The following is a 55,369-nucleotide window of genomic DNA, read 5'->3' on the forward strand; positions in this document are numbered from 1 at the left end:
TCCAACCCACTCCCGAAAGAGATAGGCCGGGGTATTGCCATAATTGGCACTGGCTTATCAAGCACCCTGTTGAGTTCTCAAAGAACAACCGCACATCGAAGCCCGAATCTCGTTCAGAGATCCGCTTTCGAGGCAACCGTTCAAGTTTACCTGGTCGTTTTCGCTCGACGCGATCCGGAGGATCTCGTCAGCCTCGCCCAAGTGGAAGTGGCTCAAGCAGACCGGCCGACTATCAGCGCGCCCGGTTCCTGCTGGCTGAATCACTCTACCCGGTCAGTTTCGCATCCGCAAGTCCGTCTTTATCTTGGACTTCGCCGCACTGCCCGGCGCTGAAGTCAAGCGTAGCTCGCTTCAGCAGCCCCCGAAGGCGCGATCCGGATTGTCACGTTTGTGGCTCTCCGTACCGGTTTCCCGCGGGCAGAGAGAAAGTTACTTGATTGCCCGCCCAGACCGCAAATCGACGAACGTGCCCAAGCCACCGCGGTTCGCTGGCACACAGCGGCGGGAAACCGTGACAGAGTGGCCTGATGGACGCATCCGAGACGCTAGCGGTCGACGCGTTCCTCGGCCTCCTGGTTCCAGTCTGGCAGGTGGTGATCGGCGTGCTTGTGCTGGTGACGATGGTCGTCTCGACTCGAAAGCTGCTTCTGCGTGGCCCGTCCCGAATGGGTGGCGCGCTCCTGCTGGTCGGTTCCGCGGTGATCGGGTTAGCCGTCGTCAGCTACCTGCTCCAAAGCCTGTGACGCCGGATACATCCCCGTCAGAGACGTCGGTTGGCAAGGCTCGGTAGCTCCTCACGGATGGTCTGGAGCCGGCCCAGGTCCAGATCCGCGATCACGACTCCCACGGTGTCCGGCGCCTGCGCGAGCACCGTCCCCCACGGGTCGATGATCATGCTCCGCCCGAAACAGCTCCGCCCCGGCTCGTGATCGCCGATCTGGTCGGCCGCCAGGACGAAGCACTGGTTCTCGATCGCGCGAGCACGGAGCAATACCTCCCAGTGGTCCCGCCCGGTGTGCAGCATGAACGCCGCGGGCACCACCAGAATCTTCGCTCCGGCGATCGCCAGCTGCCGGTACAGCTCGGGGAACCGCAGGTCGTAACAGGTGCTCAGCCCGATCGGCACGCCCTTGACCTCCGTGACCACGATCTGGTCACCCGGCGCGACGGTTCGCGACTCCTGGTACGAGACCCGGCCGGCGATCTCCACGTCGTAAAGATGGATCTTGCGGTAGGTCGCCGCGAGCGAGCCGTCCGGACCGAACAACAACGTGGTGTTGAACGTGCGGCTCTCGTCCGGGCCGGTCTCGTGGAACGAGCCGGCGTGCACCCAGATGCCCAGCTCGCGCGCCGCCGCGGCGAAGAACGCGGCGAACTCCCCGTCGACCGCCTCCGGTCTGGGCGCGTCGTCGGCGCGGCCGAGAAAGTCCACGTATTCCGGAAGAACGGCCAGCTCGGCGCCGCCTGCGGCGGCGCGCTCGAGCAACGACCTCGCGACGGAGAGATTGTGGGCGCGGTCATCCCGCGAGTTCAGTTGGCAGACTGCGACGCGCATGAATCCGAGCGTACGTCGAACGACGCGTCCCGTATCCGGCTCACCGGCAAATTCGCCACGCGGTTGGACACCGCAACCGGCGGCCAGATCACCAGCCGGCGGTGGCTGGCATCAGCAGGACCTCGGAGCCGACCGGTTGGTAACCAGCGGCGAGCAGGACACGAAGGCTGGCGGCGTTGCCCGGGGCGCACTGAGCCCAGAGCGGCCGGTCCTCCGGAACGAGGTGCCGGGCCGCCATGGCCAGCCGGCGCCCGTGTCCCCTGCCTCGTGCTCCCGGCTCGACCTCGAAGGCCACCTCCCAGCGACCACCGAGCCCGCGGCCGATGACCAGCAGACCGTGCTCGGACGTCCACAGGCGCACGTCGGTGCGGTACCGGTGGGCACGGAGGGCCCGCGGGTGTTCGCTGGCGTCGAGCGGCGTGAGCCGGACGGAGGGGTCACGGGGAAGCCGAGCGGCGAGCAGCGACACGTCGAAGGCGCCGGCATGCAGACCGAGTCGATCCTCGAGCGCGGTCAGGAAGCGTGGGCCGGTGGGCGCGGCGAAATCCGCACCAGCGAGTTTCTCCGCCCACGCGAGCTCGACGTCGGCCGCGATCACGACATGACCCGGATACGACACCACCGCCGCCCGGTCGGACGACGGTGGTGGTACGACCTCGAGCCACGGGTCCGGTACGTGCCGGTCGCCACGTTCGATGCCGGCGAGGATTCCCGCCAGATCGCGGGAACTGGTCAGGCCGACTTCTCCTCGCGTGCGTGCCGGCGCCGGCCGACGAACTCGCGCGGAACGATCGTGGGGTTGACGTTCTCCAGGACGACCCCACGGGTGATCACCACACGGGCGGCGTCCGGGTTGCTGGGCACCTCGTACATCACGGAGAGCAGGACCTCTTCCATGATGGCGCGCAGGCCACGGGCGCCGGTGCCGCGGAGCATGGCCTGGTCGGCGATCGCCTCCAGGGCGCCCTCGTCGAACTCCAGCTCGACGCCGTCGAGCTCGAAGAGGCGCTGGTACTGCTTCACATAGGCGTTGCGGGGCTCGGTGAGGATCTGGATCAGGGCCTCACGGTCGAGGTTGCGGACCGTGGTGATCACGGGGAGGCGGCCGATGAACTCGGGGATGAGCCCGAACTTCAGCATGTCCTCCGGCATCACCTTGCTGAAGATGTCGTCGGTGTTCCGCTCCGAGATCGACCGCAGCCGGGCGCCGAAGCCGACCCCACTCTGGCCGACGCGCTGCTCGATGATCCGGTCCAGCCCGGCGAACGCGCCACCCACGATGAACAGCACGTTCGTTGTGTCGATCTGGATGAACTCCTGGTGCGGGTGCTTACGGCCGCCCTGGGGCGGAACGTTCGCAACCGTGCCCTCGAGGATCTTCAGCAGGGCCTGCTGAACGCCCTCACCGGAGACGTCCCGGGTGATCGACGGGTTCTCGCTCTTGCGGGCGATCTTGTCGACCTCGTCGATGTAGATGATGCCCTGCTCGGCGCGCTTGACGTCGTAGTCCGCCGCCTGGATCAGCTTGAGCAGGATGTTCTCGACGTCCTCGCCGACGTAGCCGGCCTCGGTGAGCGCGGTGGCGTCGGCGATCGCGAACGGCACGTTCAGCATCCGCGCCAGGGTCTGTGCGAGGTGCGTCTTGCCGCAGCCGGTGGGGCCGATGAGCATGATGTTGGACTTGGCCACTTCGACGTCGCTGCCACCGCCCGGGGCGCCGTTCGACTCAGCCTGGATGCGCTTGTAGTGGTTGTAGACCGCGACAGCGAGAGCTTTCTTCGCCTGTTCCTGGCCCACCACGTAGGTGTCGAGGAACTGGCAGATCTCCATCGGCTTGGGAAGCTCTTCCCACTTCACCTCGCCGGTCTCGGCCAGCTCTTCCTCGATGATCTCGTTACAGAGATCGATGCACTCGTCGCAGATGTAGACCCCGGGGCCCGCGATGAGCTTTTTGACCTGCTTCTGCGACTTCCCACAGAAGGAGCACTTCAGTAGGTCGCCACCGTCACCGATCCGTGCCACCTACGTTCTCCTTGCGCTCAACGACTGACCTTTGGCCGGTCCGTGTCCGAGGGCTGATTGCCTCGTTTTCATCTCATCGTCTGCCGACCCGCGTAACTGAGGCTGCTGGCTCGACGTTACCCGCAATGGGGCTGTTCTCCGACCCCCCAAAACGGGCGTGTCAGGGACCGGCCAGTCTAGTGCCACCTGTCCGGCCCCTGACGTCACGCATCTCAGCTGCTGGCGCCGACGGTCTGCAGGCTCTTCTTCCGGCTGACCAGGACCGTGTCGACCAAGCCGTACTCCTTGGTCTCGTCCGCAGTCATGATCTTGTCGCGGTCGATGTCCTTGCGGACCTTCTCGATGCTCTGGCCGGAGTGGCGGGACAGCATCGTCTCGAGCTGGGTCCGCATCCGCATGATCTCGCGCGCCTGGATCTCGATGTCCGAACCCTGGCCGTAACCACCCTCGGTGGCCGGCTGGTGGATGATGATCCGCGAGTGCGGCAGCGCCATCCGCTTACCCGGCGTACCGGCCGCCAGCAGCACCGCGGCCGCGCTGGCCGCCTGGCCGAGGCAGACCGTGCTGATGTCGGGACGGACGTACTGCATGGTGTCGTAGATCGCCGTCATGGCGGTGAACGAGCCACCGGGCGAGTTGATGTACATCGTGATGTCGCGGTCCGGGTCGGTGCTCTCCAGCGTCAGCAGCTGGGCCATCACATCGTTCGCCGACGCGTCGTCCACCTGGACGCCGAGGAAGATGATCCGGTCCTCGAACATCTTGTTGTACGGGTTCGACTCCTTGATGCCGTACGAGGTGCGCTCGGTGAACGAGGGCAGCACGTAACGGTTGTGCACCGGAGCGAACCCGGGAGGCATGGTCAGGTCTGTCATGGTTCCGCTCCTCAGTTCAGCGTTCCGGCGCCCTCGGGGACCTGCGTGGCCCCGGTGATCACCTTGTCGATGAAGCCGTAGTCCTTCGCCTCCTCGGCCGTGAACCAGCGGTCCCGGTCGAAGTCGGCGGCGATCTGCTCCTGGGTCTGACCGGTGTGGAACGCGATCCGCTCCTGGAACATGCGCTTGGTGTAGAGCATCTGCTCCGCCTGGATGGCGATGTCCGCGGCGGTGCCACCCATGCCACCGGACGGCTGGTGCATCATGATGCGGGCGTGCGGCAGGGCATAACGCTTGCCCACCGCCCCGGCGCAGAGCAGGAACTGCCCCATCGAGGCAGCCATACCCATCGCGACGGTCGACACGTCGTTGTCGATGAACTGCATGGTGTCGTAGATGGCCATACCCGAGTAGACAGAGCCACCGGGCGAGTTGATCCACAGGTGGATGTCCCGCTCCGGGTCCTCGGCGGAGAGCAGCAGCAACTGCGCGCAGATCCGGTTGGCGACCGCGTCGGTCACCTCGCTGCCGAGGAAGATGATCCGCTCACGCAGCAGGCGATTAAAGACCGAGTCGTCGAGGTTGCCACTCAAGGTGTCGCCGCCGCGCCGCATGGCGGGCCCGATTGTGGTGTGGAGATCGGTCATGGCAGCCCTTCACAGCTTGCTGTGTCGGCCGTGGTTCCGGCCGGCGAGTTGTCCGTCGTACGACCAACCTAACTGGTCGATTGCGCATCAGCTTCCCGCTCGGGCAGGTGTTCGCTGACAGCGCACCGGGCCTCGCTCGTACCCCGGAAATGGCAGCGGCCACCGCGCACCGGAAGCGGTGCGCGGTGGCCGCCGAACAACGGTCCTTGGATCAGTGGTTGTGACCGGCGTGCTCGTCCTCGCTGGCGGCGCGCAGGTCGTCCAGGGAGAGCGTGTTGCCCTCGCTGTCCTTCATCGTGACCCGCTCCATGACCGATGCGAGGGCCTTGCCCCGGCGCACGTCGCCGAAGACGGCCGCCGCGGCGCCCGAGCGGACCAGCTGGTCGTAGTACTGCTGGGGCTGCATCTGGGCGCGCTGCGCCCGGTGCACGATCTCGTGGCCGAACTCGTCGTCGGTGACCTGAACGTCCTCGGCGTCGGCGACGGTGTCGAGCAGCAGCTGGATCCGGACGCCCTCCTGGGCCGCCTCGGTCAGCTCCTGGTCGATCTGCTCCTCGGTCTTCTCCTCGGAGTCCAGGTAATCCTGGAGGGTCGCGCCGATCCGCTCGAGCTGGTCGGTCATCGCCTGCTTGCGGCCCTCGACCTCGTCCTTGACGACGCCCTCCGGAGCCGGGATCGCGGCGGCCTCGACGAGCTGCTTCAGAGCCTCGTCGCGGGCGGCGTAGATCTGCTCGACCTTCTTCGCCCGGGTCAGCCGCTCACGAAGGTCACCGCGCAGCTCCTCGAGGGTGTCGAACTCGCTCGCCAGCTGGGCGAACTCGTCGTCGATCTCGGGCAGCTGCTTGTCCTTGACGGTCCGGACGACGACCTTGACCTCAGCGTCACGGCCGGCGAAGTCGCCGCCGACGAGCTGGGTGGTGAAGGTGCTCTCGTCGCCGGCGGAGAGGCCGACCAGCACCTCGTCCAGGCCCGGGAGCAGCTGCTTGCTGCCGACCTCGTGGGAGATGTTGGAAGCCGAGCCGCCCGGCACCTCCTCGCCGTCGACCGTGGCGTTCAGGTCGAGCTGGACGTAGTCGCCCTCCGCAGCGGCGCGCTCGACGGTCTTCAGCGTCGCGAAGCGCTCGCGCAGGCCGTTGATCTGCTCGTCGATCTCGTTGTCACCGATCGCGACGGCCGGAACCTCGACCGTGATCGTGGACAGGTCCGGAACGACGATCTCCGGGCGGACGTCGACCTCGGCCGTGAACTTCAGCGGCGCGTTGTCGGAGAACTCGGTGATCGCCACCTCGGGGCGCCCGAGCGTCTTGACGTCGTGCTCCTGGACCGCGGCGAGGATCTGCTGCGGGATCGCCTCCTGAACGGCCTCGTTCAGCACGGCGCCACGGCCGACCCGCTGGTCGATGACCGCTGCCGGAACCTTGCCCTTGCGGAAGCCCGGCACCTGGACCTGCGCGCCGATCTCCCGGTACGCCTTCTGCAGGCTCGGCTTGAGCTCCTCGAACGGCACCTCGATGGCGAGCTTCACCCGAGTCGGGCTCAGAGTCTCGACGGTGCTCTTCACAGGCGTACTCCTTGTTGCTGCGGATGTTGGTGTCAGTCGGGGTGGCGGGATTTGAACCCACGGCCCCTCGCTCCCAAAGCGAGTGCGCTACCAAGCTGCGCCACACCCCGTGGCGTCGGCCAGTGTATGCGGTCTGCTTACCCGTGTGTGCGCTGGAGTCACCTGCTGGGGAATCCGGTTCGCGCGGACGGTAGATGATTCAGTAAGCTGTGCACGAGCCCCGGGGCAATCCGGGGCCTTGCGGGCGTAGCTCAATGGTAGAGCCTCAGTCTTCCAAACTGATTACGCGAGTTCGATTCTCGTCGCCCGCTCCACAACATCGGCCCTGGTCAGAGGAATTTCCTCCGGCCAGGGCCGCTTGCTGTCACCGCCTGGGTGATCTTGCGTGCCATTAGCCGTCGCGGCGCCGACGCTTGGCCTTAGGCTTCGCACCCTTGGCGATCCGCTTGTCCATGCTCTCGGCGATCTCGCGGTCCCGGTCGCTCGTCGCGTGCTGGTAGATCAACGCGGCCCGCATGCTCGCGTGCCCCATCCGGTGCATCAGCTCCCGGGTGCTGGCGCCGCTCGCCGCCGCGATGCGGTTTCCGGTGTGCCGAGGTCGTGGAAGTGGAAGCCCGCCGGCATCCCCGCGTCCGCCAGCGCCTTCGACCACTTCACCGCCCTCCGGAAGTTGCCGGTTCGCAGCGGCATGTCCTTGTCTGCGGTGAACACCAGCGCCTCCGGACCAGCGCCGGTAAAGTCGGCTAAGTGCCTGGTCAGGGCTTGCCGAGCCATTGCCGGAAGAGCAACGACGCGGATGCCGGCCGCGGACTTCGGCGACCCGAACTCCAGGCCGCTTTTCAGGGCGGCCAATTTCCTTGGTACGCGAACAGTCCCGGCCTGTGCGTCGACATCGCACCGGCGTAGGGCCGCCAGTTCGCCCCAACGGAGGCCGGAGAAGGCCGCGACGGTGATCAAGGCCACGTATCGGGGCGGCATTTTCTCGGCGAGCGCGAGGACCTGGGCGACGGTTGCGACCGGCCGCTCCGGGGTGTGGCACCGGTCGTACCCAGGAATTCTGCATGGGTTTGCTTGAAAATTTCGTCCTCGCGGACCGCGGTATTCAGGATCGCCCGCAGCAGTGAGTAGGCCTTGACCGCCTGCGGTTCGCTCGTGCCCTTCTTGGGGCGCAGCAGGAACCTCCCCAAGGTGGTCAAAGTCGACAACCATGCGGGAGATGTCCGGACCGGCCGCGCCGACCAGGCCACAGACCGGTGCCTCAGGGGCTTCCGATTCGCCGCGGCCGGGTGTGGGTGTTCATGTGGCAGGGTATGAAACCGGCCTGGAGGAGCAGCCAGTCAGCTGCCCGGACAAGGACGGGGCGGAAGGCAAACCATGGCGGCCGGACAGCAGGAGACCGAACTCGGCCAGATCGGCGAGGCGATCGCGCGTTCAGGTGTGTATCTGCAGTTCGTGCCGCAGCCGACAGCCCTGGAGACGTGCTGGTACACGATTGGTCTGACCGAGCATGGGCATCCTGAGCTAATTCTCTTCGGGCTACCGCCCGACATCTGCCGGCCCGCCCTGCTTGCCGTTGCCGGTGAGGTCATCGCGGGTCGGCGGGTATTGACCGCCGGGCAGTGCGCCGACGACGTTCTCGAGGGCCACCAGGTCGAGTTCGTCGCGGTGACCGAGCCGGATCGCCACCTACCCGCTGCCGCGCAGTTTTACGCCTTCAGGGGTGCCGCCGTGCAGGCCCTGCAGATCGTCTGGCCGGATCGGTACCACCGCTGGCCGTGGCAACCCGGCACCCGCGTGGAGGACATGCCGGTACTCGGCCGACCCGCCTCGTTGGGCTGACGAAGTGGGCCGGGCAGCGCCGCCCATAAGACAAGTCCCGTACGCCCGTGCCCAAGACACCGCGCCGGGAACTCACTCACCGGAGAGCGCGAACGCAATCTCATGCGAGCGGTCCTACCGGGATGAAGACGTGCATGCCGCCGGACGTGCACGGTCAACGGCTACTTGTTCGCTTCACCTACTCGCACGGAACCGGCGCCACCGCAATTTCGATGCCCACCTCGTGCGACTAGCCCGAATTCCCGCGCTTGCAGGCCTGCGGATTCTGTTTATGGAGGATTAGTGAAGATTTCGAGGAGGAAGAATGCCAGGCACGCCGTCCACTGTCCTTTCGCTGTGGCCCCCTGGCCATGATCACCCCGACTTCGATCTGCAAGATCAGCTCGAAGGGGTTACACCGACGGACAAGGTTGATGTGACGGAAAAGGAGTTACATGTCGCCGAGTGGCAGAATGACCCTAGGTGCGGCCTGCGCGTTCGCCCTTGCTGTCGCAACATGGGTTGCCGGGGTTCCTGGCGGGCTCCGGACGATCGACAGGTACTGCGGTGACGAGAGCTCCACAACGCTCACCGAGCATGCTTTTCCGTTGGCTAGTCGCTGCACGTTTGCGGACGGTACGACGCGTGAATTGGTGCCGGGATGGGTCAACCCGATCATTTTCCTCTGCCTGTCTGCCGGCATCGCACTGTTATCTCTCGCTATTTATGCCGCGTGTCGACAATCATCCGTTGCAGAATTTAATCGGGAGGTATAACGCACTCTTCTCGGCAGCTGAGGACTTACCGGCACCGCCGATCAGAAGATTTCTCTGGCCGTAGTCCCGACCCGATCCTATTCCGGGCGAAGGACCATCCAGCCGAGGTTATGATCCACGAGGACGGCAGCCAGCCGGTGAAGAACGGTCTGAAATTCCTCGGTTCCGGTCGACACTTCGATGTCGAGATGCCAGCGCCCAGACCCGGAAGCGGTGACCTCGCCGTCTTCCTTCAATCCTGCTAGAGGAAATCCTCGACGTCGTCTCGATCGACGTCGTCCGGTAGTGGTTGGGTGCCGATGACCTCGATGAACACGAGAATGATCGTAGTGGCAACGGAGACCTGGACCCGCGCCTCGAGGCCCGCCGACAGTAAGAATGCCCGACTCGCGGCAAATCTGTACGGCTACGCACCCATCGTGGTGTCGGACCCGAACGCCGCGTCGGACGCCGTCCTGCAATCCCCACCCCCGCTTTTCCCTGCAGGTCACCGCGGGCGGCCTTTCGGCGGCGACGTTCCAGCGCACGAATAGCTTGATCCCCGCGACGGCTGCTGATCTCCTTCTCCGACCGTGTGCCAGCAGCTCACCGTCGCAGCATCGAGAGGCCGACCACCACCCCGATCGACAACGGCAGAGCGACCGCAACCGCGATCCAGACGCCATGGGTCATAAAGTCAGCATGCGCCCCATCAAGCGCCGGCAAGTCCGGCTCTCCGGCGCGGAGCATCGCGCCGGGTTATGGCTGGTTGGGCAGGCTCGCGCAGGTGGACGACGCCGGCAGGCCCGCGAGTCGCTGGGTGAGCCAGTTCACGGCTGGGCCCTGGTCGGCCAGATACGCGCCGGCGTGGTTCAGTACCGGGCTGCCGACCTTGGGCAGTTTGATCGGGGCGTAGGTGACGTCCGCGCCGAGTCGGCACCAGTCGACGGCGAGCATGCGGGCCTGAGCGTGGGGTACGGCGTTGTCATTGACGCCGGTGGCCACCCGGACGGCACCGGTCGGCTTGAGGGTGCCGATGAGCTGCGCGTTGATGTAGTCCTGCCAGAGGGGTTCGGTCCGGATGATGTCGACCATGGATTGGCCGTTCACTGTCCATGTCGAGCTGCGTGTGTTGGCGTACGCGAGGACCGAGTCACTGGCGCACATGGTGGAGAGGTCTTTCAGCGCGGCCCGGCCGGCGTCGTTGAGGTACCGGTCGAGCAGCGGCTGCAGCTCCGGCTGGGATTGGATGAATCCGTTCACCGACCAGCCGAGCGTGCCCACCAGTTCGGTGCCGTCGATCCCGGCCGTGACCTCGGTGATGTTGGCCGGCGGGGCGCCTGCGTAGGTGGCCTTCAGCGCTACGTCGGGCGCGTAGGACGGCTGCAGTTCCGCGGCCGCGGCCGCGGCGCCGCCGCCCTGGCTGTATCCGTAGAGACCTACGGCGGAGTCAGCGGTGATCGACGTGTCCGGCAACGCCTTGGCCGCCCGGGCGGCGTCCAGCACGGCGTGCCCGGAGTCCAGACGATTGACAAAGGTGTGCAGCCGGTCGGTGGTGCCGAGGCCGATGTAGTCGGTCTCGACGACGGCGACACCCTTGGAAAGGAGCCGGTAGATGGCGAGCATCTCGTAGTCGATCGACACAGTGGACTGTTTCCAGCCGATCTGCAGGACGAGACCACGCTGCAGCCCCAGGGAGGTGGAGCACTGGTCGCCCTGGCCCATGGTGCCGGGTGCGAAGACGACCAGCGGACGCGGTCCCGGCTCCCGCCAGCGCGCGGCCGGTTCGAGGTAGGCACCGCTGACAGCGACCGCCTGGCCGGCCGAGTCGGTGGACTTGTACATGATCCGGGTCGCGGTGCCGGGCAGCCGGCGCTTGATGCCCGGCAGTGACAAGGTCAGGGGCAGGGCCTCGGTGCGGATCAGCGTGCCGTTGACCGCCGGAAGCGTCGCGGGCGGTGTGTAGAAGGCGGGGATCTCGACCCCTCGGGACGTGACGACATTGTCGGCGGCCCCGGCGGGTGGTGGGGCGACGCCCGCGCCCACCACCGACGCGGCCAGCAACGCGGCGGTGATGCGGGTACGGATGGACATGTCCGGCCTCCATCAGCTCAGCGCGAGCCACCCGTTGATCTCCAGGAAACGTCGCGGTTACCGGAAGGTAACCAGTGCAACTGATACAAACCAGAGTCGTAATCTCTCGGTACGGCTGACCGCCACCTGCCACGCGAGCTTCACTACCGAAGTCAGGCCACGCTGGTGCTCGGCCTGCCAATGCTCGAGATGCCGCTGCCCTCGCTGATCAGCAAGCGGGCGTGGGTACCCACGCGACGAGTTCGGCGAGGCAGGCATCCGGGCCACCTGCGGGTCGACTCCAGCTGCCCCACCGCAGCCGAGCCGCCAGCGGCTTTAGTTAGAAGCAGCGACCTGCGCCCACCACGCGCACCACAACCTCGCCTACTCGCACACCCGGCAACGGTGATCAGCGCCACGTACCGCGGTGGCGTCTTGCCATCGCTCGCGGGCACCTGGGCGACGGCAGCGAACAGGCGACGACCCAAGCAAAGCGCCTGTCAGCGGACCTTCGAGGACCGCACACCGCGCTACGACACCGATACCTTCGTTGCATGACCACCCCGAGCGAACCGACCGGGATTTCTCGCCCCCGCGTAGCGTCCGGTGTCCTGTTCTTCGACGAAGCGGGGAAGGTCCTCCTCGTGAAGCCGGGCTACAAGGACGGCTGGGAGATACCGGGCGGGTTCGTCGAGGCTGGAGAGTCACCACGTGCCGCCTGCGTCCGGGAAGTCCGCGAGGAGTTGGGCCTGTCGCCGGTCGTCGGCGAGCACTTGGTCGTCGACTGGGCACCCGCCGTGGGTGAGGGTGACAAGCTGCTGTTCATTTTCGACGGCGGCGTTCTTCCGGAACGGGACCGGGCCGAGATCCGCTTCGTCGACGGCGAACTGACCGATTGGCGGTTCGTGGCCGTCACGGATCTCGACGCCCACGTGCCGGATCGCCTGGCACGTCGGATCAGGACGGCCGCCGCGGCACGCCAACGCGCGAGCGCTGCCTACGCCGAGCACGGGGTCGAGAGATAGCGCTCGAGGCGACGCACGGTCCAGGCGGTCGGCGGCACCGCTCCCTGGCCGGTTCTGAAGGTTCTTGATCCGGCCGGTTCAACCGTGAGTGATCTCTCGCGCACCAATTATCATCGATGCGGGGAGGGGTCGCTTTGAGCAGTCGTTTCGAGATCACGGTGGACGACAGGGTTCTCACGGCCGAGGTGACGGGTGCTCCCGACGGCATTCCGGTCTTCCTGTTGCACGGCACGCCCGGCTCCTGCGCCGGGCCCAAACCTCGCAGCAGCGTCCTCTATCGGCAGGGCGTGCGGCTGATCTGTTACGACCGCCCGGGCTACGGCGGCTCGACCCGGATGCCCGGCCGGCATGTCGCCGACGCGGCCCATGACGTCGAGGCGGTCGCCGACGGTATGGGTCTGGACGGTTTCTGCGTCGTGGGGCGGTCCGGCGGCGGCCCGCACGCGCTCGCCTGCGCGGCCCTGCTGCCGGACCGGGTGGCTCGGGCCGCCGTGCTGGTCGGCCTCGCCCCGGCCAACGCCGCGGGCCTCGACTGGTACGAGGGTATGTCCGCGGAGAACGCCCGTAACCACGCCGAGGCCGACCAGGGGGACGCGGAGTTGATGCGCGAGATGACGGCGCTGGCGGTGCGGACGGCGGCCGACCCGGAGAGCCTGATCGAGGAGCTTCGCACTCAGGCGGCCGAGCCGGATCTGCGGTTCATGCAGAGTGTCATGTACCGGCGGCTGCTGAGCGCCAGTTACGCCGAGGCGTTGCGGGTCGGGCCGTACGGGTGGATCGACGACATCCTGGCATTCCGCGGCGACTGGGGGTTCGTCCTGGACCACATCGTGCCGCCGGTGCGGCTGTGGCACGGCGCGGACGACACCTTCTCCCCGGCGAGTCACAGCAGGTGGCTGGCCGAGCGGATCCCCCGGGCCGAGGTGCACGTGCAGTACGGTGCCGCCCATTTCGGCGCGGTCGAGGTCCTGCCCCGGATCCTGTCCTGGCTCACGGCGTGACGGCCGGCTGCTCGCCGCCGGCCTGGTGTTCCAGCTGCTGGCAGAGCTCGATCAGCCGGTCGATGGTGCGGATGTGCTCCAGCGCCACGTCGCGCAACCGGTCCGCTCGTGGGACGGTGCGCGCCGACAGGGCCGGCTGACCGAAGAGGTCGTGCCCGGCCGCCATGATCTGCCGCTGTGCGGCGAGCGCCGACTCCAGGTCGAGCCACAGCTGGGCGAACCCGGTCGTCTCGGCGGTCAGGTCGCCGTCGCGGTCGCGTTCGACCAGCAGCGTGTGGAGGTGACTGCCGAGGATGCGCAGGGGTGTCGTGATGCGGTGGTACATGAGCCATTGCTGCCCGTCCATCTGGGTGTGCAGCAGGCGGGCCGCGGCGTTGGCCGCGTCCGGATCGGCCAGTCGCCCGTCCTCGACCTTGGCGGCGCGGACGAATTCGTTGGTGGTCGCCTCGACGTCCCGGGTGCGTTCCTGGATCTGGTCGCGTGTGGTGCGCGCGGCGATCACCAGTTGCTGCCGGGTGCTGGCGAAGCGGGTGTCCAGGCGTACCCGCTCCAGCTCCTTCACCTGGTATTCGGCGAGCTGTCCGATGATCACCAAGGCGATCGGCAGGGTGACCATGGCGCAGATCACCTCGGAGACGATGTTCGGGATGAACTGGTAGTCGCCCCACCAGCCGGCGAGGTCGCCGATGATCGACAGGACGGCCACCGGGACCCCAATGCCCCACACCCAACCCGCGAACCGCTTCAGCACGGCCGGCGCCCCGTGCCACGCCGTCGTCACGAGCCCTGGGACGGTGGTCTTCCGCTCGGCCATCGCGGCCTCCTAGAACTGGTGCGGGTCGATGATCCGGTAGAGGTAGCGACGGTGGTCGAGAGCCTCCACGATCGGGTGGTCGTCGCCGACGCGGTTCACCATCCGCTCGCGCAGTTCCACGATGCGTTCCTCCGCGGTGCGGTCGCCGAGGGCGAGATCGATGAGCGCAAGGTTGGCCTCGAACCGCAGCGTGTTGGGGTGGTCGGCGCCGAAGACCTCGGGGATGGCGTGGGCGAGGGCGATCAGCCGGGCCCGGGCGGCCGGGGCGTCCGGAGTGTCGTCCTCGCCGGCCGCGTCGATCTCGCAGATCGCGAGGTTCATCTGCGCGGAGAGGGTGTAGGGGTGCCGGGCGCCGAGTACCCCCGTCAGGCTGGCCACGCTGGGTCGCAGCCATTCCCGGGCCGCCCTGGATCGGCCGGCGGCACGTTCGGCGATGGCGAGATCATTCGAGCAGACCAGGGTGTACGGGTGACGGGGCCCGAGCCGGCGCTCGTAGAACTGCCGGATCTCCAGCATCTCCCCGATCGCCCGCTCCGGTTCGCCCGAGTTGAGCAGGCTCAGCGCGAGGCTGAGCCGGCAGCTCACCGTCTCGGGATATTCCGGACCGAAGAGCTGGCCGAGCTTCATGAACGTGGTCTGATGCAGCGGCACGGTCTCGCCGATCCGCCCGAGGCTGCGCAGGGAGACCGCGTAGTTGGCCTGGGTGGTGAGGGTGATCCGGGAGTCCGGGCCACGGGTCTCGAGCAGGTCGCCGACGGTCTGTTCGAGCAGGGCGGCGGAGCGGGCGAAATCACCGGCGTCCCGCCAGTCACGGGCCAGGCAGGCGGCCGAGGCGAGGGTGAGGTAGCTGGTCTCGCCGAGCACCTCCCGCCGGCGGACGAGGGTCTGCTCGTCGTGTTCGGCGGCCAGCCGGAAATCACCCATCAGCCGGTACGACACGGCGAGGTTGTTACGGGCGGCCAGGGTGCGCGCGTTCTCCTCGCCGTAGTACTCCTGCCAGGTGTTGTAGGTGTCCAGGTCGAGCTCGAGCGCCTCCGGGTAGCGGCCGAGCCCGCGCAGGTCGGCCGCGAGACCACCACGGGTCATCAGGACGTGCGGGTGGTTGGCCGGCAGCAGTTCCTGCTGGGCGGCGAGCACATCCTTGTCGACCTCGTAGGAGAGCTGGAACTCGCCCAGGTCGCGCAGCAGGTTGGCGAGGTTGAAACGCAGGAAGAGCAGTTGCCGGCGGAGCACGTCGGCGGCTTCCCGATCGGCGGTGGCTTCCAGCTGGTCGGCCCAGATCTGGGTGGTGCGCTCGGCACGTGGACGGCCGGCGGCCGCGTCGCCCTGCACGTAGTAGAGCCGCATCCGGTCGATGATCAGCTGGCGGACCGATTCTTCGGCGCTGTGCACCGCCTCGGAGGCGTCCAGGTGCGACCAGAGCTGCCGGAACCTCGGCCAGTTCTTCTGCTCCTCGACCTCACCGTCCGGCCGGGCCCGGGCGAGCACCTGGTGGACCTGCCGGCGAGCCTCGTGCAGCTCCTCCTCGGTCATCCGGTCCCGGACGACGTTCTGAACGACCCGGTGAATGATGATCTGCCCGCGGCGATCGGTCTCGCCCGCGGCGGACGGCCGCTGGTCGAGGCGCAGCAGCGCGAGCCGGTTGATCTGCTGGACCAGCGAACCGCGCGCCATCCGCTCGGACAGCGCCGGGTTGAACGCTTTGAGGTATTCGGCCATCTGGTCGCTGTAGACCAGGTCGAGCGGAATCTCCGGGGCCATCACACTGCACAGCTGGAACAGCCGGTACGCGGCCTGGTCCCGGTCGCGCAGCCGGATGAGCGACAGGTCCCAGGTCCGCGCGATCGACTGATCGGTGGTGGCGGTGAGCGCGGCGCTCGGGCCCTCCTCCCGGATCAGGGTCAGGTACTCGGAGACCGGGGTGAGCGTCTCGGCCAGCCAGGCCGCGGCGGCGGCCACCACGATCGGCAGGTCGGCGAGCTGCTCGGCGACCAGGTGGGCGTCCTGGCGGTTCAGTGAGTCGACCCGCTGGAGCAGGTGGTCGATGCTCTCCTCGCGGGTGAACACGTCGATCTGCAGCGGCTGTGTCTGCTCGCCCCAGGACATGTTGCGCGACGTGATCAGCACGTGGCCCGGCCCGTGCGGCAGGTACGTGCGGATCGCCTCGGGCTCGTCCGCGTTGTCGAAGATCAGCAGCCAGCGGCGCTTGTCGCGACCGAGTTCCTGCACGACGGCTCGCGCGTAGTCGGCGCCGAACTGCTCGGACTGCAGGCCGAGCAGGTCACCGAGGTCGTGCAGCGAGCTGCCCAGGCTCTCGTCGCTGTCCGCCCGCAGCCACGCGACCACGTCGTACGCGGTGCGGTATCGGTAGGCGTACTCCAGGGCCAGCTGGGTCTTGCCCACTCCGCCCATGCCCTGGAGCGCGACCGCCTGGGTGCCGAAGAGGACCACGGCGGTGCCGGAGCGCAGTTGCTCGCGCAGTTCGCGCAGCACCGGCTCGCGGCCGGTGAAGCGCGCGTTCCGGGCCGGGAGGTTCACCACCAGCTGTGGTTCCTCGCCGGGGTAGCGCGGCGCGCCGGCGAGGACCGCGTCGGTGTCGCCGACCGGCCGGCCGATCAGGTCGAGGAGGCGCTCGGCGGCGGCGGTCGCGGAGAGACCGGCGATGAACGCCGAGTTGGCCGGGGTGATCCGCCGCCAGGGGGTGATGTCGGCGGTGTAGACGGCGCACAGCTCGGGATCGTCGATGATGGTGCCGGCGGCGCCCTCTCGCCGGGAGATGATCCGAAGCCGCTGTGCCCCGTCGGCCTGCGGTTTCTCCGGACCAGGCGCGTGTACGACGTGGAATCCGCTCGCCACCAGGACGTGCTCGACCCACTCGACCCAGACCTGGTCGGCGCTCGTGTCGGTCAGCAGCAGGACGTCGGCCTCGGCGAACGGCTTGCGCTCGAACCGGGCGTTGATCTGGGCCCGCACGCCGTGCGACATCGGTGGCAACGACATGATCTCGTGGCTGGTGATGTGGCCGACCAGGTTCTCGTACGCGTTGAGCAGGGTCCCGCTCGCCCCGGGGACGTCGCCGAACGTCGCGAGCGTCTCCTCGTACGCGTAATAAGCCTGGTAGGGAACCTGGACGCCGAGCCAGTAGGCCTGCCTGCTCTCCTCGTCCATCCCTCCGGGCAGGTCGGCGAACTGGCGCATGGCGACCGTCCGGCCGATGTCGGCCTTGCGTTTCTCGGCCGGGTCGACCCGCATGGGAACGGGCAGCACCCGGATGTTGCGGCGGCTCAGCAGTTGGCGGGCCATCTGAGCGGAGCCGTCCATACCCTGCTCGCTGAAGGTGAAGCAGTCGACGAACACGTCCGGCAGGTGGCTGGTGCAGATTCCGGCGATGTCGCTGTGCCCGGTCCGGCTGTCGATCAGCGTGTAGTCGTAGTGCTCGCGCATGTCGTCCCGCATGGCGTCGAAGAACCGGCCGCCGTTCTGGTTCTGGTAGAAGTCGTCCCAGTTCATCTCGCCGAGCGCGCCCTCGTACTCGTGGTTCTGCCGCCCCGCGGAGAGGAAGTCGAGCGTGCCGCCGCCGGGAAAGTCCCAGTCGAGGGAGAAGGAGTGCCGCTGCACGCAGGCGTACCGCTCGATCCAGCCGGGGGTGCGGTCGCCGCGGGTGGTCGACCACTCGTACTCGCGGATCATGTCGATGACGCCGCGGGTGCCGGCGAGGACACCGGGGTCGATGAACGGGGCGAAGAACCGGTGCAGGCCGGGCGATTCCAGATCCCAGTCGACGGCCAGGACCCGCTTGCCGTTGGCGGCCAGGATCCATGCCACGTTGGCGAGCGCCATGGTGCGGCCGGTGCCGCCCTTGTACGAGTAGAACGTGACGACCTGGCCGTCCCGACCGGTGTGCATAGCCCTGTCGTTCCCCTCAGCTCGGATGTCCTCGCAGGAAGTTGCGCCGTGCCCGTTGGATCGCCTCCTCGACGGTCCGGGCGAACTCGGGTGCGGTACGCGCCACCTGGGCGCTGCTGCCGGCCAACTGCATGGCCCGGGCGGCCGGCTCGCGCAGGTGCTGGTCCCGGCCGGCCACGACGACCACCGTCGTCCACTGCGGCAGCCGCTTGAGCAGCTTCTCCACGATCGGCCGGGTGGTGGCGTCGGCCAGGGTCTCGGGGGCCAGCAGCAGGATGCCCGCCGAGTCACGGGTCTCGTGGTCGGCCGCCGGCCCGTCGAACGCGTCGATGACCTCGGGCAGGAGCGCGAGCCGCCGGGCGGCCTGCACCGCCCGGTCGATCACCGAGAGGCGGTCGGGCTCGAACGGCGTCCACTCGGTGTCCGAACCGGGTGGCCGGGCGACGGAGATGAAAAAGCGCGCCTCCGGCAGCGGGGTGCCGACCGGGTGCGACGCCACCAGCATCCACTCGGGCACGTGCCCGGGGTGCTCGGCGGCCCGCACGATCCGGTCGGCCAGCAGTTCGACGATCTGGCGCAGCTCACTCGAGTACGCGTTGTGCCGGCAGATGGTCGCCATGCCGCAGTCCCGGTACTCCCGGACGGCGTTGCCGAGCGAGACGGCCTGGGCGATGCCGCACACCTCGCGCGGCGGGATGTAGACGTCCCACATCACCGGATGGACGAACGGCAGGTCGGTGACGTCGGACCGGCGATTGAGATACGGCGCGAAGTCGGTCGGTGGATCGTGCAGGAACTCGCGGGTGTAGAGCGGCACCAGGACCCGTACGTCCGGTCCCCGCTCGCCGCTCGCCGCCTGCGCCTCCCGTTCGGTGGCGTAGTGGATCGAGCCGGTCCGCAGCCCGGGAAGGGGGGTCGCGCGGCTGCGCACCTCTTCGTCGAGGCGCCGATAGAAGCGCCCGACCCATTCGTTCGGGAAGGACTGGCGGGCGTGAATGAGTGCGAAGTAGAGGTCGGGCCGGCTCACGATCGAATTCCGATCATCGCGCCCGGAGGACGGGGGAAGATCCTCTCAGCGGGCACGTCCGCTCCGTTCCGTTACATCACAGCTACGGGGTGGCAACAAGCGTAATGGGCTCGTTCCACCCTGTCATCGCCGCTTCCCGAGCGGATTTCCGCTACGCATTCCGACCGATATGGTCAGATGCCCACAATGGATGCCCGGCGGCGATTCCGCTCGAGCCAGCCGACCGCATGGTCGACCGCGGTCACCATCGGCAGGACGCGTGCGTGTGCCGCGCCGATCAGGCCATGCCGCGTCCACGGCCGCTCGAGGAGATCATTTCCGAGCGCCCGGAAATCGGTGTCGTCGAGCATCGGCGCCTCGAATTGCCGACGCTGCCGCTGACCGTTTTCGGTCACGAAACAGGAAAACGTCATGAGCGGTGGTGGCGTGGCGAGACGGTACTCCGCCAGATGCAATGCCGTGCAGGTGTCCATTTCGACGCCGATCATCAAAAGTGTCGCGCCGAGCCGATACAGCGTGCCGAGCGGAGACCGCTCACCGAGATGGCAATCCAGGTCGTGCACCCCGACGATCTCGTCCGCCGCCGGGCCCACGGCAGCGAACGACGTCTGCGGGTGGGCGCTGCGCCGCGCCGCGCGGTGCCGGCGGACCGTCTCGGCGAGCACGCCCATGCCGTACGACGGGGTCGTCCCCCGGTCGAAGCCGGGCATCGCGGCCTCGTAGCGGTCGCGCTCGGCGGCGGTCATCCCGGCCGTGGCGGTCCGGTAGGTCCGGCTGGTCAGCGAGTTGCCGGGGGTCTGAGCGGGCACCACCACGGTGCCGGCGTCGCCGAGGACAGCCCGCAGTGCCCGCAACAGCGTGGCTGCCCCTCCGCCGACCCGGCCGATCCGGCGCATACCGCAGTGCACCAGGACGACGCCACCACGCGGAATCTCCAGCGCCCGCAGGTCACCGACCAGCCGGGCCAGGTCGATCATGAATCCCAGGCTTGCACGGTGGCGGCCAACCGGTCGACGAAGTCCTCGCCGAGCGGCGTCAGTCCGCCGGTCGCCCGCAGCCCGTCGATCGCGTCGACCGTCCAGCGGTGGTACTTCGCGTACACCTGCTCGGCGTGCTCGTCGCGGCCCAGCCGCACCCGGTGGAGGTCGGCCACCGCCGCATGGGCGTAGACCCCCTGCAACACGCCCTCGACCGGGCGCGGGTCCGGACGCCAGCCGACCATCATCCGGGCGTCGGAGTTGAGGTCGAACAGGTCGCAGAGATCCAGCAGCGCCCCGAGCTTGCCGTGCTGGAACTCGTGGACCAGCAGCACCGCGAGGTCGGCCGGTTCGGCGAGCGCGGCGGCCACCGACCCGAACGCGTGCCGCGCGGTCGACGCCCGCTGCGCCCCGCTCTCGTCGGCGCGCAACGGCACGACCGTGCGCAACGCGGTGCGCAGCGCCGGTGCGTAACCGGGGACCTCGGCGCGGATCAACTGCCACGCCTCGGCCAGCGCCGAGCGCCAATCCCGCTCCTCGTCGTCACGGAGACGTCCGGTCAGCGGCCACCGATGGCACGCGCGAGCCGGGTCGCCGTCCTCGATCCGGACGGTCCAGCCGTCCGCGAGCGCGACCCGCCGCACCGGCTGCCAGGATTCGGTCGGTGCGTGCCGGGACAGGTCCGCGACGATCTCCTCGCCGGAGCGGGTGAGGCGCAGGGCCGCCCCGTCGAAACGGAGCCGGGCCGGCCCGGTGGCTCCGATCGGCAGGTGGACCGTGCCGACCTCGGGCAGATGAACCACGCCGTCGACGGCCTCGACCTCCACCTCGACCGGGATGCCGGCCCGCACGGCGGACGCCGCGGCCAGCGCGCCCAGGTAGGACACCCCACCGCCGCGCAGCCGTTCCACCGCCCACGGACGAACATAGGGATGGGCGAGCACCTCGCGGACCGCGTCCGGCGCCATCGCCTCGACGTTGCCGAGGATCTCCCAGGCGGCGTTCGCGCCGTGCTGGTCGACGACCGCGAACAGCAGCGCACGCGTGATGGCCAGTTCCTGCTCGGCGAGCCAGCCGATGGTCTCCGCGTCGCCGAAGCCGGAGGCGATCTGATGGATCACCGCGGTGGGCACCGCGCCGGTGTCCTCGGGCTTGCCGTTCTCGGCGTGCATTCGGTTCTCCTCGTTCGTCCGGTCGATCAGGACGCGAAGGTCGGCACAGTAGACGGAGGGATTGTCGAAGCCGGTTCCCGGGCGGTAACGATGCGCGTACAGGCCGCCACCGCACTGGGTGACGACCGGGCAGGTCCGGCAGGTCGGGCTGAGGCCGTCGATCCCGGTCTGCCGTGCGGCGACCGGCGCGAGCACGGCCACGTCGTCCACCGGGTGGGTGAGCACGGTCAGCCCGGTCCTGGGAGCGCCCGGATACGCGGTCTTGATCGTGTCGACCTGCTCGTAGTGGCCGTCCGTCTCGATGACCACCAGGTCGACGGAGTCCGCGCCGAGCTGCTCACTACCGCTCGGGCCGCCCCGCGCGGTGGATTCCAGGGCCTCGAACAGCCGGATCCGCATCGGACGCCGGTCGGCCAGCCAACGGCGGTGGATCGCGGACAACCAGGTCGCGTACGGCGTGGGATCGTCACCGGGCCGGGGTGGCGGGTGTTGCCACGTGGCGTGCGGCAGAAGGAAGTCGACCCGGGGCGGTAACTCGGCCAGCAGCGCCTCGTAGACGAGCTCGGGATCGTTGGCCAGGTCGATCGTGCACAGCAGACCGGCATAGAGCTCGCGATAGGCCGGGGTACGCAGCAGCGCGAGGGCCGCGCGCACGCGATCGAAGCTGCCGTCACCGTTCGCGAACCGGCGGTGCCGGTCGTTGGCCTCGCGGTCACCGTCGAGCGAGACGCCGACCCGTACGCCGTGTTCCTTCAGGACCTCGCACATCGGGGCGTCGAGCCGGACCGCGTTGGTCTGCATGATCAAGTCGAGTCCGGCGACCGGCTCGATCGTCGAGCGCAGGCAGGCGAGCAGCTCCCGCATGCGCTCGACGCCGACGAGCAACGGTTCACCACCGTGCAGCACCACCCGGACCCGTGACAGCCCCCGAGCGGCGGCATGCTCCGCGACACGGCGCGCCGCCGCCCTAAGGACGGGCGAGGACATCGACCTCGGCTTGTCGCGCCAGCTCTGGTCCACCGACTGGTAGACGTAGCAGTGGTCGCAGGCGAGATCGCATCGGCCGTGCACCTTGAGGATGTACTGACCGATGGGCGGACCGGCGCCGCTCGCGCGGAACATCAGGGCGCTGAGTTGAACGCCGCCACATCCAGCCGGCGCAGGAGCGACTCGTTGTCGACGATGCGGCGCACGACGCGGGCGGCCTGCTCGGCCCGGATTCCCTTGAGCGGGGCCGCCTTGATGGTAGCCAGCGGCTCGGCGAGGGATTCCATGATCGCCGGAACAGTTTTCACGATGTCTCCAGTAGTTCGCGAAATGAAAGGCGTCGCGCGCAGGCTTGCCGCAGGGCGTAACGACCTCAAGAATGTTTGCAGCACGGCACTGTTTGGGCCTGTCACACGGGGGTGTGACAACCCTGAACTGAGTTTTTTGGGCAGTGGAGCGGCGGAACGAGGCCTCTGCGGTGCCGCCGTCGAAGACTGAGTGCCTTCGCCGGAAAGCGCGTGGTCTATCCGCATTGTGTGCCGAACCACATCATCGCATATCATGCGCTCCCCTCGGTGCCGAGGTCTGGGCGAAGGATCGCGCCCGATGGTACGGAAGCACCTCCAGGGAACGGATCAATCGAACGGCTTGACTAGGTCTGCTCTCGGGACCGCGGGCCTCCCGGTAGACGAATTCATGATCACCTCGGCCAATACCTGAAACCGCGCTGACGACCCTTCATCACCCGTTCCGGGACCGGTCGCGGCGCAGCACGGTCAGGACCGCTGAGCCGAGTGATTCGACCTCGGCGAACTCGAAGTCGGCGGGCGTGCCGGTGGCGAACAGCCGGTCGCCCTCCCCGGCGACCGTGGGAAACGTGATCAGGCGGTACTCGTCCACCAGGTCGGCGGCGGCGAGCTCGTGGACCAGGCTGAGGCTGCCGATCACCACGATGTCGCGGTGCGGCCGCTCGGCGGTGACCCAGTCGATCGGGTCGCCGTCGATGGCCGCCGAGTTCGACCAGGCGGTCGCGTCGATGCCGGTGCGGGTGGCGACCCGCTTGGGGACGGTGTTCATCAGCTTGGCGTAGCCGGAGTCGCGGGTGGGCCAGAGCCGGGCGAACTGCTCCCAGGTGCGCCGGCCGTAGAGCTGGACGCCGTTTTCCATGCGTGCTCCGAGCCGGAACTTGTCGTCGGTGACCGGGCTCAGGCCGTACCGGAAGGCCCAACCGCCGTAGGAGGTTCCCGCGCGCCCGTCGGGGTCGGAGACGATGCCGTCGAGGGTGCTGAACTGGATGACGATGACCTCGCTCAAGGTGACGCTCCTTCAGTGGGCGACGGCTCGTCCGGCCGCCTTCATCGGACACCTACCGCCGGCCGGTCCCGAACTCATCGGTGCCGGCGCGAAAATTTCCGCGGCGTCGATGCGGCCTACGCTCGTGCGCGTGGCCGACGCGACGATGCAGGGTTGGGACGAGCGATACGAGATCTACCGCGGCGATCTGCTGGCCCATTGCTACCGGATGCTCGGCTCGGTCCAGGAGGCCGAGGACCTCGTCCAGGAGACGTTCCTGCGCGCGTGGCAGGCGGCCGACCGGTACCAGCCCGAGCGCGCGTCGATCCGGACGTGGCTGCATCGCATCGCGACCAACGCCTGCCTGACCGCGCTGCGGGGCCGGACGCGCCGGCCGCTGCCGAGTGGTCTCGGCCCGGCCGGCGACGATCCGTACGTACCGCTGATCCCGAATCTCGATGTCGCGTGGCTGCAACCGTTCCCGGACGCCCGGCTCGGCGACCCCGCCGACGCCGTCCAGCAGCGCGCGGGACTGCGCCTGGCCTTCATCGCGGCCCTGCAGCTCCTGCCCGCGCGACAGCGCGCCGTGCTGGTGCTGCGCGAGGTGCTCCAGCTACCGGCCGCCGAGGTCGCCGACCTTCTCGGAAGCAGTGTCGCCTCGGTCAACAGCGGTCTGCAGCGGGCCCGGGCCACGCTTCGGGCCACCGGGCCGGTCCTCACCGAGCTACGCGAGCCGAGCGATCCCGACGAGCGGGCGGTCGTCGAGCGTTACCTGGCGGCGTTCGAGGCGGCCGACATCGCCGCCCTGAGCAGGCTGCTGGCCGAGGATGTGGAGCTGGAGATGCCGCCGGTGGCGCTCTGGCTCGCCGGGCGGGCGCACTACCGCGAATTCATCCAGCGCGTCTTCGCCATGCGGGGCGCCGGCTGGCGCCTTCAGTCGGTGCGGGCCAACAACAGCCCGGCGCTGGCGGCGTACGTTCCCGATCCGGTTTCCGGTGCGATGCGCGCGCACTCGCTGCAGCTCTTCACGGTCGCCGGCGGCCTGATCCGGCGCTGCGTGACTTTCGTCGATCCCGCGGTCTTCGACCTGTTCGGACTGCCCGCGACCGCGAGCGCGGCCGAACTCGACCGGGAGGTCACGATGCGGCCAGATCGGCCTCCAGCGCGCGCATGATGTGCGAGCGCCAGCCGCCGCCCATGATCTGCTGAGCCCGCCGTTGCAGCGGGTCCTCCGGGTCGAACCCCTCGTGCCGCAGGAACAGCCGGGTGCCCCGCCCCTCGGGTCGCAGCGTCCAGGTGACCACGCTGTCGAGCGTGCCGCCCGCCCAGGACCAGCGCATCAACCGCTCCGGTTCCAGGTCGAGCACCTGACAGTGCACGACCCCGTCGAATCCGGCGCGCGGCTCGGTCCGGAACGTGAAGCGGTGCCCGACGATCGGGGCGAAGTCGCTGGGCATCAGCCACGCCGCCAGCCGGTCCCGGTCGGTGAGCGCCCGCCACACCTTCGCGGGCCGATGCGGCAGGTACTGATCGACCTCGATCGAGGTCGCCTCAGTCGTCATCGTCGGTCTCCAGGAAGTTCGCGAGGTCGTGCAGACGGTCCTGCCAGAACCGTTCGTACGGCGCCAACCATCCGGCGAGCTCACGCAACGGTTCGGTCCGCAGGGAGTACAGCCGCTGGCGGCCGGCCCGGCGCTCGGTGACAAGGCCGGCGTCCTTGAGTAAGCGTAAGTGCTCCGACAGGCTCGGCCGGCTCATGTCGAAACGCCGCGCCAGTTCGGCCACCGGATGCGGACCACCGTCGCGCAGCAGGCGCAGCACCTCCCGCCGGGCCGGGTTGGCGAGGGCGGTGAAGACGTCGACGTCAGGCACGCGGCGGCCGGCCCCGCAGCACCAGCCGGTTGCCGTCCGGGTCGGTGAAGACCGCGTACCGGCCCCAGGGCGCGTCCTGGACCCCGTCCGGCACGGCGACGCCCTTGCCGACGAGGGTCGCGACCTCGGCGTCCAGGTCGTCGGTGTGCAGGACCAGGCCCTGCAGGGAACCGGCCGGCATCGTGTCGAACCAGGTGACCAGGGTGATCGAGGTCTGCGCCCCCTTCGGCGCGACCTGGATCCACTGCTGGCGCGGCCCCATCTCGTTCTGCCGGACCAGTTCGAATCCGAGCGTGTCGACGTAGAAGTCACGGGCCCGTTCCTGGTCGCTGACCGGAAGCGAAAGTACGTCGATGTGGGTGATCGTCATGCCACCACAATAGGTAGGAAAAATCCTACCGGTCAATCCACACCCATATGCAACCAATGGTTGCACGATGGTGAACCTGCCGCTAGCGTGATGTGCAACCAAAGGTTGCAGGAGGATTGATGGAGATCGGAACCATCGAGCGCGAGCTTTACATCCAGGCCTCACCCGAGGTCGTCTTCGAGGTGGTGAGCAACCCCGAACACGTCAGGCAGTGGTGGCCCGACGACGCGCGCTACGAGGTCGCACCGGGGTCGGCCGGCGAGATCGTCTTCGGCGACAGCGAGGCGGGCGGCCAAGTGGTGGCGTTGACCGTCGTCGAGGCACGTCCCCCGCACACGTTCTCGTTCCGCTGGACCCACCCGGCCGGCGAGACGGCCACGGAAGGCAACTCACTGCTGGTCACGTTCGTCCTGACCCCGTCCGGCGACGGGACGCTGCTCAAGTTCACCGAGACCGGCTTCCGGGAGCTGGGCTGGGAGGCCGCGGCCCTCGAGGAGATGTACCAGGACCACGTCAACGGCTGGAACATGTTCCTGCCGCGACTGGTGCCCTACGCGGCGACGCTACAGGTTCAGCCATGACCAGCCCGGTCGCCGAACTGGTCGACGACGATCTCTGGTCGGCCATCGGCGATCCGACCCGGCGACGGATGCTCGACCTGCTGCTCGCGGGCGCCGGCACCGCCACCACGCTCAGCCAGCAACTGCCGGTCACCCGGCAGGCGGTCGCCAAGCACCTCGACGTCCTCAACCGGGCCGGCCTGGTCCAGGCCACACCGGCGGGTCGCGAGAAGCGGTACCACGTGGACGACGCCCAACTCGCCCGCGCGGCGGCTCAACTCGCGTCGGTCGGCTCCGCGTGGGACGCCCGGCTACGGCGGATCAAGACGATCGCGGAAACCATCCAGCGCACCCAGCACAGCTAACGGAGCACGGAGGATTCGAGATGGCAGACATCCTGCACCGGGTCGGCGTCAAGGACTCGAACCCGCGGGCGGTGTACGACGCATTGACGACCGTCGACGGCCTCGCCGCCTGGTGGACCAAGGAGACGACAGGCAGCGGCGAGACCGGCCGAATGCTGCAGTTCCGGTTCCCGCCGGTCGGCGGATTCGACATGGAGGTCCTGCGGACGCTCCCGGGAGAGCAGGTCACCTGGAAGGTCGTCGACGGTCCCGACGAATGGATCGGCACCACGATCGACTGGAAGCTGCGCCAGGACGGCGACTACACCATCGTCCTGTTCGAGCACCGGGGCTGGAAGGAAGCGGTCGAGTTCATGAACCACTGCAGCACCAAGTGGGCCGCCTACCTGCTCAGCCTCAAGTCCCTGGTGGAGACCGGCAAGGGCGCGCCGGCGCCGGACGACGTACAGATCAGCGACTGGCACTGAGCCGTCGGCCGAGGTCTCGTGGTGGTTACCCGGCCGGGTAACCACCACGAGGCCGAGGACGTTCGAGGGTTCAGCGAAGCACCAGGTTCTCCAGGTACGACGCGAGGTTGCGGCGGGGACCGGGCGGGCCGTCGCGGGCTCGGCGAGATCGATGTAGAGGGACTGGGAGAACGGCTTGATCGTGTCGAGGGCCGCGCCGGCCGCGCGCCAGCGATCGACGACAATTCGCTGCTGCTCGACCGGGCGGGGGTACATCAGCCAGCCGTCACCGTGCTCGGCGATCCACGCCAGGTCCTGACGGCTGTTGCCGGTGATCAACAGGGGGAGACGCGGCCACCGGCCGGCCTGGGGAGCATGCCGGCGTTCTGGAGGGTGCCGTACGGGGTGTTCAGGGTGGGGAAGTCGTCGGCCCAGAGTCGGCGCATCGCGGCGACCGACGCGCGGAGCAGGGTGCCGCTGGCGTCGCGGTCCAGTCCGTACGCGGGAAACTCGACGCCGCGGTCGCCGATGGCCGCGCCCATCACCAGCCGTCCGCCGCTGAGCAGGTCGCGGTCCTGATCGCCGCGTTCCTGCTGATCGAGAAGAACACCGCCAAGCCGCTCGTCCGGCTCGGCTTCCTGGGCAACAGCGCCCTGATCGGCGCGGCCCTGGTCGCCGCCGCGATCCTCGGCACCTACATGAGTTCCAGTTCATCGGCTCGCTCTACCTGCAGGCCTCGCGGGGCTGGAGCCCGCTGGAGATGGCGCTCGGCTTCCTGCCGTGCGGCGTACTGATCGCGGTCATCGCGCCGCGCGCCGGTGTCCTGCTGGGCAAGGTCGGTGCCCGCTGGATGATGTTCCTCGGCTTCGTCGCCTACACGGCGGCCTACCTGCTCTTCCTGCGCATCGACGTCGACTCGGCGTACGCGCCGGTGATCCTGCCGACGCTGCTGCTGATCGGGGTGGCGTTCCCGCTCTCGTTCACCGGCGCGAACGTGGCCGCCACCAGCGGGGTCGCGCCGGAGGAGCAGGGTCTGGCGGCCGGTGTGCTGCAGACCGGCTACCAGATCGGCGCGGCGCTCGTACTCGCCGTGGTCACCGCGACGATGGCCGTGCCGGAGGGGGAACAGCCCACGCTCACCGCGTACCACCAGGGAATGTGGGTGATCGCCGGACTGTCGGTGGTGACCACCCTGGTGGTGGCGCTGCGCTCGCGGGCTGACACCTGACGCGCGGTTCCGGGACTGCTCAGGCCCAGTTGTTGCGTCCGGCGTACCAGCCGAGCTGCATCCGGCTCTGCACCCCGGCGAGATCCATCAGGTGCCGCAGCCGTCGTTGCAAGGTGCGCAGCGAGAGGTCGAGCTGGGTGGCGACCGCCTGATCGGTGAGCCCGGCCAGCAGCAACGCCAGGATCTTGCGGTCCAGCGCGGTCGGCGTGTCCGCCTCCGTGTCCTGGCTCTCCTCGGTGGTCGCACCGTCCAAGGTGGCGACGTCGAGCGGGTGCGCGTGCCGCCAGACGATCTCGAAGAGCGCGTCCATCGCGGTGAGCAGCCCGGCCCGGTGCAGCAGGACCGCGCCGGGCTCCTCGCCGGGGACGGCCGTCAGCGGCACGAGGGCGAGTTCGGCGTCGGCCAGCATCAGTTTGATCGGCAGCGACTCGACGACGCGCACCTCGACGCCCTGGCGCAGCGAGTCGAGGGTCTCGGCGACCACGCCCGGCTCGGCGAGCGCCGGTCGGTCGATCACCACCCGGTAGCGCACACCCTGAGCGACCTGCTGCGACTCCACCGGGTTGGCGCCCGGCGGCACGGCGACGAAGGGGCTGGTGACGAAGCTGCGAACCTCGTGGCGGGCGGCGTGCTGCACCTGGGCGAACCGATGCCGGATCGCCTCGACGCCGGTGACCACCTCGATCAGCTCGCTGATGGTGCGGCCTGCCATCGCCTTGCGGTGCTCCTCGGCAAGGGTGATCAGGGCGAGCTCGGCGCTGCGCAGCTCCGCCCGCCGTTCACTGATCAGCGCGCCGAGCGCGACCGCCGGCGGGGCCGCCGCGTAGGCGCCGTCCGGAGTGGACTTGACCAAGCCGTACGCCGTCAGGTGGGCGAGCGCGGCCGCGACCTCGGCCGGAGACAGGTGCAGCGCGCCGGCCAGCTCGGCCGGACCGGCCTGGGCGCGCGCCGCGAGCGCGCTGTAGACCGCTTCGTGTTCCGGATTCAGGCCCAGCGCGCCCAGCATCGGTGGTCGCCTCCCCTGCACCCGTAGTCGCGGGGAGAGTATGCGCCACGGCGGCGCCTCCCGCCCAGCCGCGTCCACTGTAGGGGAAACGGGGACGGGCCCCGGGACGTCGCCGCCCCAGGGCCCTTCGAGCGGTCTCACCGGAGGCCGTACGCCCGGATGATCTCCTGCGTGATGCCGAAGCCGGCGTCGGTCTTGCCGGTGGCGCGGACCGAGACGAACCCGCCCGGCTGCTTCGGCAGCCGGAGCGTGCCGTTCCACCAGTCCTTGCCCTTGCGCAGGGTCACCGGCTGCCAGGTGGCGCCGTCGTCGTAGGACACCTCCAGGGTCACCGCGGTGACGTTGCCCGTGCTGGGGCCGCCGCCGGCCTGCGGGATCGGCTTGACCCGGATCTCCTCGTTGTGACCGGCCCGCACGTCACCGTGCATGTCGGTGTCGAGGCGGTACTCCATCTGCAGCAGCGCCATCGGCAGGTACCGGTCCGCGTCGTTGGAGCTGGAGACGAAGTCCCACTCGGTGTGCGTACGGGTCGACAGTCGCCACTGCTCGGCCGGGCGTGACGCGTCCAGCACCAGGTGGTACGGCAGTGTCCCGGCCGGCACCACCCTGTTCTGCATGGAGAACTGGTTCTTGTTCTCGTACAGCAGCTTGTCGCCCTGGTACAGCTTCATATTGGCCGGCACGGTCCCGTACTCGAGGTTGCCGCCGTGTTCCAGCACGTCGGCCGACGGGCTCCAGCCCTGCACGTTGATGGTCATGTAGTTGCCCCAGCGGCCGTTCTGCACCGCGAACGTCCGGTTGAACGCCGGCCGGATGGCCGGGGCGAACCAGTTCAGCTGAGTGGTGCCCTTGGCGTACGTGTTGCGGTTCGACGAGTCCGTCCAGGTGCCCTGCCGGTGCGCCTCGGACCAGATCTGTCCCGGGGTCACCCACTCGACGCGGGTGGAGGGGTGCCACTCCCGCTCGGCGAAGCCGAGAGCCGGGAGGAAGGTCACGTCGTACCGGTTGCCGCTGCCCTGCATCGGCTGCGTGACGTTGTAGTAGCGCGCGTCGAGCCGCGCGAGGTCGCTCTGACGCGGACGGTAGGCGAGCGCCTTGTTCGGCACCTTCCCCGAGTAGGTGCTGGTCAGGTCGTAGATGTAGTTCGTGTACGGCACCTGGTTGGTAATGAGGTGCCACTTGCCGGTCTTGGCCAGGGCGATCAGTCGCGCGCCGGCGTCGCGGTGCACGCCTGCGACGGGGATCGGCGAGGCGCCGACCAACTCGTTGAGCACGCCGGCACCATCGTTGACGACCAGCAGCAGTTTGGCCCCGGCGGCCGCGGCGGCCGCGGCCCGGTCCTGGGCGCTGACCGTGCTGCTGCGGGTCACCACCACGGCCTTGCCCTTGGCGTTGAGCGCGGCGTAGTCGGCGGCCGCACCGTTGCCGGCGTAGACGGCGGTCAGGATGTCCCGGCCGGCGGTCATGGTGCTGCCCGGCTGGACGGTGGCGTTGGTGGGCGGCAGTCCGAGGGCGTCCAGGCTCAGCAGCGGTTCACCCGTGCGCCACCGGTTGACCAGCGTGAAAGACCCCTCGGTGACCTGCTCGGTCGGCGACAGGTAGACGTCGTCGTACTTGATCGGCAGCAGGTACGCGTCACGGAAGCTGTCACCGTTCGCGTACCCGACCGTGTAGTCGACCTTGCGCAGGCGGTTCTCGTGGCGCTGCGGCGCGACGATGTCGATCAGCCGCGCCTTGCTCGCGTCCAGGACGACCGTGGCTCCCGCGTCCTTGAGCACCGTCTCCGGATCCACCAGCACGGCGAAGCCCAGCGAGTCGGCCCGCTCGCCCGGGACGTCGAGGAACGACTCCACGGTGTAGGTGCCCGGCGGCATCCGCAGCGTCAGCTCACCCGTGACCGGGTAGAAGTACGGGTCGAGCTCACCGGCCTTCTTGATCACCACGGTCGAGGTGGCGGGCTTGCCGTCCCGGCCGATCAGCTTGACCTTCAGGTCGTACCGCTCGGCCTCCTTGAACAGGCCGAGTGAGGTGCGCGTGACCACGGCACCGGTGGTGGCGTCGGTGCCGACGAGGGTCGCGGCGAAGGCGCCGCCGCCGGGCCTGGTCGGGTCACCGATGACCGGGACGGTCGCCTTGGCGCCGGCGGGCACCGTCACCGAGGAGGCCCCCAGCGAGAACGGGCCCGAACCGGTGATGGCGAGGTTCAGCGTCACGTCGGTGCTGCCCGAGTTGGTGAACGTCACCTGCTTGGTCACCGATGCGTCGGTGGGCTCGTGCGGCCAGTCGAAGGTGCCGAAGAAGACCGTGCCGGTCGCCTGCACCGTGCCACGCACGGCGGCCGCGACGTCGACCCGGCCGGTGCCGACCTGGTACGGGGTGTACTTGGCGGCCAGGCCCTTGGCGCTGCTCATCAGCGCGTCCTTGAGCTGCTGGCCGGTCCACTCGGGGTGCCGCTGGGCCAGGATCGCCGCCGCGCCGGACACGTGCGGGGTCGCCATCGAGGTGCCGCTGATGCTGCGGTAGAGGCCGGTGCCGCTGGTCATCTGCTGGGACCGGGCGGCGTTGATGGCAACCCCGGGGGCGGTGATGTCGGGCTTGAGCCCGCCGCTGCGCGCCAGCGGGCCGGTGCTGGAGAAGGACGCCAGACTGTCCTGCTTGTCGACGGCGCCGACGGTGAGGGCGCCGGCGGCCGCGCTGGGCGAGCCGATGGTCTCCGGCCCGCTGTTTCCGGCGGCGATGACGAACAGGGTGCCGTACTGCGCGGACAGGGTGTCCACCGCGACCGACATCGGGTCGGTTCCGTCGGAGAGAGTCGAGTCGCTGAGGCTCATGCTGACCACGTCCGCCCCGGACTCGGCCGCCCACTGCATGCCCGCCAGCACCCAGGAGTCCTGGCCGGACCCCGAGTTGTTGAGGACCTTGCCGACGATCAGGTCCGCACCCGGTGCGACACCCTTGTTGACGCCGTCGGAGGCGGCGCCGGTGCCGACGATCGTCGAGGCGACGTGGGTGCCGTGGCCGTTGACGTCGGAGGTGTCCTCATCGGGGACGAAGCTGACCTTCTCGTCGATCTGGCCGGCGAGGTCCGGGTGGCCGGCGTCGATCCCGGTGTCCAGCACCGCGACCTTGACCCCGTGGCCGTCGTACCCGGCGGCCCACGCCTCGGGAGCGCCGATCTGCGGCACGCTCTCCTTGAGGTTGCTGGTGACCCGCCCGTCCAGCCACAGCTTCGTAACGCCACTGCCGAGCGCGGCGGGGGCCTTACCCGCGCCCGGCGCGATGCTGGTCCAGAACGAGCGGGTCTGCTTCTTGTCCACCGCCAGCGCCGCGGCACCGACCCGCCGCAGGTCGCGCACCAGTTTGGCGCCCTGTGGCGTGGCGGGGGCGGCCGCGCGCGCGGCGGTGGCCGAGTATGCGCTGATCACCGGCACGGCGCCGGTCTTCGCGTCGTCGTACCCCATCTCGAGCAGGTCGGTGACGTTGAACAGCCGGCTGTCCAGCTTGTTCGCGCTCAGCAGGGGCAGGGCCTCGTCGGGCAGCACGAAGAGGTCGCCGCCGCTGCGCTGCAGGTGCACGCCACCGGGAGCGCCGTCGGGCCGCTCCACGTCGACGGTCTGCGCGTCCTCGGCGGAGCCGGTCACGGTGACCACGTCACCCGTGATCAGGGTGATGGTCTGGGTGGATTCGGTCGTCGCCTTGGGGGGCGTGCCCGGGTCCGCCGCGTTCGCGGGTGTCTGGATCGTGGTGATTCCGCCGGCGATCAGTCCGGCAGCCGCGGTGGCGGCCATCAGTCGGCGCCGCACCGCACCGGGTGCCGAGGACTGCAAGGGGGATGACATGTGAATGTTTCTATAGGTGCGCCAGGGGCTGGTGAATACCTGGCGGTGGCGGAGTCGCGTCAGGGCACAACTCCGCCACCGCTGGAGGCTCAGCCATTCCCGGAAAGCCTGCGGCGCAGCGCGGCCGGTGGAGAACCGGTCTCGTCACGGACCGCCCGGGTCATGTGCGCCTGGTCGGCGAATCCGGCCCGGACCGCGACCGCGGCAAGCCCGGCAGCCCGGTCGGTGACCAACTCGTCGATCGCCGCACGAACCCGCAGGCGGCGCCGGTACGCACTCAACGTGCACCCGGTGACCTGCCGGAACGAGCGGGACAGGTACCACGGGGACCAGCCGGCGGAGGCGGCGAGCGCGGTCAGGCCCAGGCCCGGATCGGTGTGCAGCAGCTCACGCACACCCTCGACCGCCGGATGCGCCGGCCGGGTCACCCGGGACGCCGGCAGCAACGCGGCGACCAACTCCCCCACCAGGTCCGCCCGGTCGCCCGGCAGCGCCGCCACCAGGCGGCGATGGATCAGGTCGGCCGCGGCGGAGACGTGCACCGGGCCGGCGTGCGCGAACCGGTCGGCGAGCTCCGGCGGGATCCGCAGCGAGGTGCACACGTCTCCCCCGCCGGGATGGCTGATCCGCTGGGTCTCCCCGGGACGCTGCAGGTAGCCCGTGGTGACGTCGGCCAGGGCGGCCCGGCCGTCGGCCTGACGGACGAACACCCCGCGCCGCACCAGCACGACCGCGGCGGCGGTCACCGGCTCCTCGGCGCCGTGCCCACCGGAGCAGCGCACCGCGGTGAGGCCGGCCCATCCGGCCGGCTCGGTCCGCTCGGAGATCACCAGCGCCTGGAAGTCCAGCATGGACCGAACGTAGCCCTGGGGTACGACAAGAACGTTCAAGACCGGGACGGGGGTGTACGGGCAGGGTGGACGCATGACACTTCTCGATGAACTCGGAGCCGACCGGCCGTACCAGGGCGAGGAGAAAGCTCTTGATCTTTATGGCCGGCTGGTGGGCACCTGGGACGTCGTCGACCGCAGCCGGCGACCCGACGGCGAGTGGGTCACCGGGACCGTGGTGTGGACGTTCGGCTGGGTGCTGGCCGGTCGCGCCGTCCAGGACGTCATGTGGTTCACCACGCCCGGCCCGGACGGATACCCGCTGCGCACGACGGGCAGCACGATGCGCCTCTACGACCCGGCCACGGACCACTGGCACATCGTCTGGTTCTCCCCGCAGGGCTGGACCAAGACGCTGACCGGCCGCCCGGGCGACGACGGCGACATCCACCAGGAGGGCCGTCTGGACGACGGCACGATCGTCCGCTGGCTCTTCACGGAGCTGACCGAATCGAGTTTCCGCTGGCTGGGCTACATCTCCACGGATGACGGCGAAACGTGGGACCTGGAGCAGGAGATGCTGGCCCGCCGCCGGCCGGACTGACGCCTTCAGCCCGGCAGCACCACGGCACGGACCGCGTCGGCGAAGCGCCGGTTACGGACCATCTCCCCCAGCGGGATACCGGCGGTCGTCCCGACGCTTCGTGGTGAGCTCCCGGTAGTGCGCGGTGGCGTGCGGCTCACCGAGGAACATCGCGGCGTACGCCCGGGTCAGCTGCCCCCCGGTTGACCACCCGCGTCTTCTCCACCTCCGGCCGGGTCGCGTACTGCTTGGAGCGCCGCTCGTACCAGAGGCGATGCGGGGCCGGATGCGCCGCGGACCACTGCTCGAGACTCCGATGGAAGTCCTCCCGGACCGAGAGCTCCTCCTCGCTGACCGCGGTCTGCCGGTTGGTGGCGGCGATGATCCCGGTGATCACGGCCGGAAGGAGCCCGAAGAGCGACTGCTCGACACCGGGCATCCGGGGCAGGGCCAGCTTCTTGGGCATCTCGAAGTTCGCCGCCACGGCCTGGCTGGCCCGGCGGTACAGCTCGCACAATTCGTCCCGGGTCACGCAGCGCACCTCGACCGAGTCGAAACGCTCCGAGCGCATCAGGGTCTTCGGTGGATCAGCACGGCGATCTGGTTGCCGGTGGTGGCGTACCGGACGTGCAGCCGCGTTCGCCCGCCGGAGAACTTCGCGATGTTCGAGTAGCCCGCGTCCAGGCACCCCCGACATCGCCTGATCAACCGACCGGCAGCTTCGCCGTTCGCCCGACGGAACCTCGCCCCACCAGGGACGCTTACCCGGTCGAGGGAACCGGGATTGACATGTGACCGGATGGTCACATAACTTTGCGTCATGACGGACGACGATCGGGTGTTCAAGGCCTTGGCCGACCCGAGCCGTCGCTTTCTGCTCGACCTGCTCTTCGCGCGTGACGGCCGCACGCTCACCGAGCTGGAGTCGGAGCTGGAGATGACGCGGTTCGGTGTCGCCAAGCACTTGCGGGTGCTCGAGGAGGCGGGACTCGTCGTCACACGCCGGTCGGGGCGGGAGAAGTTGCACTTCCTCAACCCGGTGCCGATCCGGCAGATCCACGACCGGTGGATCGACAAGTACACCGAGCACCAGATCACCACCCTCATCGATCTCAAGCGCACGCTGGAGGAAGAGTCATGACCGAGACCAAGGTGTTCCGCATCTGGATCAAGTCGACCCCGGAGAAGATCTGGCAGGCGATCACCGATCCGGAGTGGAACGCGAAGTACGGTTACGCGGCCCCGCAGTACTTCGAGCTCAAGAAGGGCGGCAAGTACCACTCCACCGCCACCCAGGGCATGAAGGACTACGCCTCGGCGAACGGCTTCGAGCTGCCGGACCCGATCCTGGACGGCGAGGTGCTGGAGGCCGAGGCCCCGCGCCGGCTGGTGCAGAGCTGGCGGATGCTGATGGACCCGAACACCGCGGCCGAGGGCTTCACCACGCTCACCTACGAGATCGAGGACTCGGCGCCGGGCGTCTGCCGGGTCACCATCACCCACGACGTGACCAACGCGCCGGCGGTCGCGACCATGGTGTCCGGCACCACGGACGCGGCGGCCGAGGGTGGCGGCGGCTGGGCCTGGGTCCTCAGCGACCTCAAGTCGCTGCTGGAGACCGGGAAGATCCTGGCCGACGCCTGACCGGCGACCGAGCGGCCCCGCGAGAGCGGGGCCGCTCGGCTAGATTCCGCCCCATGGCCGTGTTCTGGTTCGCACTTCTCGGACTGGGAATATCGATGATCCTCGCGGCGATCTGGCTCTCCGTCCGGGACCGACGCCGCGCGGGGCCGGACTCGACGGGCCGCCATCGGGGACCGGAGGGGTCCTGACAGACTGGACCCGTGAGTGACGGGGAGTTGACGGCGTACAGTCTCGTCGAACTCGCCGTCGACCGGCTGCGGCGGGACATCCTGAGCGGGCGCAACGATCCGGGCGAACGACTGGTCGAGGAGCAGCTGACCAAGCGCCTCGGGATCAGCCGGGCCCCGCTGCGCGAGGCGATGCGCCTGCTGGCCGAGCAGGGGCTGGTCGAGCACATCCCGCGGCGTGGCGCCCGGGTGGCCACCCTCTCCGACGATGACGTCCGTGAACTGTACGAGGTCCGCGACGTGCTGGAACGGCACGCGGTCACCACCACGGGCGAGCATCGGGACCTGCTGCGACTCCGGTCCGCACTGGACACGATCCGCGCGGCCACCGACGCCGGCGACCGGCCGGCGCTGGCCGACGCACACCGCCGGTTCCACGTCGAGGTGGTCGCGCTCAGCGGCAACCGGCAGCTAACCGCGCTGTACGAGACGATCCTGGTGCGGATTCAGCTGTACATGGCGGTGAACATGCGCCGCGAGGCGGAGACGGCCCGCGCCTCCGACGGCGTGCACCGGCACGAGCGCCTCTTCGCCGCCGTCGAGCGCGGGGACACCGCGGAGATCCTCACCGCGCTGAGCGCGCACGGGGCCCGCACCTACCTCTCCTAGATCACTCCGGGAAACCCCTCCGTTACACAGAGCGGAACTCGTCGAAACAGAACTGTCGACAATCGACGGCATGGCGTAAAGCTGAACGGCTGTCGAAGGGACGACATCCATGACCGCGACGATCGGGCCCGTGCGGGCCGACCCCTATCCCTGGCCCTACGACGGCGCGGCGCCGGTGAACCGCACCGCGCTGATCTGCGTCGACTGGCAGACCGACTTCTGCGGGCCGGGCGGCTACGTCGACGCGATGGGCTACGACATCGAGCTCACCCGCGCCGGGTTGCCGGCCACCGCCAAGCTCCTGCAGCACGTCCGAGACCTGGGCATGCTGGTCGTCCACACCCGCGAGGGACATGATCCGGACCTCTCCGACCTGCCGGCCAACAAGCGCTGGCGATCGGCCCGGATCGGCGCCGAGATCGGCGGCCCGGGTCCGTGCGGCCGGATTCTGATCAAGGGCGAACCGGGTTGGGAGATCGTTCCCGAGGTGGCCCCGGCGCCCGGCGAGGTGATCGTCGACAAACCCGGCAAGGGCGCGTTCTACGCCACTAACCTTGACCTGGTGCTGCGCACGCACGGCATCACCCACCTGATCCTGACCGGCATCACCACCGACGTCTGTGTGCACACCACCATGCGGGAGGCCAACGACCGCGGGTACGAGTGCCTGATCCTGAGCGACTGCACGGGCGCCACCGATCCGGCCAACCACGCCGCCGCACTGCACATGGTCACCATGCAGGGCGGCGTCTTCGGCTGCGTCGCCACCTCGGACGACGTGATCGCGGCGACGGAGGGCTGAGCGATGCCGACCGTCGAAGCCGATCCCGGCCCCTTCTCCTTCGCTCCGGAAAGCACCGCGCTGCTGGTCATCGACATGCAGCGGGACTTCCTGCTGCCCGGCGGCTTCGGCGAGAGCCTGGGCAACGACGTCGCCCAGCTGCGATGCACGATCGAGCCGCTGACGGCGCTGCTGGCAGCCGGGCGAGCCGCCGGGTTGAAAATCATCCACACCCGCGAAGGCCACCTGCCCGATCTGTCGGACTGTCCTCCGGCCAAACTGCGACGCGGGCCGATGATCGGCAAGGAGGGCCCGTTCGGCAGGATCCTGATCCGCGGCGAGTACGGCCACGACATCATCGACGAGCTCCGGCCGGAGGCGGGCGAGCCGGTCGTCGACAAGCCCGGCAAGGGCGCGTTCTACGCGACGGATCTTTCCAAGATCCTCGACAACGACGGCATCAAGTCTCTGATCGTCACGGGGGTCACAACCGAGGTGTGCGTGCACACCACGGTCCGTGAGGCGAACGACCGCGGCTACGAGTGTCTCGTGATCAAAGACTGTGTCGGTTCCTACTTCCCCGAGTTCCAGCGTGTCGGCCTGCGGATGATCGCCGCTCAGGGCGGGATCTTCGGCTGGGTCGCGGATTCCCCCGCAGTGATCGCCGCCCTTCAGGAGTAGACATGACCCCCACCACCACGGCCGCGCCCGCGGCCAAGCTGCCCTACTGGGTCCGGGGCGACACGAATGCCTTCTTCGGCTTCGGCGTCAACGTCCTGGTCAACGTGCTGACTCTGACCGGCCTCTGCCTCGGCGTGATCAAGATGCCGGCCTCCGACGTGTTCGGCGTGATCCTGCCCGCGCTGGGGATCGCCCTGGTCGCCGGCAACATCTACTACACCTATCTGGCCCGCCGGCTCGCCGCACGGGAGAACCGCACGGACGTCACCGCGATGCCGTACGGCCCGAGCGTCCCGCACATGTTCATCGTCATCTTCGTGATCATGCTGCCGATCTACCTGACCACGAAGAATCCGGTGGCGGCGTGGACGGCCGGCGTCGCCTGGGCGTTCATCATCGGTGTGATCGTCCTGATCGGCGCGTTCGTCGGCCCGTACATCCGCAAGTACGCACCGCGCGCGGCGCTGCTCGGCACCCTGGCCGGCATCTCGATCACCTTCATCTCGATGAACCCGGCGGGCAACATGTGGAAGGCCGCCTGGATCGCGCTGCCGGTCTTCGGCCTGCTCCTGATCGGGCTGCTCACCGACGTGAAGCTGCCGTTCAACCTGCCGATCGGCCTGGTCGCGCTGCTGGCCGGCACGGCGATCGGCTGGCTCGGCGGAGCCATGTCGGTGCCGGACGTGACCGCCGCCGCGAAGGACATCGCGTTCGCCTTCCCGCATCTCAAGGTCGACCTGCTGATCGACGGCCTGCGGGACATGGCCCCGCTGCTGGCGACCGCGATCCCGCTGGGCGTCTACAACTTCACCGAGGCGATGACCAACGTGGAGAGCGCGGCCAGCGCCGGCGACCGGTACAACCTGCGCAGCGTGCTGCTCGCCGACGGCGCGGGCGCGGTGCTCGGTTCCTGTCTGGGCTCGCCGTTCCCGCCCGCGGTCTACGTCGGGCACCCCGGCTGGAAGGCGGCCGGCGGGCGCACCGGCTACTCCATGGCGACCGGCGTGGTGATCGCGCTGCTCTGCTTCTTCGGCCTGTTCGGCCTGCTCGGCGCGATCTTCCCGACCGCGGCGATCGTGCCGATCCTGCTCTACATCGGCCTGTTGATCGGTGCGCAGGCGTTCCAGGCGACGCCTCGGGCACACGCCGCCGCGGTGGTCGCCGCGCTGATACCGAACATCGCGCAATGGGCGACCGGGCAGATGGACAACGCGCTCGCCGCGGCCGGTACCACCGCGGACCAGGTCGGCATGGACGCGCTCACCGGCGCCGGGGTGGTCTACGACGGGCTGAAGACGCTGGGCCAGGGCGCGATCCTGGCCGGTCTCGTGCTCGGCGCGATCGTCGCTTTCATCATCGACAAACGCCTCTGGCATGCGGCGGTCTTCTCCGCGGCGGGGGCCGCGCTCACCTTCGTCGGGCTGATCCACGCCGAGAAGGTGCAGTGGAACGCCGACGGCCAGGTCACCCTGGGATATCTGTTCCTGACCGCGATCCTGGTACTTGTCGCGCTGACCCGGCCCGCGCCGCGGGTACCCGAGCCGGGCGAGCCCGCGGCGTTCGACGACAGCGTGCCCGTGCCGTCCACGGCTGTCTGACTGGTTCCGACGGCGGCGGCCCCGCTCGTGCCGGGCCGCCGCCGCACCCGCCGCGCAGGAGAGGACAGGATCATGGAACTCGATCGGCCCGACGTGATCGCCGAGGTCACGGCGGCCTTCGAGGCCTACGAGCAGGCACTGAGGGCGAACGACGTGGAGCGGATCCTCAGCTTCTTCGAGAACCGCGCGGTGCGCTTCGGCATCGCCGACCACCAGAACGACATCGAGGAACAGGAACGCTGGCGACGCGCTCAGGCCCCCTTGCCGCCGGGTCGGCAATTGAAGGAGACCCAGATCCGGACGTACGGCCTGGACACCGCTGTCATCACGACACTGTTCGGCTATCCCGGCTCGGACGTGCTCGGCCGGCAGACCCAGACGTGGGCCCGCCTTCCCGAAGGCTGGCGGATCATCACCGCCCACGTCTCCGAGCCGGCACCCGACGAGCGCTGAGCCGGACCTCCGATCAGAACAGGTCCTTGACCCAGTTGAACGCGTCCATCACCCATCCGGTCTGGCGCAGGAAGGTGAAGGCGACGCCGGTCAGGTAGAGACCGGTCACCATGTGCGCGCCGCGCGCGGTGTGGCGCGTGCGGTTCAGGTACCGCTCCAGCACCAGGCGGCCGACCATCCGGGCGAGCGCGAAGACACCGACACCCACCAGCAGCGTAATGAGGAAGACCACCACGGGGGTGGCCAGCGAGCCGCCCTCGGAGAGCGCCCAGATGCCCCAGCAGACGAAGGCGAACAGCGCGGCGGCGGTGCTCCACTCGCCGCCCCGCCGCAGCTGGCGAAGGTGCCAGCCGATGCTGTGCTGCGGGCGGGGAGCCGCGGCGCCGGGCCAGCCGGTGCCGGTCGGCTCGTGCGCGGCGGTGTGGTCCTGCTGCTGGCCGCGCGGCGTCACCTGGGCGCGGCCCCGGCTGAACGGCGACTGCGGGCCGGCCTGCGACGCCGGGGACTGCGACGCGACCCGGGTGGGGTCACCGCCGTGCGGGCCCACCTGGGTGGCGTCACCGCCGTACGGCGCGACGCGGGTGGGGTCACCGGCATGCGGCGCGACGCGGGTGGGATCACCCGCATACGGCCCGACCCGGGTGGGGTCACCGGACTGCGGAACGGCCGGCGCGGTCACCGTCGGCGGCTCGGCCCACGGGTCCTGCGGCGGCATGTCGAGCGTCCGCTCCGACCACTGCGGTTGCTCCGGCATGATTCCCCTCTCGCACAGACGACCGGACGGTCGTCTGTTCCGAGAGTAACCAGCCCGCAAATAGGTGGCTCGGACACACCGGAGTCAGTTACACAAGCTCCATGGGTGACGGGATGAGACTACGTCCGGGCCGGATCGGGGACTTCCCGGCCATCTGCGATCTGCTCGGCTACGTCTTCCACGAGGAGATCGCCGGCGAGGTCAAGGAGCTCGAGGCGGAGGTCTGGGAGGTCGAGCGTTCCCTGGTCGCCGACGACCACGGGGTGATCGCCGGACACGCCGTGGCATACAGCCGGGAGCTGACCGTTCCCGGCGCGGTGCTGCCCGCCGCGCACATCTCCTGTGTCGGGGTGCTCCCCACTCACCGGCGCCGCGGCCTGCTGACCGCCCTGATGCACCGCCAGCTCGGCGAGATCGCCGAGGCCGGGCGCGAGCCGATCGCGGTGCTCTGGGCCAGCGAATCCGCCATTTATCCCCGATTCGGGTACGGTCCCGCCGCCGCCCGCCTCAAGTTCGACATCCTGAACCGCGAGGTACGCCTGACCGCGCCGCCCGCTGAGCCGGCCGGCCGGCTGCGGATGGGCGACCCGGCCACGCTGCTCACCGACATCAGCAAGCTGTACGACCAGGTCCGCGCTGACCGGGTCGGCTGGTCCGGCCGCGACGACCGCTGGTGGCGGTATGTCCTGCGCGACCCGAAGGACCTCCGCGACGGCGCCACGAAGCGGTACGCGGTGGTGCACGACGGCCCCGACGGCCCGACCGGTTACGCGATCTGGCGGGCCAAGGAGCGCTGGAACCACCACGGGCCGGACGCCGAGGTGCAGGTCCGCGAGGTGGCCGCCGTCGATCCGGAGACGTACCGGGCGCTCTGGCGGTTCCTGCTCGGCATCGACCTGAGCCGGAGCGTGACGTACACCCTGGGCGCGGTGGACGAGCCGCTGCAGTACCTGGTGGACGAGCCACGGCGGCTGGGCGGGACGGTCTCCGACGCGCTCTTCATCCGACTGGTGGACCTGCCCGCCGCGCTGGCCGGCCGGCGGTACCGGACGGCGGTCGACGTGGTGCTGGAGGTCGACGACCCGATCCTGCCGGCGAACACCGGCCGCTGGCGGCTGACCGGCGGGCCGGAGGGAGCGACCTGTTCCCGGACCGGCGAGCCCGCTGACCTGGCGTGTTCCGTGACCGATCTCGGCGCCGCCTACCTCGGCGGGACCTCGCTGGCCGCGCTCGCGGCGGCCGGTCGGGTTCGGCAGCTGACCGCGAACGATCCGAACGCGGCGTTCGGCTGGCACCGGGCGCCCAGCGCGACCGAGGTGTTCTGAGGTGACCGGCGGCGGTACCGTCGGGATCATGGCTGAGCCCGAGCGCCGCCGCCGGCGCGTGCGTCCCCCGTCAGGGGCGAACAGCGCCCCGGCCGAGTCGACGACCCCGGCCGGGTCGCCGGCCCCCGTTCCCGGTCCTCCGGCCGTGCCGGTGCCCACGCCCCCGCCGACGGCCCCGGCGCCCACCCGGCCGGCGAAGCGACCCGCACCCACCGGTGGTTCCGGCACCGAGGACCGCGAGGCCGAGCGCGGCCTGCGTGGCCTGGTCGGCTCCGGGTCCTCGCAGGTCAGCGTGGGCGCGGCGCTGCGGGCCCGGGACGCTTCCCGGCCCAGCGCCGAGCAACTGGCCGAGGCCGACCGGGAGTTAACCATCGTTCGGCGCAATTGGCTGCCCCGCGAAGATCTCCCGCGCCGCTGACTACGATGTAGTCGACCACCGACCGCTGAAACTGGAACGGTTGACTACCCCATGCAGTGGAAGAACCGCCCCGATGGCCTGACCTGGCCAGGTGTGATCAAGAACGAGGAAGCCAAGCGGGAGGCGGCGGCACAGCTCGCCACCGAGTTGCGGGACGGGCAGACGGTCGGCATCGGCTCCGGCTCGACCAGCTTCCTCACCCTGCAGGCCCTCGCGGCCCGCGCCGAGAAGGAGGGTCTCTCCTTCACCGCCATCCCGACCTCGATCGAGGTGGCGAACGCCTGCGCGGCGCTCGGCCTGCGCACCGCCACGCTGAACGAGGCCCGGCCGGACTGGTGCTTCGACGGCGCCGACGAGGTGGACGACCACAAGCGGCTGATCAAGGGCCGCGGTGGCGCGCTCTACCAGGAGAAGCTGATGATGGCGGCGGCGCCGAAGGCGTTCATCGTCGTCGACCAGTCCAAGATCGTGAGCCGGCTCGGGGTGAACTTCCCGGCCCCGGTGGAGATCGACCCGGCCGCCCTCAGCCTGATGTACGAGAAGCTCGAGGGCTTCCCGGGCCTGGAGGAGGTGACCCTGCGGACCGGCGGCGGCAAGGACGGCCCGGTGATCACCGAGCGCGGAAACCTGATCATCGACCTGCGGTTCAGCGAGATCGCCGAGGACGCGCACGCCCGGCTCAAGCAGATGTCCGGCGTGGTCGAGACCGGCCTCTTCTTCGGGTACGACTTCGAGCTGGTCCTGGCCGGCTGAGCCGAGCCGTGCGGCCCGCACCCGGGTGCGGGCCGCACGACTTTCAGAAGGTGAGAGCCGCGCGCAGGGCGGAAGCCACCTGATCGGCCGCGGCGCGCGCCGCGTCGATGGTGGCGAGCTTGCGGGCGAAACCGTGGTTCACGCCCATGTAGCGGGTGTGCACCACCGGCACCCCGGCGGTGACCAGCGCGTCCGCGTAATCGGCGCCCTCGTCACGGAGCGCGTCGTACTCGGCCGTGATGATCAGGGTCGGCGGCATGCCGGAGAGGTCGGCGACCGCGAGCGGGGCGACGTCCGGGGTGAGCCGGTGCGCCGGATCCGGGACGAAGGTCTCCCAGGCCAGCTTCATCGAAGCCCGGTCCAGGCCGTACTCGCCGACCTCGTCGTACGACTCGGCCGAGGTGAGCGGGTCGAGGGCCGGGTAGATCAGCGCCTGGAAGTCCAGCGGGGTGCCGTTGTCACGCTGCCGGCGGGCGGTGACGGTGGCCAACTGGCCGCCCGCGCTGTCCCCGCCGATCGCCAGCCGGGACGGGTCGACACCGAGTTCGGCGCCGTTCTTGCGCACGTGGTCCAGCACGGTGGCGGCGTCGTCGAGAGCGGCCGGGTGGACGTGCTCCGGGGCGAGCCGGTAACCCACCGAGAGCACCGCGAGGCCGGACCGGTCGGCGACCCGCCGGCAGAACCGGTCCACGGTCTCGATGCTGCCGTAGCACCAGCCGCCGCCGTGCAGGTAGACGAAGACCGGGGCGTCGGTCCGGGTGGCGTACAGCCGGCAGGGCACGCCGTTCGCGTCCAGGTCCGCGACGACCGGCAGCGGCAGCGCCGGGCCGGTCTCCGCCTCGTTGGACTCCTCCATCGCGGCACGGACCGCGAGGAGCCGTTCGTAGGGGCTCGCCGACAGCTGCTCGGCGGTGAGGCGGCGGCGAAGCTTCGCCGCCGCCGTTACCTGTGGATGAAGCATCTGACGGTGAATCAGTCGAGCTGGGCCAGGACGAGACCGCCGCGGGCCTTCGGGGTGAACCAGGTGCTCTTGCGCGGCAGCTTCAGCCGGGCCAGGTTGACCGCGACGAAGTCCTCCACGGTCACCGGGGCGATCAGCACGGCCAGCTCGGCGCGGCCGGCGTCGACCTCGCCGCGCAGCCACTCGACCGGGTAGTCGCCGCCGATGTAGGAGATCCGCTTGTCGCCCGGGTCCAGACCCAGGACGTCACGCAGCAGCACCCGCTCGACCAGGGCATGATCCAGGTTCTCCACCGCTGTGCCGGTGGGGTCGGCCGGGAGACCGACCGCGAAGGTGCGGCTCCCGGCGTACAACTCGATCGTGCCCTTGTCGGGAAGCGCCGCGGCCCGCGGCAGCTCGGTGACCGTCGCCCCGGCCGCGCGCAGCCGCTCCAGCAACTCCTCCAGGGTCGCCGGGAGCTCGCTGACCAGGCGGTTGTAGGGCTGGATGGCGACCGACGCGGGCGTGGTGATCACCGCGAGGAAACGCGGCAGCCCGCCGGTCTGCGCGGCCAGACTGCGGTGGTTGCCGTCGGCGACCACCAGCTCGCCGCCACCGGCCAGCTCGGTGAGCCGGTCCTGCAGCTCGCCCGGGCCGACCGCCCAGATGGCGTGGGTACGCCCGGTCTGGTCGGTGTCGGTGGCCTCCGGCTCGCCCGCCGCGTCGCAGGCGTCGGCCAGGGCCGCGTGCAGTTCCTCGCCCTTGCCGGTCTGCAGCAGCAGCACCGGCGAGAGCAGCGTCTGCAGCGCCTCGGCGAGCGCCACGCGCTCACGGACCTTGGCGATGAAGACGTCCTCGTTGCGGATGACCAGGCCCGGCTCGTCGGCGCTGGCGGAGATCTCGGCCGTTTCGACCGTGCTCCACAGGCCGTAGGCGGGCGCCTCATCCTTGGAAGTGATCCGGTAGAGCACCACAACGTGCTCAGCCTGCCGGTAGTGGCCCTCGGACTTGTCGCGCTCCAGCCGGACGACGGCGTCCGGGAGAGCTTCCGCGAAGGTCTTGCCGAGGGACTCGGGCGCGAGATGCGGCATTTCCACGGCCAGCGCGCTGTGCGGGTTTGCCGTGAGGATGTCGGTGATTTCGGCGTCGTCGGCGAACTCGTCGTAGTTCTGGGCTCCGGTACCGCCAGTGGTGATCCAGGCCCGGCTGATCGGGTGCACGACCGTCATGGGTGGCAACTTACCCGGCGGTGCGGCGGCGCCCACCCACCGGCGTCTTCCCTCGTGACCTGCTCAACTGCGTCCGTCGACGCGAGTTCACCGGCCGTTCGAGCGGCCGGGCCGTCACGACGATCGGTGGGGCGACGAATCCCACCAGCTCAGGAGATAAATCGGTCCATGCTTCGCGTTTGACGCCGATGGTCAGACCGATCGCGTCGTTGGGTGAGGTGTACATCACCTCATCCAACGACGCGCCGGGGACGTGGGTGGCGAACTAATCGAAAATCGGACCGATCTCGCGGCTGCGCTTGATCTCGTAGAAGCCCGGGGTGCCGGCGACCAGCACGACTCCGTCCCAGAGCCGGCCGGCGGCCTCGCCCTTGGGCGCCGGGGTGATCACCGGGCCGAAGAAGGCGACCTTCTCATCCGGATTCGGACCGGGCGCGTGGATCACCGGAGTGCCCACGTCCGTGCCGACCGGCTTCATCCCGGCATTGTGGCTGGCGCGCAGGGCCTCGTCGCGCGCGTCGGTGTGCGCGGCGGCGGCCAGCTCCGGGTCGAGGCCGACCTCGGTCAGCGCCTCCCGGAGCAGCTTCTCGTCATCGGGCTCGTACTTCTGCAGGTGGGCCCGGGTGCCGAGGGCGGTGTAGAGGTCCCGCAGGATCTCCGGGCCGGCCGTCTCGGCCGCGGCGATGCAGACCCGGACCGGGCCCCAGGCCTTGTCCAGGAGCTCCCGGTACTGCTGGGGCAGGTCACGCCCCTCGTTCAGCACGGCCAGGCTCATCACGTTGAAGCGGATGTCGAGGGGACGCACCTTCTCCACCTCGAGCAGCCAGCGGGAGGTGATCCAGGCCCACGGGCAGAGCGGGTCGAACCACATGTCGACGGTGGCACGTTCAGTCATGCGTCGATACTCCCTCGCGCGATCACTTCACGCCTGCCCGCTACCGAAGACGGTCCGGGTGAGGTGCGACACGGGTCGGCCGCATAGGCTTCGGGGAAAAGCAGTCAGCTCGAAGGAGAGTGCACGTGGCCGGTGTTCATAACCTGACCCAGGTCGAGGCTGCGGAGCGGAGTCGATTGCTCGAGGTGACCGGGTACGACATCACCCTCGATCTGACCGACGGAAACGGCAACCCCGGATCCGATACATTCCGCTCCACCACGACTCTTTTGTTCGATTGCACCGAGCCGGGTGCGAATACCTTCGCTGAGGCGGCGGCCGTCCGGCTGCACAGCGCCACGCTGAACGGCGAAGCGCTGGACCTGAGCACCTGGTCGGCCGAGAAGGGCCTGCCCCTGCCCGGCCTGGCCGCGAAGAACGTCCTCGTCGTGGAGGGCGATTTCGCCTACTCCGCGAGCGGCCAGGGTCTGCAGCGCAGCATGGACCCGGCCGACAAGGAGATCTACCTCTACAGCCAGTTCGAGACCGCGGACGCCCAGCGCGTGTACGCGTGCTTCGACCAGCCCGACCTGAAGAGCGTCTTCACCTGGCACGCGACCGCGCCGAACCACTGGAAGGTGGTCTCGAACATGCCGGTCGAGCGGGAGGAGCCGGCCGGGACGGGCGCGCGGACGGTTCACTTCGCCACCTCGCCGCGGATGAGCACCTACATCACGGCGATCTGTGCCGGGCCGTACCACGAGGTGCGCGACTCGCACGACGGCATCGAGCTTGGCGTCTTCTGCCGCGCCTCGATGGCCCGTTACCTGGACGCCGACGACCTGTTCCTGGTCACGAAGCAGGGCTTCGACTTCTTCCACGAGCAGTTCGGGGTGCGCTACCCGCTGCCGAAGTACGACCAGCTCTGGGTGCCCGACTTCAACGCCGGCGCGATGGAGAACTTCGGCTGTGTCACGCACGCCGAGGCGCACTACATCTTCCGCTCGCAGGTCACCGACTACGAGTACGAGCAGCGGGCGAACACGATCCTGCACGAGCTCGCGCACATGTGGTTCGGCGACCTGGTCACCATGCGCTGGTGGAACGACCTGTGGCTGAACGAGTCGTTCGCCGAGTGGGCCAGCCACTGGTGCAACACGCACGCCACCCGCTTCACCGACGCCTGGTCGACGTTCCTGTCGATCCGTAAGGCGTGGGGTTACCGGCAGGACCAGCTCTCCTCCACCCACCCGGTCTACTGCGAGATGCCGGACCTGGAGGCCGTCGAGGTCAACTTCGACGGGATCACGTACGCCAAGGGCGCCAGCGTGATCAAGCAGCTGGTCGCGTACGTCGGGCTGGAGCCGTTCCTGACCGGTCTGCGGGAGTACTTCGGCAAGCACGCCTGGGGCAACGCCACCTTCGACGACCTGCTCACCGAGCTGGAGACGGCGTCCGGCCGGGAGCTGCGCAAGTTCGCCGCGCAGTGGCTGGAGACGGCCCAGGTCAACACGCTGCGCCCGGCCGTCGAGCTGGACGACCAGGGGCGCTACACAAGCGTGGTGGTGCTGCAGGAGGCGCCGGCCGACTACCCGACGCTGCGTACCCATCGGATCGGGATCGGCCTCTACGACCTGGACGGCGACGCCCTGGTGCGGCGGGAGCGGATCGAGGTCGACGTGGCCGGGGAGCGCACCGAGATCCCGGCGCTGGCCGGAGTCAAGGCGCCGGACGTGCTGCTGCTCAACGACGACGACCTGACGTACACGAAGCTCCGGCTGGACGAGCGCTCGATGAGCGCGCTGGTCGAGCACATCGCGGGCTTCGACTCGTCGCTGCCGCGGGCGCTGTGCTGGGCCGCGGCCTGGGACATGCTGCGCGACGCCGAGCTGGCCGCCCGGGACTACATCCGGCTGGTCTGCTCGGGGCTGCCGGCCGAGAGCGACATCAACCTGACCACGGCCACCCTGCGGCAGGCGTCCAGCGCGCTGGTCAGCTTCGCCGACCCGGAGTGGGCGCCGGAGGGCTGGCGGATGCTGGCCGACCTGGCGCAGGCTCAGCTGGCCGCGGCCGAGCCGGGCAGCGGGTGGCAGCTGACCTGGGCGCGGGCGTACATCACCGCGGCCCGGACGCAGGAGCAGGCGGCGGTGCTGCGTGGCTGGCTCGGCGGCGGCGCGAAGCCGGAGGGCCTCGTGGTCGACACCGAGCTGCGCTGGTCGCTGCTGCAGGCGCTCTCCGCGATCGGCGCGGCGGCCGAGTCCGAGATCGACGACGAGCTGGCCGTGGACAAGACGGCGAGTGGTGAGCGGGAGGCGGCGATCGCCCGCGCGCTGCTGCCGACGCCGGAGAACAAGGAGCGGGTGTGGGCCGAGCTGACCGGCCCGCAGACCCCGCCGAACTGGCTCAACCGGTCGTTGCTGCAGGGCTTCCAGAGCACCCGTCAGGTGGACCTGACGGCGCCGTACGCGGAGAAGTTCTTCGCGGTGGTGGCCGACGTGTGGGCGCGCTCGGACAGCGAGCCCGCGCAGGAGTTCGCGACCCTGGCGTACCCGACGTTCCAGATCAGCGAGGAGACGGTCGCGCTGACCGACGCCTGGCTGGCCCTGGAGGGGCACCCGGCGTCGCTGCGCCGGCTGGTCGCCGAGGGACGCGACGGTGTGCTGCGCGCGTTGAAGGCGCGGGCGAAGGACCGCGCTAGCGTCTAGGACCGTCGATGGAACGACGGCCCCGTCCGGTTCGCCGGATGGGGCCGTTTTTCATCGGTAACCCGCCGGAAACAACGCAGTGTCAGTAGGCTGTCACTCCACGGTGTTGGAGGTGGCTTGTGACGATGCTGGGCCAGGGTTCCCCGGTGCGCTGGACCGCGCCGGCCGGCCGCTGGACCGAGCCGGACCTCCACCTGTTTCCGCAGGACGGGCACCGGTACGAGATCGTCGACGGCAGCCTGCACGTCACCCCGCCGGCCGAACGGACCCACGACAGCCTGGTCGACAAGGTGGTCCACAGCCTGCGCTCGGCGGCACCGCCGGGCTGGTGGGTGTGCGCACGGCTCGGCATCGAGATCGACACGAGCAACCTGGTGCCCGACGTGACCGTGCTGCGTCCCCGGTCCTCCGGGGCGATCTGGGTCGACCCCGCCGACGTGGCCCTGGCGGTCGAGGTGGAGTCGCCGGCAACGCTGCGCTACGACCGGCTGCTCAAGCCGGCGGTCTACGCGTCCGCGGGCATTCCGGCCTACTGGCTGGTGGAACCGGGCGTGGCGGTGACGGTATACACGCTGGACGGCTCGGCGTACCGGCAGGTCCAGCGGATCGAGAGCGCCGAGCAGGTGCGGCTCGACGCCCCCTATCCGATCAAAGTCCGCCTCTTCTGACGCCTCCGGAGAGCGGCCGGCGTGCGACGCCGGCCGGTCGAGGAGGGTTCAGGAGCGGCCGGCGTGCGACGCCAGCTGGTCGAGGCCGATGAGCAGGCCACCGATCAGGTCGCCGCCGCCGAACGAGCCGGCCATGCCGAAGGCGGCCAGCTTCGCGTCCCGGTCGGAGACGCGCCGGCGGGCCTCGTCGCCCGTGACGATCTCCAGACGCCGCTGGCTCGGCGAGACCGCGATCAGCACCGCACGCTGCGGGTTCACGATCTCACTGTGCAGTTTCTCGGCCGACTCGCGGATCGGTTCCGCCAGGTCGCCGAGGTAGATGCTGAAGGTCAGGCCGGTCGCCTGGTCGGCGATCCGGAGCGCCTCGTCCAGGCGCAGCAGCTGACGCGTCGTGAAGGGACCCTGCGGGTCGGCCTCGACGGGCTCACCACTTGTCACTTGCGCCTCCTGTCGGGCCGGGCCGGACCGGAGCACCGGAACTGTCCTCGATGACCAGTCCGTGCTCGATCGCCGGGGCCGCGTGGCCGTGGCCCGCCGCGGCGGTGCGCTCGGGCGAGGCCAGGAACCACATCGGCGCGAACTCGTACGGCCGGCCCGGACGGTACCGGCGGGACGGCTTGGTCTTGTCGGAGCGGGCGAACACGAGGGTCGCCACCGTACCGATGACCGCGGCCGGAATGATCACATAGACCAGAATGGTGGTTATTACAGACAACTGAACGCCCCCAGGCGCCGGTGATCCCTCTGATGTCGAACATCAATCACGGTAGCGGAGCGCAAAGGATGCCGGACCGTCGGGTCTCGAACCCGCGTCTCACGCCGTCGGGAACTACGCGGAATGTGCGCGGCGGTGCGAAAATCACCTTCACGCGCCGTCCGCGTACTTTCCGCCCGCGAACGGCAGGAGGGGGATTGGCATGCGTTTGATCGTCTCCACCGCCGTAGCGGTAATGATCATGGCGTTGACCCCGCTGCCCGCCGTCGCGGCGCGGGCCGCCGCGGTCTTCGTCGAGGTCAACCCGAGCACGGTGCCCGCCGGAGACGAGGTGTCGCTGCGTGCCTCCTGTGACGACAACCTGAAGGCCGCCACGGTCAGCGCCGAGCCGATCGGCTCGGTGCCGGTCAAGCCCGAGTTCGGCTTCCTGATCGCGACCGCGAAGGTGCCGGCCGGTCAGCGGGCGGGCGCCTACAAGATCACCCTGACCTGCCCGGACGGCAAGACCGCGAGCACCACCCTGCACGTGGTCGCCAAGGTCGAGCCGAGCCGGGGTCCGGCCACCGGAGGGGGCGGCACCGCGCCGGAGCGGACCGCGTCGTTGCTGATCGGCGGAGGGTTGGCGGCGATGCTGGTCGCGGCGGGGCTGGCCGTGCTCGCCCTGCGCCGCCGGCGGCTGGGCTGAGGCCGCGGTGACCCACCACTCCGGGCCGCCACGACGCATGCCGGAGGCGGTACGACGCAAGCGCCCCGCCCAGGTGATCGCCGCCCCGCCGCCGGACGTGGCGCCCGAGCCGCTGCCGGCGCCCCGCGCGCGGGAGGGCCGTTCCCTCTTCCGGGTGCCCCGGCCGCGCCGTTCGGCACCGGCGCCGCGCTCACCGGCCGGTCGCCGGTGGCGCTGGCCGCTCGGCTGGATCGCGCTGATCCTGTTCTTCATCGGACTCTTCGCGGCCGGCATGGGACTGGGCCTGGCCAGCGGTTTCGACCTGAGCCTGTTCCACGGTCCGGACGAGCCCCCGCCCCGCGCCTTCCCGGTGCTGGAGCCCAGCCGCCCGAAGCGGCTGACCATCCCGGACCTGAAGATCGACGCGCCGATCCTCTCGGTCGGGCTGGCGGGCGACGGGTCGGTCGACGTGCCACCGTTGAGACGGCACAACGAGGTCGGCTGGTACGACGGCGGGCCGACGCCGGGACAGTTCGGGCCGGCGCTGTTCGTCGGGCACGCGGACACCCGGACCGGGCCGTCGGTCTTCCACGACCTGGGCAGGCTCAAGCCGAAACAGCGGATCGAGGTGGACCGGGCCGACGGGACGGTCGCGGTGTTCGAGGTGAACTCGGTGGAGCACTACGACAAGGACCGGCTGCCCCTGCAGCGGGTCTACGGCGACTACAGCCGGCCCTCGCTGCGCCTGATGACCTGCGGCGGCAGGTGGCTCGGCGGTGACCAGGGATACTCCGACAACGTGGTGGTCTTCGCCTCCCTGATCGGGTCGCTCAGGGAATGATTACGCCGCCTCGGTTTCTACCGAGGCGGCGTGGTTGTCCGGCAGGTCCAGCCAATCCATCCAGCGGGGATCCGGCGTGCGGTGCCCGAGCACCCGCCAGGCGATGCCCCGTGGCGCCTGCGGTGTGGAATGTAACCGCCAGCCCAACTCGGCCGGCGTCTTGTCACCCTTGCTGTGGTTGCACTTGGCACAGGCGGCCACCACGTTCTCCCAGGCGTGCAGACCGCCCCGGCTGCGTGGGAAGACGTGATCGATGGTCTCGGCGGAGCCCCGGCAATAGGCGCAGCGTCCGCCGTCACGGGCGAACACGGCGCGGCGGGAGAGGCCGACATGGGTCCGGTACGGCACCTTCACGTACCGCGTGAGACGGACCACCGAGGGGACCGGGAGGATCTGATGCGCGCTGTGCAGAATGCCGTCCCCGTCGGAGACGCACTCGGCCTTGGCGGTGAGGACGAGAATGGTCGCCCGACGCACCGATACGACGCACAGCGGCTCGTAGGTGGCGTTCAGCACCAACGCGGAAGAGCCCACTATGGGTCGTATGTCAGGCATCCTGTTCACCTTTCGGTGTAGTCGCTGCTAACCGCGCTCCCGTAGCTCAGCCGTGTGTGATCTGGGCCTCGCAGACGAAGCCTGTGCGCCAATAGTCCCTGATGGATGACCAAATTGCGAGCACAATCTGCGGCCAGGGGGTAAACGTCTGACATCGCCACGCTCAGCCGAACCCGGTAGCTTGGCTTCCCGTGTTACTCCTCGGTCCTTCCCCCGGCCCCACACCTGATGTCTTCACCAGCACCAGCATCACCGACGCCTGCGGCAACGACGCGCTGTGCGACCGGGTCTACGACTGGACCCACAACCAGTGGCTCGCCAACAGCAGCTATGTGATCGTCATCAAGCCGCTCCGGGTCATCGGGATCATCGTGATCGCGATGCTGATCCGGTACCTCCTCCACCGGGCGATCAGCAGGCTCACCGCGAGCACGTCGCGCGCGGCTATGCCGACACTGCTCAAGCCGCTGAAGGAGCGCGTGTCGGAGGAGACCGCCGAGGAGGCGATGTTCATCCCGGAGCGGCGGCGTCAGCGGGCCGAGGCGATCGGCTCGGTGCTGCGCAGCTTCGTCAGCGCGGTGGTCTTCACCATGGCGGCACTGCTGGTCATGGGCGAGTTCGGCTTCAATCTGGGCCCGCTGCTGGCCAGCGCGGGGATCGTCGGCGTGGCGCTCGGCTTCGGCGCGCAGAGCCTGGTGAAGGATCTGATCGCGGGCCTTTTCATGCTCCTGGAGGACCAGTACGGCGTCGGGGACACGGTCGACCTGGGCGAGGCGATCGGCGTGGTGGAGGGCGTCGGCCTGCGGATCACCACGGTCCGGGACTCCCGCGGCGTGCTCTGGTACATCCGCAACGGCGAGATCGTCCGGGTCGGCAACAAGAGCCAGGGCTGGGCCATGGTGGTGATCGACATCCCGATCGGCTTCGTCAACTCGGAGGAGGCGACCGCGGTGATGAAGGAGGCCGCCAGCGCGGTCGCCGAGCACCCGGAGCACCAGACCGAGTTTCTCGAGCCGCCGAACGTGGTCGGCGTGGAACAGCTCACCGTGGACGGTGCGGTGATCCGGACGATCGCCAAGACCACCGCGGACAGCCAGGTGATCGTGCAGCGGGAACTGCGCCGGGCGCTCACCGAGTCGCTGGAGAACAGCGGGCTGTCCGAGCGGATCGCCGCGTCCCGGCTGGTGCCGCGGTCCGCGGCGCCCCCCGCCTGGCCGAACACGCCGGGAAATTCCTCTCCTTCGATGGGCGAGCAGCGTCCGGGCTCACCGGCCTGACCTGCACATACGCGAGAAGGGACCGTTACACCCTCCGCCGAACGGCTGGAAATCGGACCAACCGCCCTAGCGTCGCCTAGGACGATCGGGCAGAATCCGGTACAGCTTTTGCATATGCACGTTCGCGCCGGTCGATGGAGGACCCGTGGCCAACGACCCGGAGGGTCCACAGCAGCCCGCAAAGGCTACGGAAGGCAACCAGCAGGTCACCTTCCGTAGCCTTTTTGCACTGCGGGAGTTTCGGGCGCTCTACGCCTCCCTGACGATCAACTGGGTCGGGGACTACCTGACCCGGGCGGCCGTGACGGTTCTCGTCTACCAGCAGACCCGGTCCGTCCTGCTGTCCGCGATCTCCTTCGCGATCGGCTACCTGCCGTGGATCCTGTTCGGGCCGGTGCTCTCCACGCTCGGCGACCGGTACCCGTACCGCCGGGTGATGGTCTTCTGCGATCTGTCCCGGATGACGCTGACCGGGATGCTGCTGATCCCCGGCCTGCCGACCGCCCTGACCCTGCTGATCGTCCTGCTGTCCAGCCTCGGCGCCCCACCCGCACAGGCGGCCCGCTCCGCCCTGATGCCCCTGGTGGTGGGCCGGGACCGGCTCACCCTGGCGCTCGCCGTCAACAGCACCACCAGCCAGGCCGCCCAGGTCGCGGGCTACCTGATCGGCGCCGCGGTGGCGGTCAGCCTCAGCCCGCGCGTGGCGCTCAGCCTGGACGTGTGCACGTTCGCCCTCTCCGCGCTGCTGATCGCCACCGGAACACGTCCCCGGCCGCCGGGAGTGGCCCCGGCACAGCGCCGGCACCTGCTGCGGGAAACCAGCGAGGGCTTCCGGCTGGTTTTCGGGCATCCGGTCCTGCGTTCGATCGCGATCGTGGTCTTCACCACGATCGCGTTCAGCGTCGTGCCGGAGAGCCTTGCCGCCTCCTGGGCCGCCGAGGCCCCGGACGGCATGTCACAGGGCCTGGAACAGGGCCTGATCATGGCGGCCGGGCCGTTCGGCATCGTCGTCGGCGGCCTGCTGTTCAGCCGGCTGGTCCCGGCCGAGCGA

At 69.5% G+C, this 55,369-nt stretch carries 58 protein-coding genes and 2 tRNA genes (1 of these 60 cut by a window edge); 27 read left to right on the forward strand and 33 right to left on the reverse strand.

All coding sequences use genetic code 11. The features are described 5' to 3' along the window. The first annotated feature begins 527 nt into the window (after positions 1-527). Entirely contained in the window at positions 528-743 is a 216-nt protein-coding gene (locus CHC09_RS23100) for a hypothetical protein (RefSeq protein WP_089295277.1), read from the forward strand. A 17-nt stretch (positions 744-760) separates the two neighbouring features. Here CHC09_RS23100 and CHC09_RS23105 read toward each other — a convergent pair whose 3' ends face one another. The 7 genes from CHC09_RS23105 to CHC09_RS23135 form a co-directional block, all read right to left on the reverse strand. Further along, positions 761-1,555, reverse strand: a complete 795-nt coding sequence (locus CHC09_RS23105) for a carbon-nitrogen hydrolase family protein (protein WP_089295278.1) — start codon at positions 1,553-1,555, stop codon at positions 761-763. Positions 1,556-1,643: 88 nt separating this feature from the next. Continuing rightward, positions 1,644-2,153, reverse strand: a complete 510-nt coding sequence (locus CHC09_RS23110) for a GNAT family N-acetyltransferase (protein ID WP_239138460.1) — start codon at positions 2,151-2,153, stop codon at positions 1,644-1,646. A 134-nt stretch (positions 2,154-2,287) separates the two neighbouring features. Further along, entirely contained in the window at positions 2,288-3,577 is a 1,290-nt protein-coding gene (clpX, locus tag CHC09_RS23115) for an ATP-dependent Clp protease ATP-binding subunit ClpX (protein ID WP_089295280.1), read from the reverse strand. A gap of 212 nt (positions 3,578-3,789) precedes the next feature. After that, a complete protein-coding gene (locus tag CHC09_RS23120; RefSeq protein WP_089295281.1) occupies positions 3,790-4,452 on the reverse strand; it encodes an ATP-dependent Clp protease proteolytic subunit in 663 nt (220 codons plus the stop codon). Positions 4,453-4,463: 11 nt separating this feature from the next. Further along, the gene (locus CHC09_RS23125; RefSeq protein ID WP_089295282.1) at positions 4,464-5,099 is read right to left on the reverse strand and encodes an ATP-dependent Clp protease proteolytic subunit; all 636 of its coding nucleotides are present in this window, start codon (positions 5,097-5,099) and stop codon (positions 4,464-4,466) included. 211 nt (positions 5,100-5,310) lie between these two features. Beyond that, on the reverse strand, positions 5,311-6,660 hold the full coding sequence (gene tig, locus CHC09_RS23130; RefSeq protein WP_089295283.1) for a trigger factor: 1,350 nt from the start codon (positions 6,658-6,660) through the stop codon (positions 5,311-5,313). A 36-nt stretch (positions 6,661-6,696) separates the two neighbouring features. After that, positions 6,697-6,770: transfer RNA gene (locus CHC09_RS23135), tRNA-Pro, on the reverse strand. Positions 6,771-6,900: 130 nt separating this feature from the next. On the opposite strand from CHC09_RS23135, the gene CHC09_RS23140 reads away from it, so the two are divergent. Beyond that, a tRNA-Gly gene (locus CHC09_RS23140) sits at positions 6,901-6,974 on the forward strand. Between the two features lie 77 nt (positions 6,975-7,051). Here CHC09_RS23140 and CHC09_RS46490 read toward each other — a convergent pair. After that, positions 7,052-7,192, reverse strand: a complete 141-nt coding sequence (locus tag CHC09_RS46490; protein WP_179277239.1) for a hypothetical protein — start codon at positions 7,190-7,192, stop codon at positions 7,052-7,054. A gap of 8 nt (positions 7,193-7,200) precedes the next feature. Beyond that, positions 7,201-7,617: a tyrosine-type recombinase/integrase gene (locus CHC09_RS46495; RefSeq protein ID WP_244911612.1), complete on the reverse strand. Its 417-nt coding sequence runs from the start codon at positions 7,615-7,617 to the stop codon at positions 7,201-7,203. Between the two features lie 417 nt (positions 7,618-8,034). Between CHC09_RS46495 and CHC09_RS23150 the strand changes: the two genes are divergently transcribed. After that, on the forward strand, positions 8,035-8,499 hold the full coding sequence (locus CHC09_RS23150) for a DUF4262 domain-containing protein (protein ID WP_089295284.1): 465 nt from the start codon (positions 8,035-8,037) through the stop codon (positions 8,497-8,499). Between the two features lie 1,493 nt (positions 8,500-9,992). Here CHC09_RS23150 and CHC09_RS23155 read toward each other — a convergent pair. After that, positions 9,993-11,327, reverse strand: coding sequence for a lipase family protein (locus CHC09_RS23155; protein WP_089295285.1), 1,335 nt, complete (start codon positions 11,325-11,327; stop codon positions 9,993-9,995). 533 nt (positions 11,328-11,860) lie between these two features. Here CHC09_RS23155 and CHC09_RS23160 point away from each other — a divergent pair. Further along, positions 11,861-12,331: an NUDIX domain-containing protein gene (locus tag CHC09_RS23160; RefSeq protein WP_089295286.1), complete on the forward strand. Its 471-nt coding sequence runs from the start codon at positions 11,861-11,863 to the stop codon at positions 12,329-12,331. 134 nt (positions 12,332-12,465) lie between these two features. Then, positions 12,466-13,332, forward strand: coding sequence for an alpha/beta fold hydrolase (locus CHC09_RS23165; protein WP_239138461.1), 867 nt, complete (start codon positions 12,466-12,468; stop codon positions 13,330-13,332). Here the strand turns inward: CHC09_RS23165 and CHC09_RS23170 are convergent. From CHC09_RS23170 to CHC09_RS23200, 7 genes are all read right to left on the reverse strand, one after another. After that, a complete protein-coding gene (locus CHC09_RS23170) occupies positions 13,322-14,146 on the reverse strand; it encodes a hypothetical protein (protein WP_089295288.1) in 825 nt (274 codons plus the stop codon). The genes CHC09_RS23165 and CHC09_RS23170 overlap by 11 nt on opposite strands. Positions 14,147-14,155: 9 nt before the next feature. Beyond that, positions 14,156-18,052, reverse strand: a complete 3,897-nt coding sequence (fxsT, locus tag CHC09_RS23175) for an FxSxx-COOH system tetratricopeptide repeat protein (RefSeq protein ID WP_089295289.1) — start codon at positions 18,050-18,052, stop codon at positions 14,156-14,158. 16 nt (positions 18,053-18,068) lie between these two features. Further along, positions 18,069-19,079, reverse strand: a complete 1,011-nt coding sequence (locus tag CHC09_RS23180) for a hypothetical protein (protein ID WP_089295290.1) — start codon at positions 19,077-19,079, stop codon at positions 18,069-18,071. 173 nt (positions 19,080-19,252) lie between these two features. Further along, a complete protein-coding gene (locus tag CHC09_RS23185; protein WP_089295291.1) occupies positions 19,253-20,056 on the reverse strand; it encodes an AAC(3) family N-acetyltransferase in 804 nt (267 codons plus the stop codon). Then, positions 20,053-22,350 carry an FxsB family cyclophane-forming radical SAM/SPASM peptide maturase gene (locus CHC09_RS23190; protein WP_089295292.1) on the reverse strand — a complete coding sequence of 766 codons (2,298 nt, stop codon included), beginning with the start codon at positions 22,348-22,350 and terminating at the stop codon, positions 20,053-20,055. Before CHC09_RS23190 ends, CHC09_RS23185 begins: the two co-directional genes overlap by 4 nt. After that, positions 22,350-22,523 carry an FxSxx-COOH cyclophane-containing RiPP peptide gene (fxsA, locus tag CHC09_RS23195; protein WP_143232480.1) on the reverse strand — a complete coding sequence of 58 codons (174 nt, stop codon included), beginning with the start codon at positions 22,521-22,523 and terminating at the stop codon, positions 22,350-22,352. The genes CHC09_RS23190 and fxsA overlap by 1 nt, the downstream gene beginning before the upstream one ends. A 433-nt stretch (positions 22,524-22,956) precedes the next feature. Next, positions 22,957-23,529 carry a dihydrofolate reductase family protein gene (locus tag CHC09_RS23200; RefSeq protein ID WP_089295294.1) on the reverse strand — a complete coding sequence of 191 codons (573 nt, stop codon included), beginning with the start codon at positions 23,527-23,529 and terminating at the stop codon, positions 22,957-22,959. A 130-nt stretch (positions 23,530-23,659) separates the two neighbouring features. On the opposite strand from CHC09_RS23200, the gene CHC09_RS23205 reads away from it, so the two are divergent. Continuing rightward, positions 23,660-24,682 carry an RNA polymerase subunit sigma-70 gene (locus CHC09_RS23205; protein WP_239138462.1) on the forward strand — a complete coding sequence of 341 codons (1,023 nt, stop codon included), beginning with the start codon at positions 23,660-23,662 and terminating at the stop codon, positions 24,680-24,682. Here the strand turns inward: CHC09_RS23205 and CHC09_RS23210 are convergent. Genes CHC09_RS23210 through CHC09_RS23220 form a run of 3 tightly spaced genes read right to left on the reverse strand, consistent with a single transcriptional unit; the run spans position 24,645 to position 25,750 of the window. Next, a complete protein-coding gene (locus tag CHC09_RS23210; RefSeq protein ID WP_089295295.1) occupies positions 24,645-25,070 on the reverse strand; it encodes an SRPBCC family protein in 426 nt (141 codons plus the stop codon). The two genes, CHC09_RS23205 and CHC09_RS23210, sit on opposite strands and share 38 nt — an antisense overlap. Continuing rightward, positions 25,060-25,380, reverse strand: coding sequence for an ArsR/SmtB family transcription factor (locus tag CHC09_RS23215; protein ID WP_089295296.1), 321 nt, complete (start codon positions 25,378-25,380; stop codon positions 25,060-25,062). Before CHC09_RS23215 ends, CHC09_RS23210 begins: the two co-directional genes overlap by 11 nt. Next, positions 25,373-25,750 carry a glyoxalase superfamily protein gene (locus CHC09_RS23220; protein ID WP_089295297.1) on the reverse strand — a complete coding sequence of 126 codons (378 nt, stop codon included), beginning with the start codon at positions 25,748-25,750 and terminating at the stop codon, positions 25,373-25,375. The genes CHC09_RS23215 and CHC09_RS23220 overlap by 8 nt, the downstream gene beginning before the upstream one ends. Before the next feature lie 119 nt (positions 25,751-25,869). Here CHC09_RS23220 and CHC09_RS23225 point away from each other — a divergent pair, with 119 nt between their 5' ends. Genes CHC09_RS23225 through CHC09_RS23235 form a run of 3 tightly spaced genes read left to right on the forward strand, consistent with a single transcriptional unit; the run spans position 25,870 to position 27,142 of the window. Next, the gene (locus CHC09_RS23225; protein WP_089295298.1) at positions 25,870-26,331 is read left to right on the forward strand and encodes an SRPBCC family protein; all 462 of its coding nucleotides are present in this window, start codon (positions 25,870-25,872) and stop codon (positions 26,329-26,331) included. Next, the gene (locus tag CHC09_RS23230) at positions 26,328-26,675 is read left to right on the forward strand and encodes an ArsR/SmtB family transcription factor (protein ID WP_089295299.1); all 348 of its coding nucleotides are present in this window, start codon (positions 26,328-26,330) and stop codon (positions 26,673-26,675) included. The genes CHC09_RS23225 and CHC09_RS23230 overlap by 4 nt, the downstream gene beginning before the upstream one ends. Before the next feature lie 20 nt (positions 26,676-26,695). Continuing rightward, complete coding sequence (locus tag CHC09_RS23235) at positions 26,696-27,142, forward strand: SRPBCC family protein (protein WP_089295300.1); 447 nt, start codon at positions 26,696-26,698, stop codon at positions 27,140-27,142. A gap of 314 nt (positions 27,143-27,456) precedes the next feature. Here CHC09_RS23235 and CHC09_RS47750 read toward each other — a convergent pair whose 3' ends face one another. Beyond that, positions 27,457-27,687 carry an LLM class flavin-dependent oxidoreductase gene (locus CHC09_RS47750; protein ID WP_275407887.1) on the reverse strand — a complete coding sequence of 77 codons (231 nt, stop codon included), beginning with the start codon at positions 27,685-27,687 and terminating at the stop codon, positions 27,457-27,459. A gap of 161 nt (positions 27,688-27,848) precedes the next feature. Between CHC09_RS47750 and CHC09_RS23245 the strand changes: the two genes are divergently transcribed. Continuing rightward, a complete protein-coding gene (locus tag CHC09_RS23245) occupies positions 27,849-28,349 on the forward strand; it encodes an MFS transporter (protein WP_275407888.1) in 501 nt (166 codons plus the stop codon). A 19-nt stretch (positions 28,350-28,368) separates the two neighbouring features. Here the strand turns inward: CHC09_RS23245 and CHC09_RS23250 are convergent, their stop codons facing one another. From CHC09_RS23250 to CHC09_RS23260, 3 genes are all read right to left on the reverse strand, one after another. Beyond that, positions 28,369-29,355 carry a winged helix-turn-helix domain-containing protein gene (locus CHC09_RS23250; RefSeq protein WP_089295303.1) on the reverse strand — a complete coding sequence of 329 codons (987 nt, stop codon included), beginning with the start codon at positions 29,353-29,355 and terminating at the stop codon, positions 28,369-28,371. Between the two features lie 137 nt (positions 29,356-29,492). Continuing rightward, entirely contained in the window at positions 29,493-33,194 is a 3,702-nt protein-coding gene (locus CHC09_RS23255; RefSeq protein WP_089295304.1) for a S8 family serine peptidase, read from the reverse strand. An 89-nt stretch (positions 33,195-33,283) separates the two neighbouring features. Next, positions 33,284-34,045, reverse strand: a complete 762-nt coding sequence (locus CHC09_RS23260; protein ID WP_089295305.1) for an AraC family transcriptional regulator — start codon at positions 34,043-34,045, stop codon at positions 33,284-33,286. Positions 34,046-34,118: 73 nt separating this feature from the next. Here CHC09_RS23260 and CHC09_RS23265 point away from each other — a divergent pair, with 73 nt between their 5' ends. After that, positions 34,119-34,628, forward strand: a complete 510-nt coding sequence (locus CHC09_RS23265) for a hypothetical protein (protein ID WP_089295306.1) — start codon at positions 34,119-34,121, stop codon at positions 34,626-34,628. A 136-nt stretch (positions 34,629-34,764) separates the two neighbouring features. Here CHC09_RS23265 and CHC09_RS23270 read toward each other — a convergent pair whose 3' ends face one another. Beyond that, on the reverse strand, positions 34,765-35,178 hold the full coding sequence (locus CHC09_RS23270) for an AIPR family protein (RefSeq protein WP_179277241.1): 414 nt from the start codon (positions 35,176-35,178) through the stop codon (positions 34,765-34,767). After that, on the reverse strand, positions 35,178-35,315 hold the full coding sequence (locus tag CHC09_RS46500; RefSeq protein ID WP_179277242.1) for a hypothetical protein: 138 nt from the start codon (positions 35,313-35,315) through the stop codon (positions 35,178-35,180). Before CHC09_RS46500 ends, CHC09_RS23270 begins: the two co-directional genes overlap by 1 nt. Before the next feature lie 112 nt (positions 35,316-35,427). Here CHC09_RS46500 and CHC09_RS23275 point away from each other — a divergent pair, with 112 nt between their 5' ends. The 7 genes from CHC09_RS23275 (at position 35,428) to CHC09_RS23305 (ending at position 40,600) form a co-directional block, all read left to right on the forward strand. Further along, positions 35,428-35,748, forward strand: coding sequence for an ArsR/SmtB family transcription factor (locus CHC09_RS23275; RefSeq protein WP_089295308.1), 321 nt, complete (start codon positions 35,428-35,430; stop codon positions 35,746-35,748). Next, on the forward strand, positions 35,745-36,251 hold the full coding sequence (locus CHC09_RS23280; protein WP_089295309.1) for an SRPBCC domain-containing protein: 507 nt from the start codon (positions 35,745-35,747) through the stop codon (positions 36,249-36,251). The genes CHC09_RS23275 and CHC09_RS23280 overlap by 4 nt, the downstream gene beginning before the upstream one ends. 200 nt (positions 36,252-36,451) lie before the next feature. Then, positions 36,452-37,087, forward strand: coding sequence for a GntR family transcriptional regulator (locus CHC09_RS23285; protein WP_089295310.1), 636 nt, complete (start codon positions 36,452-36,454; stop codon positions 37,085-37,087). Between the two features lie 109 nt (positions 37,088-37,196). Further along, positions 37,197-37,889: a biuret amidohydrolase gene (biuH, locus tag CHC09_RS23290; RefSeq protein ID WP_089295311.1), complete on the forward strand. Its 693-nt coding sequence runs from the start codon at positions 37,197-37,199 to the stop codon at positions 37,887-37,889. A gap of 3 nt (positions 37,890-37,892) precedes the next feature. After that, positions 37,893-38,549 (forward strand): cysteine hydrolase family protein, encoded by a 657-nt coding sequence (locus CHC09_RS23295; RefSeq protein WP_089295312.1) that lies wholly within the window; start codon positions 37,893-37,895, stop codon positions 38,547-38,549. A gap of 2 nt (positions 38,550-38,551) precedes the next feature. After that, positions 38,552-40,147 (forward strand): regulator, encoded by a 1,596-nt coding sequence (locus tag CHC09_RS23300; protein WP_089295313.1) that lies wholly within the window; start codon positions 38,552-38,554, stop codon positions 40,145-40,147. A 72-nt stretch (positions 40,148-40,219) separates the two neighbouring features. Continuing rightward, the gene (locus CHC09_RS23305; protein WP_089295314.1) at positions 40,220-40,600 is read left to right on the forward strand and encodes an AtzH-like domain-containing protein; all 381 of its coding nucleotides are present in this window, start codon (positions 40,220-40,222) and stop codon (positions 40,598-40,600) included. A gap of 13 nt (positions 40,601-40,613) precedes the next feature. Here CHC09_RS23305 and CHC09_RS23310 read toward each other — a convergent pair whose 3' ends face one another. Then, complete coding sequence (locus CHC09_RS23310) at positions 40,614-41,354, reverse strand: DNA-directed RNA polymerase II (protein ID WP_089295315.1); 741 nt, start codon at positions 41,352-41,354, stop codon at positions 40,614-40,616. A 113-nt stretch (positions 41,355-41,467) separates the two neighbouring features. On the opposite strand from CHC09_RS23310, the gene CHC09_RS23315 reads away from it, so the two are divergent. The 3 genes from CHC09_RS23315 to rpiA are packed head-to-tail and all read left to right on the forward strand — an operon-like array spanning position 41,468 to position 43,850. Beyond that, positions 41,468-42,679: a GNAT family N-acetyltransferase gene (locus tag CHC09_RS23315; protein WP_239138463.1), complete on the forward strand. Its 1,212-nt coding sequence runs from the start codon at positions 41,468-41,470 to the stop codon at positions 42,677-42,679. Positions 42,680-42,707: 28 nt separating this feature from the next. Next, a complete protein-coding gene (locus tag CHC09_RS23320; protein WP_089295541.1) occupies positions 42,708-43,097 on the forward strand; it encodes a hypothetical protein in 390 nt (129 codons plus the stop codon). Positions 43,098-43,148: 51 nt separating this feature from the next. Continuing rightward, the gene (gene rpiA / locus CHC09_RS23325; RefSeq protein WP_089295317.1) at positions 43,149-43,850 is read left to right on the forward strand and encodes a ribose 5-phosphate isomerase A; all 702 of its coding nucleotides are present in this window, start codon (positions 43,149-43,151) and stop codon (positions 43,848-43,850) included. Between the two features lie 43 nt (positions 43,851-43,893). Here rpiA and CHC09_RS23330 read toward each other — a convergent pair whose 3' ends face one another. From CHC09_RS23330 to CHC09_RS23345, 3 genes are all read right to left on the reverse strand, one after another. Next, positions 43,894-44,811, reverse strand: coding sequence for an alpha/beta hydrolase (locus CHC09_RS23330; RefSeq protein ID WP_089295318.1), 918 nt, complete (start codon positions 44,809-44,811; stop codon positions 43,894-43,896). Positions 44,812-44,822: 11 nt separating this feature from the next. Further along, entirely contained in the window at positions 44,823-46,019 is a 1,197-nt protein-coding gene (locus CHC09_RS23335) for a DUF1015 family protein (RefSeq protein ID WP_089295542.1), read from the reverse strand. Positions 46,020-46,284: 265 nt separating this feature from the next. Beyond that, complete coding sequence (locus CHC09_RS23345) at positions 46,285-46,914, reverse strand: mycothiol-dependent nitroreductase Rv2466c family protein (RefSeq protein ID WP_089295320.1); 630 nt, start codon at positions 46,912-46,914, stop codon at positions 46,285-46,287. A gap of 125 nt (positions 46,915-47,039) precedes the next feature. Here CHC09_RS23345 and pepN point away from each other — a divergent pair, with 125 nt between their 5' ends. Both pepN and CHC09_RS23355 read left to right on the forward strand, forming a co-directional pair. Further along, positions 47,040-49,598, forward strand: a complete 2,559-nt coding sequence (gene pepN / locus CHC09_RS23350) for an aminopeptidase N (protein WP_089295321.1) — start codon at positions 47,040-47,042, stop codon at positions 49,596-49,598. 125 nt (positions 49,599-49,723) lie between these two features. Next, positions 49,724-50,266, forward strand: a complete 543-nt coding sequence (locus CHC09_RS23355; RefSeq protein ID WP_089295543.1) for a Uma2 family endonuclease — start codon at positions 49,724-49,726, stop codon at positions 50,264-50,266. 48 nt (positions 50,267-50,314) lie between these two features. Here CHC09_RS23355 and CHC09_RS23360 read toward each other — a convergent pair whose 3' ends face one another. After that, on the reverse strand, positions 50,315-50,704 hold the full coding sequence (locus CHC09_RS23360; RefSeq protein WP_089295322.1) for a DUF5130 family protein: 390 nt from the start codon (positions 50,702-50,704) through the stop codon (positions 50,315-50,317). Then, entirely contained in the window at positions 50,691-50,981 is a 291-nt protein-coding gene (gene ctaJ / locus CHC09_RS23365; RefSeq protein WP_089295323.1) for an aa3-type cytochrome oxidase subunit CtaJ, read from the reverse strand. Before ctaJ ends, CHC09_RS23360 begins: the two co-directional genes overlap by 14 nt. A gap of 202 nt (positions 50,982-51,183) precedes the next feature. On the opposite strand from ctaJ, the gene CHC09_RS23370 reads away from it, so the two are divergent. Together CHC09_RS23370 and CHC09_RS23375 are read left to right on the forward strand one after the other, a co-directional pair. Further along, positions 51,184-51,666 carry a hypothetical protein gene (locus tag CHC09_RS23370; protein ID WP_239138464.1) on the forward strand — a complete coding sequence of 161 codons (483 nt, stop codon included), beginning with the start codon at positions 51,184-51,186 and terminating at the stop codon, positions 51,664-51,666. Between the two features lie 7 nt (positions 51,667-51,673). Beyond that, positions 51,674-52,486 (forward strand): class F sortase, encoded by an 813-nt coding sequence (locus CHC09_RS23375; protein ID WP_089295324.1) that lies wholly within the window; start codon positions 51,674-51,676, stop codon positions 52,484-52,486. On the opposite strand, the gene CHC09_RS23380 is transcribed toward CHC09_RS23375, so the two are convergent. Then, the gene (locus CHC09_RS23380; protein ID WP_089295325.1) at positions 52,487-53,041 is read right to left on the reverse strand and encodes an HNH endonuclease; all 555 of its coding nucleotides are present in this window, start codon (positions 53,039-53,041) and stop codon (positions 52,487-52,489) included. 248 nt (positions 53,042-53,289) lie between these two features. Between CHC09_RS23380 and CHC09_RS23385 the strand changes: the two genes are divergently transcribed. Together CHC09_RS23385 and CHC09_RS23390 are read left to right on the forward strand one after the other, a co-directional pair. Continuing rightward, positions 53,290-54,318 carry a mechanosensitive ion channel family protein gene (locus CHC09_RS23385; RefSeq protein WP_089295545.1) on the forward strand — a complete coding sequence of 343 codons (1,029 nt, stop codon included), beginning with the start codon at positions 53,290-53,292 and terminating at the stop codon, positions 54,316-54,318. 145 nt (positions 54,319-54,463) lie between these two features. Continuing rightward, positions 54,464-55,369: the 5' portion of an MFS transporter gene (locus CHC09_RS23390; RefSeq protein WP_089295326.1), read on the forward strand. The gene runs 414 nt beyond the window's last position; only the first 906 of its 1,320 coding nucleotides appear in the window; its start codon is at positions 54,464-54,466; its stop codon lies off the right edge, out of view.

Source organism: Actinoplanes regularis (genome assembly GCF_900188005.1).
In the GTDB taxonomy this organism is placed as follows: domain Bacteria; phylum Actinomycetota; class Actinomycetes; order Mycobacteriales; family Micromonosporaceae; genus Actinoplanes; species Actinoplanes regularis.

Bases quoted from the DNA above. Each gene is read 5' to 3' on its own strand.
- CHC09_RS23335 (WP_089295542.1), bottom strand. From the start codon at position 46,019: ATGACGGTCGTGCACCCGATCAGCCGGGCCTGGATCACCACTGGCGGT.
- CHC09_RS23275 (WP_089295308.1), top strand. From the start codon at position 35,428: ATGACGGACGACGATCGGGTGTTCAAGGCCTTGGCCGACCCGAGCCGT.
- CHC09_RS23370 (WP_239138464.1), top strand. From the start codon at position 51,184: ATGCGTTTGATCGTCTCCACCGCCGTAGCGGTAATGATCATGGCGTTG.
- CHC09_RS23100 (WP_089295277.1), top strand. From the start codon at position 528: ATGGACGCATCCGAGACGCTAGCGGTCGACGCGTTCCTCGGCCTCCTG.
- CHC09_RS23230 (WP_089295299.1), top strand. From the start codon at position 26,328: ATGACCAGCCCGGTCGCCGAACTGGTCGACGACGATCTCTGGTCGGCC.
- CHC09_RS23315 (WP_239138463.1), top strand. From the start codon at position 41,468: ATGAGACTACGTCCGGGCCGGATCGGGGACTTCCCGGCCATCTGCGAT.
- CHC09_RS23160 (WP_089295286.1), top strand. From the start codon at position 11,861: ATGACCACCCCGAGCGAACCGACCGGGATTTCTCGCCCCCGCGTAGCG.
- rpiA (WP_089295317.1), top strand. From the start codon at position 43,149: ATGCAGTGGAAGAACCGCCCCGATGGCCTGACCTGGCCAGGTGTGATC.
- CHC09_RS23190 (WP_089295292.1), bottom strand. From the start codon at position 22,350: ATGTTCCGCGCGAGCGGCGCCGGTCCGCCCATCGGTCAGTACATCCTC.
- CHC09_RS23280 (WP_089295309.1), top strand. From the start codon at position 35,745: ATGACCGAGACCAAGGTGTTCCGCATCTGGATCAAGTCGACCCCGGAG.
- CHC09_RS23310 (WP_089295315.1), bottom strand. From the start codon at position 41,354: ATGCCGGAGCAACCGCAGTGGTCGGAGCGGACGCTCGACATGCCGCCG.
- CHC09_RS23380 (WP_089295325.1), bottom strand. From the start codon at position 53,041: ATGCCTGACATACGACCCATAGTGGGCTCTTCCGCGTTGGTGCTGAAC.
- CHC09_RS23220 (WP_089295297.1), bottom strand. From the start codon at position 25,750: ATGACGATCACCCACATCGACGTACTTTCGCTTCCGGTCAGCGACCAG.
- biuH (WP_089295311.1), top strand. From the start codon at position 37,197: ATGACCGCGACGATCGGGCCCGTGCGGGCCGACCCCTATCCCTGGCCC.
- CHC09_RS23120 (WP_089295281.1), bottom strand. From the start codon at position 4,452: ATGACAGACCTGACCATGCCTCCCGGGTTCGCTCCGGTGCACAACCGT.
- CHC09_RS23265 (WP_089295306.1), top strand. From the start codon at position 34,119: ATGACACTTCTCGATGAACTCGGAGCCGACCGGCCGTACCAGGGCGAG.
- CHC09_RS23330 (WP_089295318.1), bottom strand. From the start codon at position 44,811: ATGCTTCATCCACAGGTAACGGCGGCGGCGAAGCTTCGCCGCCGCCTC.
- CHC09_RS23185 (WP_089295291.1), bottom strand. From the start codon at position 20,056: ATGATCGACCTGGCCCGGCTGGTCGGTGACCTGCGGGCGCTGGAGATT.
- CHC09_RS23170 (WP_089295288.1), bottom strand. From the start codon at position 14,146: ATGGCCGAGCGGAAGACCACCGTCCCAGGGCTCGTGACGACGGCGTGG.
- CHC09_RS23270 (WP_179277241.1), bottom strand. From the start codon at position 35,178: ATGCGCTCGGAGCGTTTCGACTCGGTCGAGGTGCGCTGCGTGACCCGG.
- CHC09_RS23320 (WP_089295541.1), top strand. From the start codon at position 42,708: ATGGCTGAGCCCGAGCGCCGCCGCCGGCGCGTGCGTCCCCCGTCAGGG.
- CHC09_RS23255 (WP_089295304.1), bottom strand. From the start codon at position 33,194: ATGTCATCCCCCTTGCAGTCCTCGGCACCCGGTGCGGTGCGGCGCCGA.
- CHC09_RS23235 (WP_089295300.1), top strand. From the start codon at position 26,696: ATGGCAGACATCCTGCACCGGGTCGGCGTCAAGGACTCGAACCCGCGG.
- CHC09_RS23150 (WP_089295284.1), top strand. From the start codon at position 8,035: ATGGCGGCCGGACAGCAGGAGACCGAACTCGGCCAGATCGGCGAGGCG.
- CHC09_RS23105 (WP_089295278.1), bottom strand. From the start codon at position 1,555: ATGCGCGTCGCAGTCTGCCAACTGAACTCGCGGGATGACCGCGCCCAC.
- CHC09_RS23155 (WP_089295285.1), bottom strand. From the start codon at position 11,327: ATGTCCATCCGTACCCGCATCACCGCCGCGTTGCTGGCCGCGTCGGTG.
- CHC09_RS23355 (WP_089295543.1), top strand. From the start codon at position 49,724: ATGCTGGGCCAGGGTTCCCCGGTGCGCTGGACCGCGCCGGCCGGCCGC.
- fxsT (WP_089295289.1), bottom strand. From the start codon at position 18,052: ATGCACACCGGTCGGGACGGCCAGGTCGTCACGTTCTACTCGTACAAG.
- CHC09_RS23250 (WP_089295303.1), bottom strand. From the start codon at position 29,355: ATGCTGGGCGCGCTGGGCCTGAATCCGGAACACGAAGCGGTCTACAGC.
- CHC09_RS23225 (WP_089295298.1), top strand. From the start codon at position 25,870: ATGGAGATCGGAACCATCGAGCGCGAGCTTTACATCCAGGCCTCACCC.
- CHC09_RS23295 (WP_089295312.1), top strand. From the start codon at position 37,893: ATGCCGACCGTCGAAGCCGATCCCGGCCCCTTCTCCTTCGCTCCGGAA.
- CHC09_RS23300 (WP_089295313.1), top strand. From the start codon at position 38,552: ATGACCCCCACCACCACGGCCGCGCCCGCGGCCAAGCTGCCCTACTGG.
- CHC09_RS23305 (WP_089295314.1), top strand. From the start codon at position 40,220: ATGGAACTCGATCGGCCCGACGTGATCGCCGAGGTCACGGCGGCCTTC.
- CHC09_RS23260 (WP_089295305.1), bottom strand. From the start codon at position 34,045: ATGCTGGACTTCCAGGCGCTGGTGATCTCCGAGCGGACCGAGCCGGCC.
- CHC09_RS46490 (WP_179277239.1), bottom strand. From the start codon at position 7,192: ATGGGGCACGCGAGCATGCGGGCCGCGTTGATCTACCAGCACGCGACG.
- CHC09_RS23210 (WP_089295295.1), bottom strand. From the start codon at position 25,070: ATGACGACTGAGGCGACCTCGATCGAGGTCGATCAGTACCTGCCGCAT.
- CHC09_RS23125 (WP_089295282.1), bottom strand. From the start codon at position 5,099: ATGACCGATCTCCACACCACAATCGGGCCCGCCATGCGGCGCGGCGGC.
- CHC09_RS23345 (WP_089295320.1), bottom strand. From the start codon at position 46,914: ATGACTGAACGTGCCACCGTCGACATGTGGTTCGACCCGCTCTGCCCG.